The sequence below is a fragment of the Halalkalibacter krulwichiae genome (assembly GCF_002109385.1).
GTDB lineage: Bacteria > Bacillota > Bacilli > Bacillales > Bacillaceae_D > Halalkalibacter > Halalkalibacter krulwichiae.
On sequence record NZ_CP020814.1, the window covers coordinates 477,590 to 535,260 of the forward strand.

General features: G+C 37.7%; 55 protein-coding genes and 4 pseudogenes (1 of these 59 cut by a window edge). 51 read left to right on the forward strand and 8 right to left on the reverse strand.

Translation table 11 applies throughout. The features are described 5' to 3' along the window. Window positions 1-21: 21 nt before the first annotated feature. Window positions 22-246 (reverse strand): hypothetical protein, encoded by a 225-nt coding sequence (locus tag BkAM31D_RS02520; RefSeq protein WP_066158085.1) that lies wholly within the window; start codon window positions 244-246, stop codon window positions 22-24. A gap of 372 nt (window positions 247-618) precedes the next feature. Between BkAM31D_RS02520 and desA the strand changes: the two genes are divergently transcribed. The 3 genes from desA to BkAM31D_RS02535 all read left to right on the forward strand — a co-directional run bounded on the left by desA (window position 619) and on the right by BkAM31D_RS02535 (window position 3,558). Next, a complete protein-coding gene (gene desA / locus BkAM31D_RS02525) occupies window positions 619-1,668 on the forward strand; it encodes a Delta(5) desaturase DesA (RefSeq protein WP_066158081.1) in 1,050 nt (349 codons plus the stop codon). Window positions 1,669-1,825: 157 nt separating this feature from the next. After that, the gene (locus BkAM31D_RS02530) at window positions 1,826-2,962 is read left to right on the forward strand and encodes a sensor histidine kinase (RefSeq protein WP_066158077.1); all 1,137 of its coding nucleotides are present in this window, start codon (window positions 1,826-1,828) and stop codon (window positions 2,960-2,962) included. Continuing rightward, on the forward strand, window positions 2,959-3,558 hold the full coding sequence (locus BkAM31D_RS02535; RefSeq protein WP_066158074.1) for a response regulator transcription factor: 600 nt from the start codon (window positions 2,959-2,961) through the stop codon (window positions 3,556-3,558). The genes BkAM31D_RS02530 and BkAM31D_RS02535 overlap by 4 nt, the downstream gene beginning before the upstream one ends. Before the next feature lie 137 nt (window positions 3,559-3,695). Here the strand turns inward: BkAM31D_RS02535 and BkAM31D_RS02540 are convergent, their stop codons facing one another. Beyond that, window positions 3,696-5,408 carry a thiamine pyrophosphate-requiring protein gene (locus BkAM31D_RS02540; protein WP_066158071.1) on the reverse strand — a complete coding sequence of 571 codons (1,713 nt, stop codon included), beginning with the start codon at window positions 5,406-5,408 and terminating at the stop codon, window positions 3,696-3,698. A 180-nt stretch (window positions 5,409-5,588) separates the two neighbouring features. On the opposite strand from BkAM31D_RS02540, the gene BkAM31D_RS02545 reads away from it, so the two are divergent. The 5 genes from BkAM31D_RS02545 (at window position 5,589) to BkAM31D_RS02565 (ending at window position 11,000) form a co-directional block, all read left to right on the forward strand. Then, a complete protein-coding gene (locus BkAM31D_RS02545; protein WP_066158069.1) occupies window positions 5,589-6,455 on the forward strand; it encodes a LysR substrate-binding domain-containing protein in 867 nt (288 codons plus the stop codon). A gap of 281 nt (window positions 6,456-6,736) precedes the next feature. Beyond that, the gene (locus tag BkAM31D_RS02550; protein ID WP_084372380.1) at window positions 6,737-7,858 is read left to right on the forward strand and encodes a mandelate racemase/muconate lactonizing enzyme family protein; all 1,122 of its coding nucleotides are present in this window, start codon (window positions 6,737-6,739) and stop codon (window positions 7,856-7,858) included. 71 nt (window positions 7,859-7,929) lie between these two features. Continuing rightward, a complete protein-coding gene (locus tag BkAM31D_RS02555) occupies window positions 7,930-8,973 on the forward strand; it encodes a tripartite tricarboxylate transporter substrate binding protein (RefSeq protein WP_066158064.1) in 1,044 nt (347 codons plus the stop codon). 76 nt (window positions 8,974-9,049) lie between these two features. Then, entirely contained in the window at window positions 9,050-9,469 is a 420-nt protein-coding gene (locus BkAM31D_RS02560) for a tripartite tricarboxylate transporter TctB family protein (RefSeq protein ID WP_066158061.1), read from the forward strand. A 16-nt stretch (window positions 9,470-9,485) separates the two neighbouring features. Beyond that, window positions 9,486-11,000, forward strand: coding sequence for a tripartite tricarboxylate transporter permease (locus BkAM31D_RS02565; protein WP_066158058.1), 1,515 nt, complete (start codon window positions 9,486-9,488; stop codon window positions 10,998-11,000). A 20-nt stretch (window positions 11,001-11,020) separates the two neighbouring features. On the opposite strand, the gene BkAM31D_RS02570 is transcribed toward BkAM31D_RS02565, so the two are convergent. Continuing rightward, complete coding sequence (locus tag BkAM31D_RS02570) at window positions 11,021-11,692, reverse strand: response regulator (RefSeq protein ID WP_066158053.1); 672 nt, start codon at window positions 11,690-11,692, stop codon at window positions 11,021-11,023. Between the two features lie 23 nt (window positions 11,693-11,715). After that, the gene (locus tag BkAM31D_RS02575; protein WP_169801148.1) at window positions 11,716-13,161 is read right to left on the reverse strand and encodes an ATP-binding protein; all 1,446 of its coding nucleotides are present in this window, start codon (window positions 13,159-13,161) and stop codon (window positions 11,716-11,718) included. 266 nt (window positions 13,162-13,427) lie between these two features. Between BkAM31D_RS02575 and BkAM31D_RS02580 the strand changes: the two genes are divergently transcribed. The 10 genes and pseudogenes from BkAM31D_RS02580 (at window position 13,428) to BkAM31D_RS02625 (ending at window position 24,637) form a co-directional block, all read left to right on the forward strand. Then, the gene (locus BkAM31D_RS02580; protein WP_066158048.1) at window positions 13,428-14,348 is read left to right on the forward strand and encodes a malate dehydrogenase; all 921 of its coding nucleotides are present in this window, start codon (window positions 13,428-13,430) and stop codon (window positions 14,346-14,348) included. A gap of 207 nt (window positions 14,349-14,555) precedes the next feature. After that, window positions 14,556-15,410: a 3-hydroxyacyl-CoA dehydrogenase family protein gene (locus BkAM31D_RS02585; RefSeq protein ID WP_066158045.1), complete on the forward strand. Its 855-nt coding sequence runs from the start codon at window positions 14,556-14,558 to the stop codon at window positions 15,408-15,410. Window positions 15,411-15,424: 14 nt separating this feature from the next. Next, window positions 15,425-16,199, forward strand: a pseudogene (locus tag BkAM31D_RS02590) (enoyl-CoA hydratase/isomerase family protein). An 11-nt stretch (window positions 16,200-16,210) separates the two neighbouring features. Further along, window positions 16,211-17,388 (forward strand): annotated as a pseudogene (locus tag BkAM31D_RS02595) (acetyl-CoA C-acetyltransferase). A gap of 21 nt (window positions 17,389-17,409) precedes the next feature. After that, window positions 17,410-18,993, forward strand: coding sequence for an AMP-binding protein (locus tag BkAM31D_RS02600; RefSeq protein WP_066158036.1), 1,584 nt, complete (start codon window positions 17,410-17,412; stop codon window positions 18,991-18,993). Between the two features lie 38 nt (window positions 18,994-19,031). Next, a complete protein-coding gene (locus BkAM31D_RS02605; RefSeq protein ID WP_066158032.1) occupies window positions 19,032-19,382 on the forward strand; it encodes a cupin domain-containing protein in 351 nt (116 codons plus the stop codon). Between the two features lie 214 nt (window positions 19,383-19,596). Beyond that, window positions 19,597-20,970: a solute carrier family 23 protein gene (locus BkAM31D_RS02610; RefSeq protein WP_066158029.1), complete on the forward strand. Its 1,374-nt coding sequence runs from the start codon at window positions 19,597-19,599 to the stop codon at window positions 20,968-20,970. A gap of 129 nt (window positions 20,971-21,099) precedes the next feature. Beyond that, complete coding sequence (locus BkAM31D_RS02615) at window positions 21,100-23,316, forward strand: helix-turn-helix domain-containing protein (protein WP_066158025.1); 2,217 nt, start codon at window positions 21,100-21,102, stop codon at window positions 23,314-23,316. Between the two features lie 173 nt (window positions 23,317-23,489). Continuing rightward, entirely contained in the window at window positions 23,490-24,341 is an 852-nt protein-coding gene (locus BkAM31D_RS02620; RefSeq protein ID WP_180319891.1) for a benzoate/H(+) symporter BenE family transporter, read from the forward strand. Then, complete coding sequence (locus BkAM31D_RS02625) at window positions 24,338-24,637, forward strand: benzoate/H(+) symporter BenE family transporter (RefSeq protein WP_085449728.1); 300 nt, start codon at window positions 24,338-24,340, stop codon at window positions 24,635-24,637. Before BkAM31D_RS02620 ends, BkAM31D_RS02625 begins: the two co-directional genes overlap by 4 nt. Window positions 24,638-24,742: 105 nt before the next feature. Here the strand turns inward: BkAM31D_RS02625 and BkAM31D_RS02630 are convergent, their stop codons facing one another. Further along, a complete protein-coding gene (locus BkAM31D_RS02630) occupies window positions 24,743-25,714 on the reverse strand; it encodes an MBL fold metallo-hydrolase (protein ID WP_235820526.1) in 972 nt (323 codons plus the stop codon). Between the two features lie 295 nt (window positions 25,715-26,009). Here BkAM31D_RS02630 and BkAM31D_RS02635 point away from each other — a divergent pair, with 295 nt between their 5' ends. The 6 genes from BkAM31D_RS02635 to BkAM31D_RS02660 all read left to right on the forward strand — a co-directional run bounded on the left by BkAM31D_RS02635 (window position 26,010) and on the right by BkAM31D_RS02660 (window position 32,126). After that, window positions 26,010-27,257, forward strand: a complete 1,248-nt coding sequence (locus BkAM31D_RS02635; RefSeq protein WP_066158018.1) for an ABC transporter substrate-binding protein — start codon at window positions 26,010-26,012, stop codon at window positions 27,255-27,257. Between the two features lie 24 nt (window positions 27,258-27,281). Then, window positions 27,282-28,148 (forward strand): branched-chain amino acid ABC transporter permease, encoded by an 867-nt coding sequence (locus BkAM31D_RS02640; RefSeq protein ID WP_066158015.1) that lies wholly within the window; start codon window positions 27,282-27,284, stop codon window positions 28,146-28,148. Between the two features lies 1 nt (window position 28,149). Continuing rightward, window positions 28,150-29,124, forward strand: coding sequence for a branched-chain amino acid ABC transporter permease (locus BkAM31D_RS02645; protein ID WP_066158012.1), 975 nt, complete (start codon window positions 28,150-28,152; stop codon window positions 29,122-29,124). 12 nt (window positions 29,125-29,136) lie between these two features. Continuing rightward, window positions 29,137-29,919 (forward strand): ABC transporter ATP-binding protein, encoded by a 783-nt coding sequence (locus BkAM31D_RS02650; protein ID WP_066158009.1) that lies wholly within the window; start codon window positions 29,137-29,139, stop codon window positions 29,917-29,919. Continuing rightward, window positions 29,919-30,611, forward strand: coding sequence for an ABC transporter ATP-binding protein (locus BkAM31D_RS02655; RefSeq protein ID WP_066158007.1), 693 nt, complete (start codon window positions 29,919-29,921; stop codon window positions 30,609-30,611). The genes BkAM31D_RS02650 and BkAM31D_RS02655 overlap by 1 nt, the downstream gene beginning before the upstream one ends. A gap of 249 nt (window positions 30,612-30,860) precedes the next feature. Beyond that, window positions 30,861-32,126, forward strand: coding sequence for a benzoate/H(+) symporter BenE family transporter (locus tag BkAM31D_RS02660; RefSeq protein WP_084372370.1), 1,266 nt, complete (start codon window positions 30,861-30,863; stop codon window positions 32,124-32,126). A 69-nt stretch (window positions 32,127-32,195) separates the two neighbouring features. Here the strand turns inward: BkAM31D_RS02660 and BkAM31D_RS02665 are convergent, their stop codons facing one another. Both BkAM31D_RS02665 and BkAM31D_RS02670 read right to left on the reverse strand, forming a co-directional pair. Beyond that, window positions 32,196-32,438 (reverse strand): ferredoxin, encoded by a 243-nt coding sequence (locus BkAM31D_RS02665; protein ID WP_066158004.1) that lies wholly within the window; start codon window positions 32,436-32,438, stop codon window positions 32,196-32,198. 25 nt (window positions 32,439-32,463) lie between these two features. Beyond that, window positions 32,464-33,456: an NAD(P)/FAD-dependent oxidoreductase gene (locus tag BkAM31D_RS02670; protein ID WP_066158001.1), complete on the reverse strand. Its 993-nt coding sequence runs from the start codon at window positions 33,454-33,456 to the stop codon at window positions 32,464-32,466. A gap of 381 nt (window positions 33,457-33,837) precedes the next feature. Between BkAM31D_RS02670 and BkAM31D_RS02675 the strand changes: the two genes are divergently transcribed. The 24 genes and pseudogenes from BkAM31D_RS02675 to truA all read left to right on the forward strand — a co-directional run bounded on the left by BkAM31D_RS02675 (window position 33,838) and on the right by truA (window position 53,096). Further along, the gene (locus BkAM31D_RS02675; protein ID WP_066157996.1) at window positions 33,838-34,635 is read left to right on the forward strand and encodes an enoyl-CoA hydratase/isomerase family protein; all 798 of its coding nucleotides are present in this window, start codon (window positions 33,838-33,840) and stop codon (window positions 34,633-34,635) included. Between the two features lie 88 nt (window positions 34,636-34,723). Then, window positions 34,724-35,338 carry a CoA transferase subunit A gene (locus BkAM31D_RS02680; protein WP_257391625.1) on the forward strand — a complete coding sequence of 205 codons (615 nt, stop codon included), beginning with the start codon at window positions 34,724-34,726 and terminating at the stop codon, window positions 35,336-35,338. A gap of 20 nt (window positions 35,339-35,358) precedes the next feature. Continuing rightward, window positions 35,359-35,637 carry a hypothetical protein gene (locus tag BkAM31D_RS24125; RefSeq protein ID WP_257391626.1) on the forward strand — a complete coding sequence of 93 codons (279 nt, stop codon included), beginning with the start codon at window positions 35,359-35,361 and terminating at the stop codon, window positions 35,635-35,637. A gap of 18 nt (window positions 35,638-35,655) precedes the next feature. Then, window positions 35,656-35,871, forward strand: coding sequence for a hypothetical protein (locus tag BkAM31D_RS24130; RefSeq protein ID WP_257391627.1), 216 nt, complete (start codon window positions 35,656-35,658; stop codon window positions 35,869-35,871). 44 nt (window positions 35,872-35,915) lie between these two features. Continuing rightward, complete coding sequence (locus BkAM31D_RS02685; protein WP_257391663.1) at window positions 35,916-36,428, forward strand: CoA-transferase subunit beta; 513 nt, start codon at window positions 35,916-35,918, stop codon at window positions 36,426-36,428. Between the two features lie 2 nt (window positions 36,429-36,430). Continuing rightward, window positions 36,431-36,879, forward strand: a pseudogene (locus BkAM31D_RS02690) (acyl-CoA thioesterase). A gap of 74 nt (window positions 36,880-36,953) precedes the next feature. Then, complete coding sequence (locus BkAM31D_RS02695) at window positions 36,954-37,832, forward strand: PaaX family transcriptional regulator (protein WP_084372368.1); 879 nt, start codon at window positions 36,954-36,956, stop codon at window positions 37,830-37,832. A 101-nt stretch (window positions 37,833-37,933) separates the two neighbouring features. Next, the gene (locus BkAM31D_RS02700; RefSeq protein WP_066157988.1) at window positions 37,934-38,710 is read left to right on the forward strand and encodes an enoyl-CoA hydratase-related protein; all 777 of its coding nucleotides are present in this window, start codon (window positions 37,934-37,936) and stop codon (window positions 38,708-38,710) included. 4 nt (window positions 38,711-38,714) lie between these two features. Further along, the gene (locus tag BkAM31D_RS02705; protein ID WP_066157986.1) at window positions 38,715-39,698 is read left to right on the forward strand and encodes an NAD(P)H-dependent flavin oxidoreductase; all 984 of its coding nucleotides are present in this window, start codon (window positions 38,715-38,717) and stop codon (window positions 39,696-39,698) included. A gap of 19 nt (window positions 39,699-39,717) precedes the next feature. Further along, entirely contained in the window at window positions 39,718-40,488 is a 771-nt protein-coding gene (locus tag BkAM31D_RS02710) for an enoyl-CoA hydratase/isomerase family protein (protein WP_066157983.1), read from the forward strand. Between the two features lie 11 nt (window positions 40,489-40,499). Beyond that, window positions 40,500-41,477 carry an MBL fold metallo-hydrolase gene (locus tag BkAM31D_RS02715; RefSeq protein ID WP_235820524.1) on the forward strand — a complete coding sequence of 326 codons (978 nt, stop codon included), beginning with the start codon at window positions 40,500-40,502 and terminating at the stop codon, window positions 41,475-41,477. A 274-nt stretch (window positions 41,478-41,751) separates the two neighbouring features. Continuing rightward, window positions 41,752-42,687, forward strand: a complete 936-nt coding sequence (locus BkAM31D_RS02720; RefSeq protein ID WP_066158193.1) for a Phenylacetic acid catabolic protein — start codon at window positions 41,752-41,754, stop codon at window positions 42,685-42,687. Window positions 42,688-42,691: 4 nt separating this feature from the next. Next, on the forward strand, window positions 42,692-43,033 hold the full coding sequence (locus BkAM31D_RS02725) for a metal-sulfur cluster assembly factor (RefSeq protein ID WP_066157978.1): 342 nt from the start codon (window positions 42,692-42,694) through the stop codon (window positions 43,031-43,033). Next, window positions 43,030-43,254 (forward strand): hypothetical protein, encoded by a 225-nt coding sequence (locus tag BkAM31D_RS02730; protein ID WP_066157976.1) that lies wholly within the window; start codon window positions 43,030-43,032, stop codon window positions 43,252-43,254. The genes BkAM31D_RS02725 and BkAM31D_RS02730 overlap by 4 nt, the downstream gene beginning before the upstream one ends. Then, window positions 43,255-43,896 (forward strand): Phenylacetic acid catabolic protein, encoded by a 642-nt coding sequence (locus tag BkAM31D_RS02735; protein WP_066157973.1) that lies wholly within the window; start codon window positions 43,255-43,257, stop codon window positions 43,894-43,896. It abuts the gene before it with no gap. Further along, window positions 43,886-44,047, forward strand: a complete 162-nt coding sequence (locus BkAM31D_RS23855) for a PaaD-like zinc ribbon domain-containing protein (protein ID WP_169801147.1) — start codon at window positions 43,886-43,888, stop codon at window positions 44,045-44,047. The genes BkAM31D_RS02735 and BkAM31D_RS23855 overlap by 11 nt, the downstream gene beginning before the upstream one ends. Window positions 44,048-44,063: 16 nt before the next feature. Then, window positions 44,064-44,924: a 3-hydroxyacyl-CoA dehydrogenase NAD-binding domain-containing protein gene (locus tag BkAM31D_RS02740; RefSeq protein ID WP_066157970.1), complete on the forward strand. Its 861-nt coding sequence runs from the start codon at window positions 44,064-44,066 to the stop codon at window positions 44,922-44,924. Next, window positions 44,914-45,663: a 3-hydroxyacyl-CoA dehydrogenase family protein gene (locus BkAM31D_RS02745; RefSeq protein ID WP_066157967.1), complete on the forward strand. Its 750-nt coding sequence runs from the start codon at window positions 44,914-44,916 to the stop codon at window positions 45,661-45,663. The genes BkAM31D_RS02740 and BkAM31D_RS02745 overlap by 11 nt, the downstream gene beginning before the upstream one ends. Beyond that, window positions 45,660-46,858, forward strand: a pseudogene (locus BkAM31D_RS02750) (thiolase family protein). Before BkAM31D_RS02745 ends, BkAM31D_RS02750 begins: the two are co-directional and overlap by 4 nt. Window positions 46,859-46,872: 14 nt before the next feature. Then, entirely contained in the window at window positions 46,873-48,381 is a 1,509-nt protein-coding gene (locus tag BkAM31D_RS02755; RefSeq protein ID WP_235820523.1) for an aldehyde dehydrogenase family protein, read from the forward strand. Between the two features lie 64 nt (window positions 48,382-48,445). Next, entirely contained in the window at window positions 48,446-49,243 is a 798-nt protein-coding gene (locus BkAM31D_RS02760) for an enoyl-CoA hydratase/isomerase family protein (protein WP_066157960.1), read from the forward strand. Between the two features lie 256 nt (window positions 49,244-49,499). Further along, complete coding sequence (locus BkAM31D_RS02765) at window positions 49,500-51,074, forward strand: benzoate-CoA ligase family protein (RefSeq protein ID WP_235820522.1); 1,575 nt, start codon at window positions 49,500-49,502, stop codon at window positions 51,072-51,074. A 184-nt stretch (window positions 51,075-51,258) separates the two neighbouring features. Then, window positions 51,259-52,236, forward strand: a complete 978-nt coding sequence (locus BkAM31D_RS02770; RefSeq protein ID WP_066157958.1) for a beta-ketoacyl-ACP synthase III — start codon at window positions 51,259-51,261, stop codon at window positions 52,234-52,236. A 125-nt stretch (window positions 52,237-52,361) separates the two neighbouring features. Next, window positions 52,362-53,096, forward strand: coding sequence for a tRNA pseudouridine(38-40) synthase TruA (truA, locus tag BkAM31D_RS02775; RefSeq protein WP_066157955.1), 735 nt, complete (start codon window positions 52,362-52,364; stop codon window positions 53,094-53,096). A 58-nt stretch (window positions 53,097-53,154) separates the two neighbouring features. Here the strand turns inward: truA and BkAM31D_RS02780 are convergent, their stop codons facing one another. After that, window positions 53,155-54,039, reverse strand: a complete 885-nt coding sequence (locus BkAM31D_RS02780; protein WP_066157952.1) for a TetR/AcrR family transcriptional regulator — start codon at window positions 54,037-54,039, stop codon at window positions 53,155-53,157. A 187-nt stretch (window positions 54,040-54,226) separates the two neighbouring features. Between BkAM31D_RS02780 and BkAM31D_RS02785 the strand changes: the two genes are divergently transcribed. The 3 genes from BkAM31D_RS02785 to tapA all read left to right on the forward strand — a co-directional run. Then, a complete protein-coding gene (locus BkAM31D_RS02785) occupies window positions 54,227-55,756 on the forward strand; it encodes a DHA2 family efflux MFS transporter permease subunit (RefSeq protein WP_066157946.1) in 1,530 nt (509 codons plus the stop codon). Between the two features lie 415 nt (window positions 55,757-56,171). Beyond that, window positions 56,172-56,813, forward strand: a complete 642-nt coding sequence (locus tag BkAM31D_RS02790) for a TasA family protein (protein ID WP_066157943.1) — start codon at window positions 56,172-56,174, stop codon at window positions 56,811-56,813. Window positions 56,814-56,943: 130 nt separating this feature from the next. Further along, window positions 56,944-57,671, forward strand: partial view of an amyloid fiber anchoring/assembly protein TapA gene (gene tapA, locus BkAM31D_RS02795; RefSeq protein ID WP_066157938.1) — the 5' portion only. The gene runs 127 nt beyond the window's last position; only the first 728 of its 855 coding nucleotides appear in the window; its start codon is at window positions 56,944-56,946; its stop codon lies beyond the right edge, outside the window.

The following is a 57,671-nucleotide window of genomic DNA, read 5'->3' on the forward strand; positions in this document are numbered from 1 at the left end:
CTAACATGCCTGAAACCGATATTAAACTTTCACATCTAATGAGCTGTTTCTGTCTTCATATTCAATTGTTTCATAATTATTACTGTATAAAACCAGGGTAGCTTTCGATGAAGCATGATTTTGTCTGGAAGTCTTATAGCTTAAAGGTGAGGATGATGGACTTTGACGACGGTCTTTAATTGGGTAAGTTTGCATTGGTTTTGTAACGAGTGGTTGTCTTTCGTGAAAAGTTAACTGATAAAGCATAATGCTCCTCCTTGAGTAGTTTTGTCGATATGTATTTATAGTTCAGAATATGGTTTAATTATTTTTTCTTATATATACCTATATGGATTGTCATTTTTTTTATGGGGGCGCAGACTAAGAAGGTAGGAAATAAGGAATTAGTAATGGAGAACTTTTTATTACAGGAATTTCTCTAGTCAAAATGTATAGTAAAAGGCTATGCCTAAAGGTCTATATCAATTCAAAATGATGAATATCAAATAAGAAATATGACAACTGTCATATCTTTTATTTGACGTTCATGACTTCTTGTCTGACATAATTTCTTTTACGATAGAAAGAGATTCTCCAGATACTTCTCGGAAAAGATGAGTAAAATTTAGGGAGGAAAAGATGAGTAATTCTAAATTAGCACAGTTGAAAAAAAGTGTTGCCCCTTTTGAAAAATCAGATGTGAAAAAGAGTATTAGACAAATATTAAATACAATTCCGCCATTTTTTCTATTATGGTTTTTGGCGTATCAGAGCTTATCAATATCAATCTGGCTGTCTTTAGCTCTATCTGTTATAGCAGCAGGATTTGTTGTCCGCATATTTATTATTTTTCATGATTGTTGTCACGGCTCTTTCTTTAAAAATAAAAAAGCTAATAATATTGTAGGAACAATAACAGGTATCATAACGATGTTTCCATATGAAAAGTGGAAACGTGAACACTCGATTCACCATGCAACAAGTGGGAATTTAGATAAACGTGGTATTGGTGATGTATGGATTATGACAGTAGATGAATATGTAAAAGCTCCTTTTAAAGAACGATTGGCTTATCGTCTTTACCGTAATCCTTTAGTAATGTTTGGGTTGGGTCCGGCGTATTTATTTCTTGTATCTAATCGTTTTAATCGAAAAGATGCTAGAAAAAAAGAGCGTTTGAACATGTACTTAATCAACGTATCAATTGTGGTTATTAGTATATTAATGATTTTAATCATTGGATGGAAGGCTTTTCTGTTGATTCAGCTTCCGATTTTGTTTGTTGCCGGTTCTTTAGGAATCTGGTTATTCTATGTTCAGCATCAGTTTGAAGACTCGTATTTTGAAGATGAATCTGAATGGGATTATGTAAAAGCTGCAGTAGATGGAAGCTCTTACTATAAACTTCCTAAATTGTTACAATGGGTAACTGGAAATATTGGTTACCATCATGTCCATCACTTAAGCCCAAGGGTTCCAAATTACAATTTGGAAAAAGTGCATGAGACGACTCCTCCTCTACAAAAAGCAACAACGATTACGGTAGGTTCAAGTTTACAATCTATTCGCTTCCGTCTATATGATGAAAAGAAGAAGACATTTGTAAGTTTTAACGATGTGAAAGATTTACTGAAATCAAATAAGGATCTTAAAATGAAGAATAGACAAACAAGTCTCCAAGGAAAATAAATATCGAAGGAAAAACCCGTTCAACTTTGTTTAATGGGTTTTTCTTGCACCAACCTTTACGTATTTCTATGCTGTCATCCACTAGAAATGACAAATTTAGGATAATCAGTGATATGATTAAAAATAGGAAACATTTCTTAGAAGGAAGGAGGTTTTTATGCAAAGTTGGTATAACATTTTTCCGAAAAATACAGGACTCAGCATCTACGTCTGGATTATTTTCTGCCTACTGCCTTTTTATTTTATTTTCAGATCCTCATCAGCATTTGAAATTATATTTGGGATTATTATGATTCTGTTGTTTTTTATTTCCTACCGGTTATCTTTTATTTCAAAGAGTTGGCTTGTGTATGTCTGGGTAGGAATAGAAATGGCCATAAGTATTGGAATGACTTTATTTTATGGATATGTGTACTTTGCGCTTTTCTTAGCTTTCTTTATTGGGAATATTCAAAGCAAGTTGGGTTTCCTTACATTGTATATCGTTCATTTACTAACGACGATTGTAGCAGTAATTCTAAGTTTCTTTACGCAAAATGAATTATTCTTTGCTCAGTTTCCATTCATTATTATTTCGGTGATTGGTGTTATTTTACTGCCATTCAATACGTATAATCGAAACAAGCAAGAGAAGTTAGAAGGTCAGTTAGAAGATGCCAATAAACGTATTTCACAATTGATGGTGATGGAAGAGAGGCAGCGGATTGCACGTGATCTGCACGATACACTTGGTCAAAAGCTTTCGCTTATCGGTTTGAAAAGTGATTTGGCTAGGAAGTTGATTGAGATTGATCCCAATTCTGCAAAGGGTGAACTGAGTGATATTAATCAAACAGCGAGAACAGCTTTAAAAGAAGTCCGCGAAATGGTCTCAAATATGCGTGGAGCAAAGCTTGAAGATGAAATAATTCATGTGAAGCAAATTCTTAAAGCTGCTGAAATCGACTTTGTAACAGAAGGCAGTGTTAAGCTTACGGCCACTCCTTTATTAGTTGAGAACGTCGTTAGTATGTGTTTAAAGGAAGCTGTTACAAATGTGACCAAGCACAGTCAAGCAACTATATGTAAGGTTACAATTGATGAAACTCAAGATGAATTAAGGATGATCGTCGAAGACAATGGCATCGGAATAAAAGACAAAAGCGATTTCTCCAAAGGACATGGACTTCAAGGGATGAAGGAAAGATTAGAGTTTGTAAACGGAAGTTTAACAATTATAGATTCAGAGGGGACGAAACTCGATATACGGGTGCCAAAGGTGATTCAACAGATGGCAAAGGAGGGTTTGAGTTGATTCGAATTGTCATTGCAGAAGATCAGCGCATGTTACTTGGAGCTCTTGGCTCCTTGCTAGATTTAGAAGAAGATATGGAAGTCGTTGGGAAGGCAAGGAATGGGGAAGAAGCTTTAGCTTTAGTGAAACAATTGCAGCCTGATATTTGCATTATGGATATTGAAATGCCAATTAAAAGTGGCCTGGATGCTGCAGAAGAATTAATAGATGAACCATGTAAAGTAATTATCTTAACAACCTTTGCTCGTGCTGGATATTTTGAACGCGCTAGAAACGCAGAAGTGAGCGGTTATTTATTAAAGGATAGTCCAAGTGAGGAGTTAGCAAGTTCAATTCGAACGATTATGGACGGACGACGCATTTATGCACCTGAGTTAGTTGACTTAGCTTTTGATGATACAAATCCTCTAACGAAGCGGGAAAAGCAAGTTATGGAGCTCATTGCCGATGGCAAAAGTACAAATGAAATTGCTAAAGAGCTTTACTTAACAAATGGTACGGTTCGTAATTACATTTCTGTTATTCTCGATAAGTTAGATGTAGGAAACCGTATTGAAGCCATTCAAAGGTTTAAGGAGAAGGGTTGGTTTAAATAGGAGTATCTCTACTATAATAGGTTCTTTAGAGGAAACGAGGGCTATAGGTTTTTTCAAGAGCAATAATAAAACTACCCCAGTGAAACGCTTTTCACTGGGGTAGAGGCATTGATTGGAAAAAATAGAACCAAAGCCGATTAGACAGTAGGAATATGGACATCTAAAACAGCTGCTCTACCTTCTTTTACAACATTTAGACATTGGGTTAATGCATCTTTTAAGTCTGCTGGATTTTTTACGCTTCTTGCATAAGCGCCGCCGGCCGCCTCGGCAATTTTTGATAAGTCGGAGATTGTTCCAAAATCAACAAAGAATTCGTTGGTTTGTTGGGCTATGCCGTTTGGATGAACGCCTAGGGTGGAAAGTTTAGGTGACTTCCAGCCATGATTGTTGTAGATAATAGTTAAAAATGGCGTATTATAACGATTGGCCATCCAATGAACAGTAGATGGAATACTAAACAAATAAGATCCATCGCCGGTTAAACTAATGACTGTCTTGTCAGGTTTAGCTAATTTTGCCCCGATTGCTGCACCACCATTCCACCCTAAAGAACCAGCTCCACTGCCAAAGAGTGTACCGCTTCTATGGAGTTCTAAATGGTTTGAAATCGTTGGATAATTAGAAATCCCTTCATTCATTATGATCGTATTGTGATCAATAATCTCTCGAACACAGGCTGTTAAATATTCAGGAGTAATATGCTCACTATTAGAGCATTCCAATTCTTTTAGCTTATCTTTCTGTTTAGTATGGTATTGAGAGTATTTGTCTAACCTTTCTTCAACTGTTTTTGAATCAATGTTACAGTCCATCTTTAGGTGCATATTTAATTGTTGCAGTGCAGTATAAGAATCTGCTTTAAAGAATCGTTTAGAGGGGATATACCATAAAGGCATTTGTTCCTTTATAGGGTCCACGTCAATGTAGTAAATAATAGCATCGTTTGATGGTTTATTTTTCAAAGGAATCCAAGGAACATCACTATCAAGAACTAGAATGAAGTCTGCTTCTGCAATAAGCTCGTTTTGACTAGGGGTATTCCATTGATGCCCACAGTGTAACGGATGTGTAGTAGGAAAGTTCATATAGTTTGGACAAGATTCGATAACTGGTATAGATACATGTTCGCAAAGCTCAATTAACTCATTTACAGCTTGTTCATTTCTTCCTAAATAGGATGTAATGATTAGTGGATTTTGAGCTTTTAGCAAATCTGCGGCTAATTCTTTTATTGCGTTAGGGGGAATTGCACTTGGCATAATTGGTTCCCACAAGTTAGTGTCTACGGTAATTGGTTCAATTTCTTCTTCCATAACTTCTCTAGCTCCCATTAAATAGACGGGGCCTTTTGGATCACTTGTTGCAAACTGCATAGCACGGTGTACAAGTTGTTTTACATTTTTACCTGTTCGAATTTCATTATTATATTTAGTATAACCTCTCATAATTCCACGTTGATCAAATACATCTTGAATCCAATGAATAAACTCATTCCTGCTGCCAGCCAATTCTCCCTCCTGGGTAAATGGAGAAGCGCCTGCAAAAATAAGAACAGGGACCCGGCCTTTGGCTGCGTTATGTATAGCACCTCCGAGATTTTGAGTACCACATTCTACGTGAATGATTACAGCTTGTACTTCCCCAGTAATTTGTGCATATCCATGTGCTGCACTTAATGCAACCATTTCGTTTGGACAGACAATCACTTCAGGTAATTTTTTGTTCAACTGTTTTGCTTCTGCTAAACTCTCAATCATAGCTGGGTGATCACTACCCAAGTTAGCAAAAATATAAGAGACATTCGCTTCTTGTAGAGCTTCTAGAAATGCAGTACTTGCAGTATACATTCTACCGACCTCTTTTCATAGATTTTCATGTTACTGAATTAACAGGATGACAAGCGGCTACGATCTAGCATGTATCCTATGTTTTGCTCTTGTATTAAGAATAAAGAAAGAACTTATCATTGATCAATACAATATTTACTATTATTATGATAGTTAAATACTATTAAAAGGTGGGGTTGTATGGAGATTCGTCTTTTGGAGTACTTCTTGACCGTTACAGAAGAACTCCACTTTACAAGGGCTGCTGAACGATTAGGAATCAGTCAGCCAACACTGAGTCAACAAATAAAAGTCCTCGAGGATAGTATCGGATCCCCCCTATTTAACAGAGTAGGAAAAAAAATATACATAACTGAAGCTGGAGATGTCTTAAAAAAACATGCACTTCGTACTTTTTATGAGCTAGAGCAAGCAAAAGTTGCAATTAATGAATTGAAAGGTCTTAAACGTGGGAAGTTGACGATTGGTTGCTGTGGGTCATACCTTCTAACTTCTACAATTGCCTCGTTTAATTTGAAATACCCAGATATCCATCTTTCTATTGTAGAGTTACCGACGGAAGAAACGAAACAAGCCTTATTAACGAATGAACTAGATATGGGTATTGTGTATTTACCGGCTGAAGAAGAGCAATTAATAAGTGAACCGCTTTTTAAAGAGGAATTTTATTTAGTCGTTTCGAACGAACATGATCTTGCGAGTGAGCAATATATAGAATTACAGCAATTAGAAAATGTGAGAATGATTCTATTACGTAAAGAATATTTAATTAGGCAGATTATTGATAAGAAAATAAAAAGTGGCTCATTAGAACCGATTATTGAGCTGACAACGTTGGAGTCATTATTACAATTAACAGCATTAAATATCGGAGCTACGATACTGCCTGCGAATTATCTAAATGAGCTCGATCAAAGTGGGCTCTGTAAAGTTAAAATTGTTGACTCTTTTGAGCAAACAACCGTAGGCATTGTTTTGCGAAAGAATGTTTACCATTGCGAAAGTTTAAAGGTGTTTATTAAGTGTTTGAAAAATAATTATGCATGATAATAGAGAGGTGTCTGTTTTAACAAAGCCACTGAAAAAGGTATGTGTTCACCTTTTTCAGTGTTTTTTTAGTTGAGCGCTCTTAAGTGTTAGTCTTCCTTAGTATTTTTTATACTTTTTTAAAGTTAAACAAACAAAATCAAAGGAGATTTTAGAATAGTCTAAATACTATAATGACACTGAGGCATTTGTTAAGAGCTTTTAGAAAGCGCTTACTTAATGTGTAAACCATTTAAAGGGGGAAGGCAGAAACGTAATTTATACGTGTTCTGTGAGTTGAAATGAAGATTACTGATATGACTGTCAAAAGGTATGTTCGAATGGGGAAATCTGATATGGCATTTAGCGGACATGAAGTGGTTGTAGTTGAAATTGAGACAGATAGGGACATTACTGGTATAGGATTCTTGAGTACACCTATTTTTCCTCACGGGGTTACGAGTGATGTTGCAGCAATTCTATTAAAAAGGAACTTTAAAAATATCATTATGGGAGAAAATCCTCTTCATACGGAAAAACTTTGGAAGAAAATGTTTGATGCTCCTTGGAGATTAGGCATGGGAGGGATGATCAGGGATTGTATTGCAGCAATTGACTTTGCTCTGTGGGATATTAAGGCCAAATTATCCATTGTTCCACTAGCTGAGTTATTCGGCTATAGACGTGATAAAGTATTAACCTATGCCAATGTTGGTCACCAATTACCGCCAGAGGAGCTAGCCGCAAAAGCTGCCGAGTATGTTGAAAAAGGCCATACAGCCATCAAAATTAGAGCTGGTTCAACTGCAGTTTCTATTAAAGAGGCAAATAAGCGTGTTGAAGCTGTTCGTGAAGCAATAGGACCAGATGTGAAATTAATGGTTGATATAAATGGATCTTGGGACACGGGAACCGCTATTCAGCAACTGAAGAAATGGGAGAAACATAATTTATATTGGATGGAAGAGCCGGTATCACCTGAAGACATAAATGGGTATGCAAAGGTGCGAGAATATGCAGGAAATACTTATATCGCTGGGGGAGAGCAGAATAGTGGGTTACAAGAATTCCGTCAGTTTATTGAGAAGAAAGCGATAGATATTATTCAGCCTAATGCAATGGCAACAGGTGGAATTACAGATTGGTTGAAAATATACCATTTTGCCTCGGCCCATAACATTGCAATTTCACCTTGGAATCTACAGCAAATTCACATTCATCTTGCAGCAGGTCATCCTAATGTGAAATGGATTGAGTACTTTGCAACAGATCGTGAATATTTTCAAGACAGCTTAATAAAGGGTCCTGAATTAACAGAAGAAAGGGGAGAAGATGGAGTCTATTTAGTTGCACCACAAGGGCCAGGGATCGGAATTGAAATAGATGAAGACATTGCGGAAAGAACTCTCATCAGAGAAGATTAACATGTTCTAGAATATTTCTTGTCTAACGATCATTCTCAAGAGTGTATAAAAATGAAACTGGAGGAGAAAGAATGAAAAAATACTTGCTAATGATTTCGTTTTCTCTATTTATCATGACAGCTTTCGTAGGATGTTCTAACGAATCAACTCAAACTGAGGGAAGTGATAACGACAAAGGTGAAGGAGTCGCTACAGAGACGGAGGAAACATCTGAAATCAAATTGGATGGTGATGTAGAGTTTATCGTTCCTGCGAGTGCTGGTGGAGGTAGTGATATTAATGTGAGAATGCTTGCTGAAGTTATTCGTGAGAACAATATTATTGATGAGAATATTCTAGTTGTAAATAAACCAGGAGGAAGCACTGCGATTGCCAATTCCTATACTTATAATAAAGAGGGTTCTAATAATACAGTACTAAGTTGGGTATCTAGTCAATTGATTAGTCCGATTATTAATAATAATGACGTTACAATTGAAAATTTAACCCCGTTGGCTACTCTAACGCTCGATAGTTATTTGTTTGTAGTGAATGGAGATAGTGAGTATGAATCACTTGAAGAGATTGTGACGGCAGCAAGGGAGAATCCAGCGACAGTCACGATTGGGGGAACGGGACAAGGAACGGAATTGCACATTTTAAGCCACTTGATTAGCAAGTATGCAGATGCTGAATTTAAGTATGTTCCATTTGATAGTGGAGGAGAAACAATTTCTGCGTTATTAGGAGGGCATATTGATGCGATATTATCTAACCCCAATGAGATAGCATCGCAAGTTGAAGCAGGTGGAGTACGTGCGTTAGCTACTTCTTCGGAAGATCGTTTAAGTGGAGTATTCAGCGAAGTACCTACTTTTAATGAGCTTGGTTTTGAAGAAATTCAAATTGCGTCTTTCCGTGGTTATGTTGGACCACCTGGGATGTCGGAAGAGGAAATTGCTTTCTGGGAAGATGTCTTAAGACAAGTTCATGAATCAGATATGTGGCAACAAGATTACATTGAACGATATCAATTGAACTCTGAGTTTCTTAATGCTGAAGAAAGCAAGCAGTTCTATCAAGAGGTTTTGGATCTTTATTTACAAGCATCAGAAGAGATGGGTTTGATTGATTAAGAGTCAACCAGCAGTAGAAGAGTAACATATTACTCTTCTACTGTAAATCATACTAAGGAATCAAGGAGGAACTCAGATGACGAGAGGGACTTCATTATGTCTGTTCATAGTAGCGTTATTTTGTATACATCAGGGAATTGTTCGTTATGGATTCTGGGAAAATAATATGCCTGGGAGCGGCTTCCTACCAGTGGTAGCCTGTGTAATTCTAGCGGTTTGCAGTTGTTATATCTTTGTGAAAAATGGCAAACAAACGATAGTTTTTAAGAAGAAACATTTATACCCGGTTATAGGGAGTGTTTTATTAATAGGCTCAATTCAGTTTCTAGGCATGATTCTATCGATTCTTATATTTATGATTGTGTGGCTTGTAGTCATTGAAAAGTTTTTGTTTTCCCGTGCTGCTATCTATGGAATTGCTACGACTCTCTTGATTTACTTTATTTTCAAAGTTTCTCTTAATGTCCGGCTTCCAGAAGGAATAATCGGAATATAAATGAAAGGATGAGAGAATGGATACGTTACTAATGCTCCTCAATGGTTTTGGAGAAGCTATATCGATGCAAAATCTACTAGCTGCTTTAATTGGTGCTGTTCTTGGGATTATTGTAGGATCCATTCCCGGACTTGGGTCTGCTTTAGGAGTTGCCTTGCTTCTGCCATTAACATTTGGAATGGATCCTATCACTGGTATTATTATGTTAGCGGCAGTTTATTATGGCTGTATGTATGGCGGAGCATATAGTGCCATCTTAATTAATATTCCTGGTGATTCGCCAGCTATCACGACTGCATTAGATGGATATCCATTAACGAAGAGGGGAAAATCAGGTAAGGCTTTATTTGTTGCTAATATCTCCTCGTTTATTGGTGGAACAATCGGGATTATTGCTTTAACATTCCTTGGCCCAGTATTAGCGAATATTGGTTTGGCTTTTGGCCCAGCTGAAGTTGCCTTACTCATTTTGCTAGCTCTTTGTTCAGTTGGGTGGCTTCTTGGAGAAAGTCCAGCTAAGGGAATAGCTGCGACCGTATTAGGAGTTATGTTAGCAACGGTTGGTGTTGACATTATTTCAGGTCAAACACGATTTACATTTGGTTCGGAAAATCTACTTAGTGGGCTTTCGCTTATTCCAATGATTATTGGGATGTTTGGTTTCAGTCAAATATTGGTGATGATGACGAATAAATTAAATGTAAAAGAAGAAAGAAAGCTTACCTTAAAAGAAAGCATCCCAACGAAGAAAGAAGTACGTAGAATTATGTTTCCATCTCTTCGTTCCGGTGCGTTAGGTAATTTCCTAGGTGTCCTACCGGGTGCAGGAGCGACAACGGGGGGATTGCTGTCTTATGTTCTTGAAAAAAGAATAGGGAAAAATAAGAAAGAAATGGGAAAAGGCGCAATAGAAGGTGTAGCTGCTGCTGAATCTGGAAATAACGCAGCATCTGTTGGCTCATTTGTCCCTTTACTGTCATTAGGAATTCCAGGCTCTGCGACAACAGCTATATTGCTTGGAGGGTTAATTATGTGGGGGCTTGACCCCGGCCCATTATTGTTCCAGACGAACCCTGACTTTGTTTGGGGGCTAATTTCATCTATGTACATTGGGAATGTTATTAGTTTAATTGCTGGATTAGCGTTTATCCCATTTTTAATGAAGGTTATTAAAATACCAAATTCTCTAATGGTACCGATTATCACGGTTGTTTGTATGATTGGTGCTTATAGTGTAAATAACAACATGTTTGATGTATGGATGATGATTATTGCAGGAGTTATTGCTTTTCTGTTACAAGCAAATGATTACCCGATTGCACCTTTATTATTAGCCTTTGTACTTACACCGAGATTGGAGATGTCAGCTCGCCAAGCACTTAATATTTCTAATGGGAATCTTGAAATATTCGTAAGCAGCGTTATTTCAATTGTAATTTTGTTGCTAATAACATTATTTATTATTGCACCCCCTATAATGAAATTGATTATGAAGAGGAGGAAAAAGAATGATGAAAACATTTCGTTATAAGAGTATCTTTCTCCATCCCCTTAGCCTTTAAAAGAATATAATTTCTTAGGTCTTCCCTTTTCAGAGTATTCTAAATCTAGTTCGATTTCATTGCGTTGAATCATGTATTCAATATATTTTCGAACCGTAAGTGTAGAGATATTGACTACTTTACTTAATTCAGTGATCGAATAGGGGGTAGCTGCTTTCTTTAATTCATCTCTAATGATGGTTAAAGTGACAGGGTCAATCCCTTTTGGCAAGTCAATAACAAACTCTTTCTGAGCGGAGGAGTAAAGTTGGTCAAGATCAGCTTGCTGCACTCTTTCAACAGAATGAAAAATCGATTGACGTTTCATATACAAAGATAAAGAACTTTCAAATCGGACATATGCATATGGTTTGAGGATGCAGTCCACTACTCCTAAACGCATCGCTTCTTCAATTATCTCTGGAGCGTCAGCAGCTGTTATTAAAATGACATCAATACTTAAATTTTCTGATCGCATCTTCCTGAGTAATTCGATACCGTTATAGTCAGGTATGTAAACATCTAACAAAATAAGTTGGGGTTTTAATAGTCTAATTTGATTTAGTGCGTCCTTTCCATTTTTGGAAGTGCCGACTAGTGAAAAAGAAGTCATTTTACTTAGATATTCAGCATTTATTTGAGCAACCATTGGGTCGTCTTCGACAATAAAAGTTGAAATCAAATGTTTTCCCCTCCTTTATGAATTTAACCTGCTTTTGGTATTTGTATAGTGAAAGACGTACCCTCGTCTTGTGAAAAATGAAGAGTTCCTCCTAAGATGTTTTCGGTATGATGTTTCACTAAAAATAAGCCGTATCCATATGTGCCTTTTGTAGAGTAACCTTTTTTAAAAATAACGTTCTCATTACTGTTCTTTATTCCATCACCGTTATCTTCAACGAGAATAATTAATTTATCCTTTTTATCTAAGAGTGTAATTTGAACTTCTCCAAAAGGTTTTTCTTTTACTGCGTCAATGGCATTTTGTAATAGATTGCCTATAATGAGCGCTATGCTATCTACAGGCATGAAAGGAGAAATTTTCCCAAGATAACTTCCTGGAGTGAATGTAATCTGTACATTATGCTCAACAGCTTGTTGAATTTTCCCAAGCAGCAAACCGAGTATTTTAGGTTCACTAATGTTATTTGTTAGTGAATCAAGGAGATTCTGCTGTTGCACATTGGTAGTAGAAATGTAAGTTAGCACCTCTTCGTATTGTTCTAGTTCGATCAACCCTGAAAGCGTTTGCAATTTATTGGAAAATTCATGTGTCTTTGCTCTTAGTCCGTCGATATATTGGTTGACTCCTGTAAGGTCTTCAGCGAGTTTCCGTGCTTCAGAAATATCTCTGAATGCAATGATATAACCCCAGTTTTTATTTTTCTGTGTAATGGGACTATAGCTAGCTAAAATAATGGTTCCATTTACATTCAATTCTATGTTTGTTTTCTGAAGAGGAGAATTAATAATTCGAACAATAGAGAATTCCTCTACCAATTCATAGATCTTATTTTCATCGATATCTTTTGGTAGGTTTAGAATACTCTTTGCAGCTTTATTCACTAGAGTGATGTTGTTATCCTGGTTAATTACAATAATACCTTCACTTAAAGATTCGAGGATTGCTTCTTTTTCTCTAAAAAGTTTAGCTATTTCTTCGGGTTCGTGGTTAAAAAGAATTCTTTTAATAGCCTTAGCTAACAAAATTGAGGCAACAATACCAAAAGTAAAAGCCATTAAAAGCCAAAATAGAATGGAGTCTAGGTGACTCTTAACCAAATCACTTATCTTCTCTTGAGAAAAGCCAAGAGCAAGCACACCTATTTGTGTATTTGTCTCTGGGTCTACTACAGGAGCAAATGTACGTAATGTAGGACCAGAAATACCATGTGCCGTTGAAATATAAGCTTCGCCAGAAAGGGCTTTCTCAACATCGTCTCCAGTTATTTGCTGGCCAATTAAAGTGGGGTCTCGATGGGTATGACGTACGCCTTCTTGATCAATGAGGACTAAAAAAAAGTTGCCATTAATTTCTGATATGTACTCTTCGTAAATTTGTTGAAGCGCAGCTCCTTGGTCAGGATCTTTTAATGCATCAACGACAGCGGGTAATTTCGATAGAAAATATGTAATTTCTAAAGAGTTCACCCCTACTGTATCTTTAATGGAATTAGATAAAGTTTTATAAAATGAGAAGCCTGAAACAACTAATATAACAACAATGATCGAAATGGAAAATAACATGATCTTTGCTTTGAGTGGGAGATACCGCTGAGTTATTTTAAACATTATTATCACCCTGAATTTGTTATTGAAGAAAAATATCAACCTAATGATATCAGAATTTAATGAAAATAACAAAAAAAATATTGTGAGAGTATGAAACATTTATATTAATGTGAGGAGTGTTGTATGTGCAGAAAATATCAATTATTGGAGCTGCAGGAACATTAGGAGCGAGCTGTGCAATGAATCTAGCTTTGAATAGTAGAATTAGTGAGCTTTGTTTATTGGACATTAACGAAGCTTTGTTAGATAACCATATTATGGACCTAGAAAACGCATTTCCAGATAAATATATTTATCGGGGCAACTATGAAGATTTAGCAGGGTCATCAATTGTGGTAATTACTGCAGGGGTTCCGAATCGGAATGAGGAAACGTCTCGTGATGCTTATTTAATGGAAAATGTGAAAATATTTAAGCATATTGGAGCTAACATCCGTAAATATTGCTCTAATGCGATTATCATAACAGCATCTAATCCAGTTGATCTATTAAATTATTATCTCCACAAAGAGTTTGGTTTTAAGCCTCACCAGTTAATAGGCTACACGTTAAATGATTCTTACCGATTTAGTTGGGCTATCAACAAAGTATTGAATGGTAAAAACCAAGTATATAGTCCAGTTATAGGCGAGCACGGAGAAACCCAAGTTCCTATTTTTTCCCAAGTGAGAATTAATAATAAAGAAGCTTCATTTACTGTTGAGGAGAAAAAACAAATTCAAGAAGAGATAAAAACGTGGTTTGTAAAATTTAATCAATTAAATATACAAAGAACAACAGGATGGACGACTGGAGTAGGGATTAGTCAGCTAGTAGGTTCTCTCTTAAGTGACCAAGAGGTGTTAACGATTGGATCTGTTATACTAAGAGGGGAATATAATTCCCAGGGGATTAGTATAGGTGTACCAATTTCTGTGAACAGAGAAGGTGTGAAGCAAATTATCGAATGGGATCTTACTGTTGAAGAGAATAAGGATTTTTGTAGTTCAGTCGAGAAGATCTCAAAAAATATAGAGGAAAGCTTCTTATTAAAGGAAGAAATGTAGAAATTTGCTAGTTATGCTAAGCAACTGAGTATGAGTTGTTTAGCATAACTCTTTTTTTGTTTTTTTGGTTAAGAGGGTTTGGATAAGTTTCCTTAAATATACGAATATGAAAACGCTTAATTCCTTTAATTTGAGGTACAAATGGAGTCAGAAAATTAATATTATTAAAACAGGTGATAGAAAACATATTTGTATGGAGGGTTTTACATGACGATGACGATTGGTGTAGTGGGATCGGGCACGATGGGCGGAGCAATTGCACATCAGGCAGCAATTTGTGGATTTACAGTTATGCTCAGAGATGTAGAACAACGTTTTTTAGATAATGCTTTAGCGCGGATGACAAAATTAATGGATCGTCAAATAGAAAAAGGGAAATTAACAGAAGAACAAAAACAAGCGATAACAAATAGAATTACGTTCACAACTAATTTAGAGGATATGAATGATTGCGAAGTTGTTATTGAGGCAATCATTGAAGATTTAGAGGCAAAAAAAGCAGTATTCAATCAGCTTGATGAAATTCTAAGACCAGGGGCGATTATTGCTTCTAACACATCTTCTATGTCTATAACCGAAATTGCATCAGCAACGAATCGACCAGAGCGTGTTGCTGGCATGCATTTTTTTAATCCTCCACAAGTAATGAAATTAGTAGAGGTTGTTCGAGGATATGAAACAAGTGATGATACGGTAAAAGAGTTAAAGAAACTTTCGATTGATTTTAATAAAGAACCGATTGAAGTTAAGAAGGATACGCCAGGATTTATTGTAAACCGAATTATGATTCCGCAATTTATTGAGGCGATAAGATTAGTGGAAGAAGGAGTAGCGAGTCCAGAAGATATTGATAAGGCTGTTACACTTGGATTGAACTATCCTATGGGGCCTTTCACGTTACAGGACTATGCTGGTGTCGATATCGGTCTTCATGTAATGGATTACTTTTATGATGAATTTAAGGATGCTAGGTTTGCTGCGCCACTTACGCTTAGAAATCTTGTAAGGGCAGGACGTGTAGGGAAGAAGGCTGGAGCAGGTTGGTACGACTATAACAAATAAAAGGGGCAACTAATATGGAAACAATCGAGTATATGTTAGGTGATAATCATGTAGCAATGGTTTATTTGAATCGCCCACCTTATAATCCGTTAAATTCCCAAGTGTATCAAGAGCTTACGACGCTTTTTGAGAAGTTAGAAAAGGATCCTTTAGTACGAGCAATTATTATTACAGGTAAGGGAGATCGTGCTTTTGCTGCTGGTGCGGATATTAATGAGATGAAAGATTTGAACGGAGCAGAAATGCTAGAAATGTCTAGGGTGTCTAGAGCAGCTTACGATAAAGTTGAGTCAATTACCAAGCCGGTCATTGCAGCTGTAAATGGTTTAGCGTTAGGGGAGGATGTGAATTAGCACTAGCGTGTGATTTCAGAATCTGTTCCAATAACACAAAGTTTGGTCTACCAGAAATTAATTTAGGAATTATCCCTGGTGGGGAGGGACTCAGCGTTTACCTCGATTGATTGGTCAATCAAAAGCAAAAGAGTTATTATTCTTCGGAGAAATGGTTGATGCTGATAAAGCAGTTGAGTTCGGTTTAGTAAATAAATCTGTTGAGCTTACTGATTTATTAGCTGAAGCAACAGCGTGGGCTGAGAAATTAGCAGGAAAACCAACAATTGCGATGAATATGCTTAAAAAGGCAGTAAATCAAGGAACAAATGTTGATATATCCTCTGGCTTGGATCTTGAAGCTGCTTGTTTTGGGAATGCTTTTGCAAGTGAAGATCGGAAAGAAGGCATGCAATCATTTATTGAAAAAAGAAAGCCGCAATTTAGTGGCCGTTAGGGAGTGTTAAGATGAGTAAAGATATTGTAGTGATTGACGGTGCTCGTACAGCGTTTACTGAATTTGGAGGTTCTTTTCGTGATGTGTCAGCTATTGATCTAGCTGCAGCAACGGCAAAAGAAGCGATGAAACGTTCAAAGATTGAACCTGAAGAAGTCGATCAAGTAGTAATAGGCAATGTCATTCAGTCCAGTACTGATGCCATCTATATGGGAAGACATGTAGGCCTAAAAGCGGGTGTTCCTGAACATGTCCCTGGATTAACGGTGAACCGTTTATGTGGATCTGGTTTGCAGGCAATTGTGAATGCAGCTCAGTCAATTCAATTAAATGAAGGATCTGTCGCAATTGCAGGTGGAGCAGAAAATATGAGTCAAGTACCTCATGTTATTCGAGGAGCAAGGTGGGGTGTACCTCTAGGGAAAGCTCCAATGGAAGATTATTTATGGGAAGCATTATATGACCCATACGGAAAATGCTCTATGGCTATTACAGCTGAAAATCTAGCAGAAAAGTATGAAATTGCTAGAGAGGAAATTGATGAATTCGCATCAAATAGTCATCAAAAGGCGCTCGCAGCAATGGAAAAAGGTGTTTTCGCTGAAGAAATCGTACCTTATACGATAAAAGGACGAAAGGGCGACAAAGTAGTAGAACAGGATGAACACCCAAGAATGACCACAGTGGAAAAACTAGGTAAATTACCTGCTCGTTTCAAAGAGAATGGTGTCGTAACGGCAGGGAATGCAAGTGGAATAAATGATGGTGCAGCGGCCTTAGTTGTCACATCTGGAGAATATGCCGAGAAGCGCAATTTGAAACCGTTAGCCCGCCTTGTTTCTTGGGGATTGTTGGAGTAGAGCCTAAGTATATGGGGATAGGTCCCGCACCGGCAATTCGTCAGGCTTTAGAACGTGCTAATCTACGTGTGGAAGATCTAGATTTAATTGAAATAAATGAGGCATTTGCGGCCCAATACCTGGCTTGTCAAAAAGAATTAGGCTTTAACCCTGAAATCGGAAATGTAAATGGAGGAGCTGTTGCGTTAGGCCATCCTCTTGGTGCGAGTGGCGCTCGAATTTCCCTTTCACTGTTGTATGAATTGAAAAGACGTAAGAAGCGTTATGGTGCTTCTGCACTATGTATAGGTGGCGGTCAAGGGATTGCTGCTATTTGGGAAGTTCTATAAAAATCAAAAAGGGATGATGATATGTATAAAAAGCTTGGTCATTTGAGTGTACCACAACTTTTTGAAAACGCTCTCAACGAGGGTCCAGATCGGGAAATTCTTTTTGATCGTTCAAGTAGAATGTCTTATAGGGATCTTTGGGATCAGTCAATTAGCTTAGCTTCATCGTTACAAGGTTTGGGGGTACAAAAAGGGGATAAAATCGCAGTTTGTTTGCCAAATTGGAATGAGTTCGTTGTTATTTATCTAGCAGTTGCTCAATTGGGAGCCGTTCTTGTACCTTTCAATACTCGTTATCGTATGGATGAAGTAGAGTATATTCTGCGTAACTCGGAAGCTAAGGTAGCTTTTTTTACAGAAGAATTCAGTGGTATTCGGCATGCTGAACAGTTCTTACAAGCGAAGAAAATAGTAGGAAGTTTGGAGATGTTAATTACAGTTCGCCATCCAGATAACGATTTATTGAAATATGAGCAATTAGTGGAAGCGGGTAGATTATCCTCTTTCACCCCTCCAGATAGTAATCCTGAAGAAGATGTATTCACTATTCTATATACTTCAGGTTCAACGGGTGCGCCGAAGGGTGCGATGCTAACCCACGCAAACGTGGTAAAAACAGGGGTAATGTCGGCACAGGAGATGAATTGTACAGCCGATGATGTATTTCTAATAGCAGTACCGGTTTTTCATGTATTTGGTATGGTTCCAAGTATAATTAGTACGGTTGCTTCTAGCGCAAGAATGGTACTGATGGACCAATACAAACCAAAAGAGGCATTAGAGATTGTCCAAGCAGAAGGAATTACGGTTAAGCACGGAGTTCCGACTATGTTTATATTAGAATTAAACCATTCTGATTTCCAAAATTACAATTTATCATCGCTTAGAACAGGGATTATCGCAGCTGCACCATGTCCTGTTGAAATCGTAAAGAAGATTCGCTCAGAGATGGGGTGCGATATCGTAGTTGCATACGGTCTTAGTGAAACATCACCAACATTGACGATGACTAAATTCTCGGACCCTGATATTATTCGTGCGGAAACGGTTGGAAGAGTGCTTCCTGGAGCGGAAGTGAAAATCGTCAACGAATTGCGTGAAGAAGTCGCTACCGGAGAAGTCGGAGAAATAGCTTGTCGTAGTTTCGGTGTTATGAAGGGTTATTATAATATGCCAGATAAGACGAAGGAAGCATTAGATGTTGAAGGTTGGTTTTATACAGGGGACTTAGGAACTCTTGATGAACAGGGTAATTTAAGAATTGTTGGCAGGAAGAAGGAAATGATTATCCGAGGTGGTTATAATATTTACCCACGTGAAATTGAAGAGGTTTTCTATACGCATCCAGATGTTCTTGAAGTCGCCATCGTAGGGTTACCGGATACCGTTTTAGGAGAAGTTTCATGTGCTTGTATCAAAATAAAATCACAAGCACTCGTTGATGAACAAAGTCTAATGGACTTTATTAAGTTAAGAATTGCAGATTATAAGGTGCCTGATAAAGTATTGATTGTCGAAGAATTACCTATGACGGCTAGCGGTAAAATTAAAAAAGTCGCACTTCAAGAAAAGCTAAGAGAAGAGCTTAAAGCAGAGTTACGCTAAGGGTGAAAATTTTGTATTAATAGGGAAGGAGGATATAAATGAATCCACAAAACGTTTTGGAGAGTCGATATGTCCCAGCTGAAAAGGAATGGAAGTCGCTTCCGTATGAGGGGATCTCTATGAAAACACTTTATAAATTCCCAGAAGGTGGAAGTACAGTTCTAATTAAAATGGAGCCTAACAGCGCCTTCCCGCTACATGATCATCCTGCTGATGAAGAAGTCTTTGTCCTTAAAGGTGAGTGCAGAGTTGGGAAGTATCCACTTAAAGAAGGCGATTATCTGTTTACTTCTAAACATACAATCCATGCGCCATTTACACGTAAAGGTTGTACCTTACTCGCAAGGACAAGAGAACCATTAACATTCATTAAAACAGAGGAAAAGTAAGGAAGAGCGATATTTGTAAGTCTATGAAGAAGAGCTAAAAGTCGCTCAAGATAAAGGGAATGTTTTGTACCAACAGGCAACACCACTTACAAAAGGGGAATCATTGTTCAATCTAAATTAAATAAATAGGCTGTTCCATATAGTCATTGCTACTTTGTTATTCATAAGATCTACTCTTTTAGTTATTATTCATTTATTTAAGGGGGAAGAAAACATGGCAATCTATAAACGTAAAGACGGTGAAGAACAGCCTTATTGGAAGTTAGGGCCTTTTCAAATAAGGCTCCCTTTTGTCCACTTTCGGTTAGAAACACCAGAATTAATTCAGGGGTTTGTATTGTTTTCAATTGGGTTAGCTGTTATTCCATTATTGCAAAACTATGTAGGATTCTCCTATGAAGCAGCTTTAGCAGTCGCAATCATATACCTTATTACAATGCTGATGGGGCCGGTGATGGGTGTACCTTTAGTGCCTGGCTTTATTACCGCAGCAATTCCTTTGGTAATTATCTTTCTAGGTAACTTTGAACCGGGTCCTGAAGCAATAAAAGCACTCGTTGCGTTACAATTATCGGTTGCATTTATCTTCTTGATTTTAGGAATTACAGGCTTAGGGAGAATTATTGTTACCAAGTTACCAAACTCTTTAAAGGCAGGTATATTAATTGGAGCGGGGATTGCAGCAATTCATGGTGAGATTGTAGAAGGTGGACGGTTAGCTAATACACCAATTTCGTTAATTGTTGGTACGTTAGTCTGTTTTTATGTCATGTTCTCTAAATCCTTTCAGAACTTATATAAGAAAAACAAGATTGCAAGGATCATTGGAAATTTTGGAATTATGCCGGCCATTATTGTCGCAATCGTGATCGGTTGGACGACACGAGAATACCCTGCACCAACGGTTGAATGGGGATTTGTCGTTCCTAATCTTGCAGAGTTATGGAGCTTTACTCCTTTTGTAGTTGGTTTTCCGAGTTTAAGCATTGTCTTAATGGCAATCCCTACGGCGTTATTAGCTTATATTATTGCGTACGGTGACATTGTAGTTGGCTCTTCTTTATTTAAAAAGGCCAGTGAATATAGGAAAGATGAGAAGGTCGATTTAAGTTTGTCAAATATGCATACGCTTACATTCATTCGTAACTTTATCCATGCCTTATTCGCGCCACATCCGGGTCTAGCAGGGCCGATTTTTACAGCGGGTACAGCTTCCGTAATGGAACGGTATAAATATGGTCGAAACGCAATGGATTCAATTTATTCCGGTACAGCTTCGTTAATATTAGCTATGTTATTTGCTAATATTTTACTTCCTTTAGTTAGTCTATTTCAACCGGTTCTTCCTATCGCTTTATCGCTAACATTACTTATTACGGGGTATTTATGTATCTCGATTGGTATTGAGCAGTTAAAGAATAATACAGAACGTGGTGTCGCTGGAGTGATGGCGATTGTGCTCTTTGCGTACGGTGCGACATATGGGTTAGTTATCGGGATTATACTATATTGGATTATTCAGAAAACTCGTCTGTTTGGTAGAGAAGATGAAACTGCTGAAACGAAAGAGTTAGAGAAAATTAGTTAATATTTATAATAGTTAGACTTTTAGGTCAGTAACATCATATAATAGTGAAAAAATCAGCTTGAAATCCTTCAAGCTGATTTTTTAGTATAAGGATTTTTGATGAGGAATACATACAAGGAGGGCTTTCTAGTGGGTCAGGACATGAAACAAGAGAAACTTAAACAAAAAATCAACAGTCATTTGCGAAATGTTACCCGTCAACTTATTAAGTTTGATACGTTACAAGAAACCCTAAATTATTTACTAGAATCATTTTATCAAGAATTCACGTGTGATTTAGTAGGGGTCATTTTAAAAGAAGGTGACCAATTATTTCCGAAAGTTTGGATTGGTGATGGGTTTACGATTGAGGAAACACTAAAGCTTAGCCTGAAGGATTGTTCTACGAATTTATTGGAAGATGCGTTTTGGTGGCCTAATGATCGACAAGAGAATTCTGATTGCAGCTTTAAAAAGGCAATGGAAAAAGAAGAGCTCTCAACTTGGTTTACAGTTCCTCTTCATCATAAAAACAATCAGTTTGGATTTTGTATCATTGGGTTTAGAGATTTCGTTCCATTGGTTATAGAAGCTGAGAAGATCTTTGCTGAATTTGGTCATGATGTTGCGGTTGCGATGGATTTGGCAAAAGAAAAGGAGAGACAGAAGAGGAAGATAAAAGGTTTAGAGTGGATGAGTGAAAATATTTTCCCGGGATCATCGATCGAGGAATTAATTGAGAAGATTGTCGAGCGCGCTGGAAAAGGAACGAAGGCTAAGGGAGCCAGTGTACACTTATTTGATGAAGTACATAATTGTTTTACTTTTCACCCGCCGGTGTATGGATCTTGTGCATTAGCGGAACGAATTTCAGTTCAAACGAATTTGCCAATTGATTACTATTTTCCATCCGTTGAAACATCAGGAAATTCAGAACTGACAATTCCATTAGTTGTTAATTTAAAAACAATTGGTATTCTTTATGTTTGTAAAGATCGTCATGAAGCTTTTTCAAATGATGATTTAGAGTTTTTAAATTTTGTATCCGCATTCATATCAATGCAAATAGAAAATGCTAGACTGTACAGAGCTGAATTAGATAGAAAACAGAGGTTAGAAAGGCTGATGGAACATCATCAAGAAATTTTACAAAAAACTGTTCAAGGTCAGAACCTCCATGAAATCACAAAAACGATTAGTTCAATGTTAGAAAGCTCTCTTATCCTATATGACCGTTTTCTGCATCCCCTATCGTCCTATTTTAAGGAAGACGAAGATCATCTTTACAACAAGACAGTCGAAATGGTTAGAAAACATAAACTAGACGTAACGAAGCTAAAAGCTTTTGAATATTGGTACGATGAAGGTGAAGAGGACCAATGTGGTGTTTGGCCAATTGTTGGAGGAAGAGATATTCTTGGATATTTAGCGATCTGTTTACCGAAAAAAGAGGTTGATCGGGTATTGAAAATAACTCTTGATCATGCTTTAAATGTTTATGCAATGGAGTTTATCAAACAAAAACAAATGCTAGATGCAAAAGAGCAAGTAAAAGAAAGTTTCATAAATCAACTTTTTGCTGAGAAGATTCATGATCAAGAAAAGATTATCCAATATGCGACTTTAATTAATTGGAATGTCCTTGAATCTCATCAAATTGCAACGTTTTCGATTGAAATCGAAAATCAAGAAGAGATGAATCTATTCGCTTTAGAAAGTTATAAAGCTTGGATTTGGAATCAAGTAAAAGAGAAATTATCCTCATATAACCCATCGATGGTTTTTACTCGAAAAGATGATGAATTTATTTTAATAGAAAGGTACCACCGGTCTATAGATCAGGCTAATTACTGGAAAGGACTTTATCAACTGATCGTTAACATACTTAAAAAAGAGAAAATGAAAGCGACGATTTATTTAGGGATTGGGGGGAAAACAGAAACATTAGAAGATTATTATTATTGCTATGTACAATCGGTTAAAGCTAAAAATGTCGTTACCCACCGTTTTTCTCAGGGAGGCCATTTATTTTATGATAACCTTGGATCATACACTATTTTGAACAATACAAGTGATCCTCTCGCAGCAAAGCTTTTTGTGAAGCAAAACCTAGGTCCGCTATTAATTTATTCTGAGAATCATAATATTGATTTATTTGAGACGTTAAAGGTTTTTTTGCATAACAATGGAAACCTTCGAGAAGCTTCAAATCAACTTTTTATTCATCGTAGTACGTTAGAGTATCGGTTAGAACGAGTTGGGGAAATACTTGGAGTTAACTTACATGATGCAGAAATGCGCTTTGAGTTAATGATGGCTTATAAATTATATAGTCTCTTTAACTTCAGTCCCTCACAGTTAGTGTAACCAAGTATAGGTTTAGAGTACTAACTGATCCTGAGATAGTATTTTTTTTGGACTATGAAAGTTGTAATTAATACGAAGGTAATAAAAACATAATAATTAAGGTTGACTATCCCAAATATTTGAATTTTAATTAAGTTATGCTAGAAAATTCAGGTTATTCGGTGGGAGGGAGTATGAAAAACGTTCATTTACAATCAGAAAGCTTTTTCTCGAATTGGACGATACAAGGTTTGGTAAACGGTTTCATCGCTTGGCTTTTTGGTGTAACAGGGCCATTATTAATTGTATTAAATTCTGCAGAAATTGGTGGTTTAAGTGATTCAATTACAACTTCTTGGATATTCGCTATTTATGTAGTAGGTGGGCTTTCTACCATAGGTCTCTCGGTTTATTATAAACAACCGATCGCCGTAGCATTTTCTATCCCTGGAGCTGTGTTAGTTGGGACGACTTTGCTCAATCATTCTTTTACCGATGTTCTAGGAGCTTATGTCATTACTAGTATTCTCTTATTACTTATTGCTGTAACAAAATCAACGAGTCTCTTTATGAATGCAATCCCGTTACCGATCATGATGGCAATGGTATCTGGAGTGTTGCTTCCTTTTGGACTAAATATATTTATGTCTGTCTTGGAAGTTCCATTAATAAATGGAGCAACGTTGATTGTGTTCTTGCTCTTAACCTTTTACAAGGCGTTAGGAAGATTCATTCCTCCTATTCTTGGGGCGATTGTCGTTGCTTTTATTCTTCTTTCAATTGAACGTCCAATTAAGGTGGAGTCGAATTCTTTTGCACTATCAACACCTGAATGGTTCTTGCCGACGTTTAACATTAGCACAATCAGTGAATTGACGATTCCGTTACTAGTAACAGTTATTGCGATTCAAAATGCTCAAGGGATTACTATCTTAAATAGCATTGGATATAAATCACCCGTTAATGCGTTAACAACGTGGTCTGGTCTTGGCTCTTTGGTAAATAGTTTCTTTGGGGGCATTCAGCCTGTATCGCTGGGCCGATGACAGGAATCATTGCTGATAAAACATCTGGACCGTTACATCATCGGTATAAATCAGCGATCGTAATGGGGTTGCTTTGGGTACTATTTGGATTGTTTGCTGGTTTTGTCATGGGAATTGTTCGTGAAATACCTATTTCTTTAATTCAATTATTAGCAGGGTTAGCCTTATTGATGGTTTTAAAAAATTGTATTGCTGCTAGTTTTTCGTCGAAGTTTCAGATTGGAGCACTATTTTCTTTCATGATTACCTTATCTGATTTTACGCTATTCAATATTGGGTCACCTTTCTGGGATTAGTATTTGGGACGTGCTTATCATTTGTATTTGAGAAAGAGGACTTTAAAAAAGAAAAATTGATAACAGAAGAAAAGAAGAGCCTCACTTCATAAGTGAGGCCCTTCTTCATGCCACTTGATAGTGCCAGACACCATCGACAATCTTTTTTGTAAGTTTCTTTTCATGTTCTAAATAATCTAAGTGTCCAATAATTTCAGACATAACGAGAGAGAATTGTTTGTCGTAGTTCTTTTTGTAAAATGTTTGAGCTAATTGATTAGCAGTTGTATGCCCTTGTTTAATAAGAGTCTGTAATTTGTCCGCTTTTTCTTCGACACCATTCAACCTTTTCGTAATAAGGTCATTGGCATTTTCAATTAGGACACCATGGCCAGGGAAAACCGTTTCAATGTCCATTGTTTGGCATTTTCTTAGTGAGTTCATGTGATCAATTAATGTGAGCATCCGTTTTCCATTTTCGTCAGGCTCTACTAGCGCATTACTCGAAATATGGTTGATAAGTAAATCGCCTGAGAACAACCACTTACTAGTTTGGTTATAAAGGGCAATTTGATCAGGAGCATGCCCAGGTACTTCTATTACTTCAAAGCCCGCTTGTGTATGTTGAGAAAGTGGAAGAAGGTTAGCGGAAATAGCATTATTCTTATTCTTTTCTATTGACTCTCTTAAGAACTTTATTTGTCTCTTTCCGGTTTCTTTGCAACCCATTGTATCGTAGAGTTCCGTGAAAAAGGCAATCCTCATCTCTAAAAAGTTCTTATCTCTTGTAAGGCGCGGAATGGATCGCGGATGTACATATACAGGGATTGGATGCTCTGCAACTATGCGGTTAACAAGACCGACATGATCGATATGATGATGTGTTAAAACGATATCAGTAAAATCTGCGATAGATAAATTATGTTCTTTTAATGTAGTCGTTAAAGCATTATAACAATCATCTGTATTAAAGCCTGCATCAATTAAGGTCAGGCTTTTATCTGTTTTTACGATAAAAAAGTTGATTGTTTTAAGGCTAGAGCGGTTTGGTACAAAGATTGGGAATACTTCATGACATTTTTTCTTTAATTCTATCAATTGCGTTCACCTTCTTTATCTGGATATTTATTTTGTATCAATTATCGAAAGTTATAAAAACGTAATGACTATAAGGCGTAATTAAATATTGTTAAAATCTGTATATGGTATATTATAGCGCTTTTTGTTAAAAGCGTACAGGATTAAACTATGCGTTTTTATATCGACAGTAAGAAAAAAGTATTGAAAAAATGTATTTTCAGATATATTATAATATTTAGAATAGGGAGAAGGAGGGACGTTTGGAGCATTTTTGTAAGCGGTTACTAAAAAACACAAAAATTCGAAGAGGTGGATGAATGTGAACAAGAAATTATTCATGTTTTTTAGTTTGATCTTCCTAGTAACGTTACTTGCTGCTTGTGGAAATAGTGCAATACAGTCTAATTCGAATTCTGAGTCTAGTAATACAGAAGAATCTACAGAGCAACAAGGAGAAAATGCCGGTGAGGGAACAATTAAAGTTGGATCCATTCTTCCTTTCTCGGGTGTGTATGCATCTTTAGGAAAAGATTTATCAGACGGAATGAAGCTTTACTTTGACAGTGTTGATTGGGAAGTTGAAGGAAAAACAATTGAATTAATAGAGGAGGATACAGAAGCTGATCCCCAAATTGCTTTAAGACGTGTTCGTAAGTTAATGGATCAGGATAATATTGATATTTTAACAGGGGCTGTAAGTACGGCGGTAGCATATGCAATTCGTGATGATGTGGATACGAACAAGCTGCCGTATTTAGCTTCTCATGCTGGTGGAGACGACTTAACGAGAGGCCAACGTAGTGATTATATTTGGAGATCGTCTTTTTCGTCATGGCAAATTGGCCACTCAATGGGTGAATGGGCTTATGAGAATGTAGGTGAAAAGATGTACGTAGCAGCAGCTGACTATGCTTTTGGTCGTGAAGTATCAGCGGCATTTAAAGATGCGTATACAGCAGCTGGTGGTGAAATAGTTGGAGAAGTGTACCCTCCATTAGGAAATAATGATTATGCTTCTTATTTAACAACTATTAGTGGTGTTGAAGCAGATGGCGTATATGGTTTCTTTGCAGGAAGTGATGCTGTACGTTTTGTTCAACAGTATGAGCAGTATGGTTTGAAAGATAAATATACACTTGTTGGATCTGGTTGGTTAGTGTCAGAAGATCTACGTGAATCAATTGGAGATGCAGCAGAAGGCATCTTTGCCTCAAGCTTCTGGGATTACAGCCTTGATACAGTTGAAAATCAAGAGTTTGTTGCGGCTTATGAAGAAGCGTATAACCGTCGTCCGACAGTTGAATCATTAGAAGGTTATGATGCAGCTCGTGTCATTGTGGAAGCAATTTCGACTCTAGGAGGAGATGTATCTGACCCTGATGCAACAGTAGAGGCAATTTCCAATGTTACGTTTACGAGTCCGCGTGGAACAATTGAATTTGATAAAGATACGCATCATATCATTCAAAACATGTACATTACTGAGACAGTTATTGAAGATGGAAGAACAGAAAACAACGTAATTCATACGATTGATTCAGTTCAAGATCCAGGCGAATAATCGAAAACAGGGAGGAATTTTGACGTGGATATAATCGGAGCACAATTGGTGAATGGTGTATCTTACGGTTTACTTTTGTTTATTATAACATGTGGTCTATCGCTTGTTTTCGGAATTTTAGGCGTGTTGAATTTAGCGCATGGCTCGTTGTATATGTTCGGTGCGTATCTTGCCTACTCACTTACAGTCACGTACACGCAAAGCTTCTGGATAGCCTTACTTGTTGCCCCGATTGTAGTTGCGTTAATCGCATTAGTGGTGGAGCGTACTTTGCTCCGCCCTACATATCATTTAGGGCATTTATCTCAAGTGTTATTAACATTTGGGCTTGCTTATGTCTTCCATGACATTGCTAAATTTGTCTGGGGGTCAAATGTTCTGTCTATAACAGTACCGCCGATCTTCTCGGGTTCAACTTCAATCTTTGGGCAAACATTTCCAGTCTATCGTTTAATTGTCATCATTGTCGGTATAGCCATTGCTGTAATGTTATGGCTTATCCAGGATAAAACGAGGTGGGGTGCGATTATTCGTGCTGGATTAAGTGATAAAGAAATGATCGGAGCACTTGGAGTTAACATTAAATTAGTGTTTACTGTTGTCTTTGTTATTGGAGGGGTTCTGGCTGGATTCGGAGGGGTAGTAGCTGCTCCAATCTTAGGTATTTATCCTTCAATGGAATTCCAAACACTGATTTTGGCTTTAGTTGTATTGGTTATCGGTGGCCTCGGCTCAATTGCAGGTACGTTAGTTGCAAGTGTGTTAGTAGGTGTGGTGGAGACATTTAGTCGTTTCCTCTTTCCAGAATTAAGTATGTTCCTTATTTTCGGATTAATGGCCATTGTTCTTGTATTTAAACCAAATGGCTTATTAGGAAAGAAGGTGGCTTAAGATGAAACGCACATTGCTACAATTTTTAGTTGCGATAGTTGCTTTAGCGATAGCTCCTTTTGTTTTATCGCTTTTTCATTTAAATCTGTTATCAGAAATATTAATTTTAGCGATCTTTGCTTTGAGCTTAAATGTATTAGTCGGATTTACGGGTCTGGTTTCATTAGGGCATGCTGCTTTCTTTGGGGTCGGTGCTTACACTGCGGGGCTTGTTGCCCAAAACCTTTCTAGTAACTTGCTTGTTACGTTAGGGTTAGCAATTATATTATCAATGGTTGTAGCAGCAGTTATCGGGGCGTTCTGTATGAAAGTAAGTGGATTCTACTTCTTGATGCTGACGTTAGCTTTTTCACAAATGATCTATTCTTTTATCTATCAATCTACAAATCTTACGGGTGGTTCTAACGGACTGTCGGGAATTCCAAGAGCATCTCTTGGTGCCTTCCAATTTTCAAATGCTGTCTATATTTTCTACTTAGTACTTGGTGTATTTTTTATTACTTATGCTTGTTTAAGAATCATCGTGAAATCTCCATTCGGTCAAGTCTTGGTTGGGATTAGAGAAAACGAAACAAGAGTGAAATCAATGGGGTATAATACAAACCTTTACAAGTATACGGCATTTGTTCTAGCTGGTGGTCTTGGAGGTTTAGCTGGTTCTTTATACACATACTTTAACGGTTTCATTGCACCGAGTGATGTTTACTGGACGATGTCTGGAGCGGTGTTAATCATGGTGTTGATCGGAGGGGCTGGTACAATGCTTGGGCCGGTTCTTGGAGCTGCTTTAATCGTCTCGCTTGAGACCATTGTGAGTTCGTATACGGATTTGTGGATGTTAATTGTCGGAGCTGTATTTATTATCTTTGTTATTTTCTTCCCGAAAGGAATTGTTGGGATTGGGCAAAGTTTGTATCAGAAATTTAAGTCTAATAAACAGCAATCCTATGAACGAAAGCAATCACGTGTTGCCTAAAGGTGAAAAGAAATGACGGAGGTGAGTAATTTGGAACAGGAAACGATTTTAACAATCAGTGGTGTAGGGAAGAGTTTTGGAGGTTTGCATATTTTAAGTGACATATCTTTAGAGATTAAGAAGGGAGAAAGAATTGGAATTATTGGGCCGAACGGGGCTGGAAAAACGACTTTCTTTAATCTCTTAACAGGAGATTTGGAGCCAACTCATGGTGAAATCTTTCACTATCAAACAAATATTACAAAGCAACCTAACTATAAACGAGTTCGGAATGGAATGGTAAGGACGTTCCAGAAAAATAATTTGTTAAATGAATTATCTGTCCTTGATAACTTATTGCTAGTATTGCAGAGAAAAGAAGGGTTCGGCAATGTTTGGTATAAATTGAGAGGGATGAAACAATACCCGAAATTATACGAAAAAGCAGATGAGCTTCTTGAAACTTGGGGGCTCGCCCATCAACGAGATGCTATCGTTAAAAACTTATCCTATGGTGAACAACGTCAAATTGAAATACTACTAGGTGTAGCTACAGAGCCGTCAATTCTACTGCTTGATGAACCGACCGCTGGCATGTCTCAATCAGAAACAGATTATATCGTTGACTTACTTTATAAACTACCTAAAGATTTAACACTAATGATCATTGAACATGACTTAGAAGTTGTCTTTGGTTTAGCAGACCGGATGGTTGTTCTGTTTGATGGAGGTGTTCTTGTGGAAGGGGAACCTGAAAAAGTCAGAAAAGATGAAAGAGTGAACAAAATTTACATCGGAAGTGGAGGCGAGGTCTAATGTTAGATGTTCAAAATCTTCATTCATATTATGGAGAGAGTCATATTTTGCATGATGTTTCATTGCAAGTTAAGAAAGGCTCAGTTTCCGTATTGTTAGGGCGTAATGGAATGGGGAAAACAACGACTCTTCATTCAATTATGGGAATGGTTCCCCCAAAAAAAGGTAAAGTTGTTATCAATGGTCGAGAAATTCAAGGGCAGCCTAGTTATCAAGTTTCAAAGGCTGGCATTGGACTTGTGCCGCAAGGGAGAAGAATCTTCCCTAACCTGACCGTTAAAGAAAATTTATTAACGACATATCGACCGGTGAAAGACGGATGGAATTTGACTAAGATTTATGATATGTTTCCAAGATTAAAAGAACGAGAGACTTCTATGGGTGGAAACTTAAGTGGCGGAGAACAGCAAATGCTTTCAATTGGAAGAGCATTAATGACCAATCCGGAGTTATTATTACTCGATGAACCATCTGAAGGGTTGTCACCTTTGATGGTTAGGGAAGTAATTAAAATTATTAAAACGTTAAAAGAAGATGGTTTATCAATGTTATTGGTAGAGCAAAATCTATCGATGGCATCAGATTTAGCTGACCATGTGTACATTTTAAACAAGGGAAGCGTCGTGTTCGACGGATCATCTGATGAATTTGATGTTGAGGTACGAAATAAGTTCTTATCTTTAAGCTCGTAACTTGAAGGTGACGACTTAAAAGTTTGCTTGATCTATTTTCAGACACAGCCGAAGCAATGACTATTATCGCTAGCTACACTTTTAAAAGCCTTAAGAGGAGCGATTCTCTTAAGGCGTGTAGCGAGCCATTGCCATGTTGAGTCGGATTTATGAGACAGTCCTTTATAAGCTTATACAAAAAAGAAAACTAAGCTAAAGGAAGAGAGAGTACATACACGGGGGTTTTTTAATCAGTCAAAAGAGGTGTTAATGATGAAGATTGAAAAAGGTGTAGGTTACAAGAACGTTATTTCCGATTTAAGGCAAGATATCAATTCTAGAAATGTTGCATCAGGATTAGTGGCAGGCATCTTCGGACTGAGTGTCGGTCTGGTCTTTATCAGTGCTGGTACAGTTGCTGGACTTGGTACGGGCTTGATCATGATGTGGATTACGAGTTTCTACTTAATTAATGGGTTATTCGGGATCTTAGTGCCGGCGTATTATCGTCAACCTTTAGCGATGGCTAATTCCATCCCGGGTGCACTGTTATTTACGGCAGCGATTCCCATGGTTGGGCTTGGACCTGTACTTGGAGCAACGTTGATTGCGGGCCTTATTTCCCTACTTGTAGGTTTCTCAGGAGCGATGGGAAAGGTAATGCGCTTTACGCCTACACCAATTGTGATGGGAATGATTGCTGGGGTTCTATTAAATTTTGGTCTTAATATGGTTCGCCCTTTGGAAAGTGCGTTGTTACCAACGATCTTAATGATTGGAACTTTCTTAGTTCTTACAAAACTAGCACCTAAATTTCCTGCGGTGTTAGGTTCATTAGCTGTTGGTATTATCTATCTACTCATAAGCGGGATCAATTTTTCTGGAATTGAATTTGTTGTAGATTATCCTCGATTTGTTATGCCGGAGTTTACATTGGAAGCATTTTTAGCATATGGTCTTCCGTTAGCAATTATTTTAGTAGGAATGGAAACACCTGTAGGCGTAAGTATGTTGAAATCTGCAGGCTATAAACGAATCCCAACAAACGGTATTACTGCTGTTAATGGATTTGCTACGATGATTTCATCTTTTTTCCACCTTCACAGTACATGTATTGCTGGACCCATGACGGCTATATGTTCATCACCTGATTCGGGGAAACGAGAAGGAAGATGGGTAGCGGCGGTTATTGTAGGTGTCATCTTTACGGTAAGTGCACCGTTTTATGGTGGTATCGTCAATCTGTTTGAAGTTTTACCTGGATTTTTTATTGCAATTATTGCGGGATTAGCCCTTGTAAAGGTGTTAATTTCAGCTATGAGTGAATCTTTTGGAAGTACTCATCGATTAGGAGCTATTTTTGCATTTTTAGTTGCCTCTTCCGGCATTCAGATCTTTTCCATAGGAGCTGCCTTTTGGGCATTGGTAGTCGGGATTGTTGTTTCCTTAGTAGTAGAGACGAAGGACTTTAAATTTGGACAACAGGAAGAGGACTATGAGGAAAGTGAATTAGAGTTAAAATCTAAAGGGGCATAATTGTTAACTTAATTAAAAGGCAAAAAGCAAGCAACCATTAGGTGCTTGCTTTTTGTTGTTAGCGCTTTCTTACGAGCCTACATGAGAATGAAATGGTTCATTTGATACTTTAATAGATTCAGTAGGACAGCCTTCTTCCGCATCTAGCAAATCATCCTCTAAGTCACTATCAATTTCTGTTATCCCTTGATTATCATCTAGAATAGCTGTAGCGATGCCTTCATCATCGTAATCGAATAGGTCAGGAGCAGCTGCCCCACATGCACCGCATGCAATACATGTATCTTTATCTACCATTGTATATTTCGCCATATTGATCATCCTCTCAATTTAAAATTTATGCGAAAACACTCGTGCTGTGAAGCGGTTGAACTTTTGCTTTTGGATCTATAAAAGCTTTTGCGTTGTTAATTGCCGTTGGTGCTTCTCCGAATCCTGTAGCAATAAGCTTTACTTTACCGTCATACGTACAAACATCTCCTGCAGCATAGACCCCAGGGATATTTGTTTCCATTTTGGAATTTACGACAATTGAATTCTTTTCAATATTCAATCCCCAATTTTTCATTGGACCTAATGATGATAAGAAACCGTAGTTAATGATGACATCATCGACTTCAATGGTTTCTAATGATTTCTCTTTTGTATGCTCAAGGGTTACAGAAGTAATTCGACCGCTATTTTCATTTAACTGAATGGGCACATATGGAGTTTTGATTTGAACCTTGCTAGCCATTAGATTTGTAACACTTGATTCATGTGCGCGGAATTTATCCCGCCGATGAACAAGAGAAACTTCGTTGGCAATTGGTTCAAGCATCAGAGACCAATCAACTGCTGAGTCTCCACCACCACAAACAAGGACATTCTTTCCTCTGAATTTTTCCAGATCATCAATGAAATAATGAAGATTTGTTGTTTCGAATTTTTCGGCATCTTCTAATTCAATCTTACGTGGCTTAAAGGCTCCGTTCCCAGCGGTTAAAATGACGGTTTTAGTTAAGTGTTCTTCTTTGTTAGTTGTTAATCGAATTAAACCGTCTTCTAATACTTCCAAGTTTTCAACCATTTGTTCTAAACAAATAGTAGGGTTAAATTGTGAAGCTTGCTCTTTAAGGTTATCAACTAGTTCTTGAGCGCGTACTTTGGGGAATCCGGCAATATCATAAATGTATTTCTCTGGATAAAGTGCAGCTAACTGTCCGCCTAATTGAGGTAAACTTTCGATAATTTTCACAGAGGAGTTACGCATACCAGCGTAAAAGGCAGCAAATAAACCAGTAGGTCCACCTCCAATGATCGTTATTTCATGTATGTCGTTATTCGCCATATAAAAACCTCCTAGTTTCTAACTACTTTATTACGTTTCTTTAACTATCGTTAATAATTAGTAATATAGAATATTCTTAAAAATCTGTCAAGGAGTTTTGAAAAGATTGCTTCTTTTATTTTGAAATCATTTTTTGGGAGAAAGATAAAGAAGCTATATAAGAAGAAAAACGGGTATCTTTAAATTAATTATGTATTTTTTACGTTCGTCATAAAATTAAGAATAAAAGAGTATTATTGAGGTATTTAAAGATATATAGGAGTTTTATCGATAAAACAAAGGTATTTTGCCTTTTGCTAATAATGCGAACATTATGTATATTATGAATTAGTTACGAAAGAAACAAATCCATAAAGTGAAAATTCGAGGAGGTTTTTTACAATGTCAACAACATTATCAGGTACGAAAACGCTTACAGTTAAGAAAGCTAACGGGGTTGCTGAAGTACACATTCACGTAAATAAAACAAATTCATATGATCTTGAGTACTACAAAGAGTTGAACGCTGCAATAGATGATATCCGCTTTGATAGCAGCATTAAAGTAGCTGTGCTAATGAGTGATATGCCAAAGTTCTTCTCAGCGGGTGCAAACATTAACTTCCTTAAAGCTTCTGAGCCGCGTTTTAAGACTCAGTTCTGCCTATTCTGTAACGAAACATTAGATAAAATCGCTCGTTCTCCACAAGTGTGGATCGCATGTCTTGAAGGACATACAGTAGGTGGCGGTTTAGAAATGGCTCTTGCTTGTGACTTACGTTTCATGGGTGATGCAGCTGGTAAAATTGGTCTTCCAGAAATTACACTAGGTGTATTGGCTGGTACTGGTGGTACACAACGTCTAGCTCGCCAAGTAGGTCACTCTAAAGCATTAGACTTAAACTTAACAGGTGAAACACTTTCTCCACAAGAAGCATTAGACATTCAATTAGTAGATCGTGTCTTCCCTCAAGAAGAAACAAGAGCAAAAACATTAGAGTATGCTGAAAAGATTGCAAACAGTGCTACATATGCAGCATCTAATATTAAGTTATCAATCATGAATGGTAAGGAAATGCCTTTAAATGTTGCGATTCGTTATGAAGGTGAACTACAAAACCTATTATTCCGTTCGAATGATGCACAAGAAGGGTTAAGCGCATTTATTGAAAAACGTCCAGCAGATTGGTCTGGTCAGTAATTAGGGACTAAAATGGCGATATCGGGTTTTTCCGATATCGCCATTTTGAACAGTGTGACAATTTCTCGAAGATTGGATGTGATGGTACGTGAGAGATAAAGTACAAACGTTACAAGAGGCAATTGAAACACATATTCAAAGTGGTGATTCGGTTGTTTTAGGGGCTTGCTTAGAGCCGATGATTCCATTTGCGGCTGCTCATGAAATCATTCGACAAGAAAAGAAAGATTTAAATGTGATTGCACCAATATCAGATATATTGTTTGACATGTTAATTGGTGTAGGAAGCGTGAAAAAGGTAACGGCAGCTTGGGCAGGTAATGTGAGTGCGGGCCTTGGCCATAACTACCGTCGTTCAGTTGAAAAAGCAATACCACATAAAGTGAAGATTGAAGATCATAGCAACTTCTCACTAGGACTTGCGTTGTTGGGAGGAGCGATGGGAGTTCCTTATTTGCCAACAAAGTCATTGTTAGGAACAGGCCTTGTAAAAAGTAACCCTAAGTTAAAAGTTGAAGAGTATGAAGGAGAAAAATTGGTACACGTTCCTTCATTAAATCCGGATGTTGCAGTCCTAGGTGTTCAAAGAGCTGACAAAGATGGAAATGCACATCTCTGGGGAATATTGGAGTTGCGCAAGATGCCGCTCTTGCTAGTAAGAAAGTTATTTTACTTGCAGAAGAGATCGTTGACAAAGAGGTAATTGAAAGCGATCCCAACCGAGTGTTAGTCCCTGGCTTTAAAGTGACATCAGTTGTTCACTGTCCAGCTTACTGCCATCCATCACCGATGCAAGGGTTGTATGGACGTGATCATCAGTTTTTCCATGAGTATCATACAGCGACGAAAACGAGAGAAGGTTTTATAGATTGGATTGACAAGTATGTAAAGGGTGTTGATACACATGAACAGTATTTACATCTAGTTGGAAATACTCGGTTGGAAGCATTAAAAGTAAAAAGTGAGCGTCTTGCTTCGCCTGTGAATTATGCCTCTGAATAGCTGAAAGGAGTGGTGACTTTGACTTATACGACTGAAGAATTAATGGTAGTAGCTGCGGCTCGGGAAATACAAGATCATGAAGTAGTGTTTGTAGGTATGCGTTTGCCAATGTTAGCTTTTGCCGTGGCGAAGAAATTGCATGCTCCCAATGCCGTGGGATTTTATGAGTGCGGGATTGTTCGAGATTTTCCTTCTGAGACACTTCTTTACACGATGGGGATACGCCTAATGTAATCGGAGCTCAGTGGTGTACTACAACGAACCATTTAATGTATTTGATGCAGCAAGGGCACGTGAATTGTGGATTCATTGGTGGAGCAGAAATTGATAAATACGGGAATGTCAACACGTCATACATCGGTGATCATCAAGATCCGGTTATCAAATTACCTGGTAGTGGTGGGGCGGCAGATATTGCCTCGCTTTCTCAAAGATTGCTCGTAATCATGAATCATGAAAAGCGGAGATTCAAAGAGAAGGTTGATTACATTACTTCTCCTGGCTATGGCGATGGTGGAAATTGGCGTGAAGAAGAAGGGTTGCCTCGAGGAGGAATTGGTGCACTTATTACTACACTTGGTGTTATGAAGCCAAATCCAAGTAGGAATGAACTAGAGTTATTATCCATTCATCCTGGAGTTACACTTGATCAAGTAAAGGAAAATACAGGTTGGAATTTATTAGTCTCAGAACAGCTACAAGAAACTGTTGCTCCTTCAAAGGAGGAATTAGAGGTTATTCGTTCAATTGACCCGGAAGGATTTTGGACAGGGAAGAAAAAGGAGGAATAACATTGAGGTCGAATACGATTGAAGTATTGGTCAATTGGGAGATACCGATAAAGCGGGAATTGTTTATTATCCTAATTACTTTAAATGGTTTGACATTGCGGGCCACCAATTTTTCCGTAGTTGTGATTTAGCGCCGAGTAAATTGGAGGCTGAAAGGCAAATCATTGTACCCTTACTCGATGCTAGGTGCAGTTTTGAGAAGCCGCTTTTATATGATGATGTTATTACAATTCAAACAACTGTTGAAGAAATTAACAATAAGACAATTAAACTAAGACATGAAGTTTATAATGGTGACGTTCGAACAGGACACGGTTATGAGCTTAGAGGGTGGGTAAATCAAACAGCTGATCAAATTAAAGCGGTTCCAATACCAGCTGATGTGATCGCTATTTTAAATGAAGATATTCAGTCTGACCAAAGACAGAGCAGAACACCGTTTAATGCATAATTGATAACGATCCTCTATAATATAGATGTCTCTTATAAACAAAAAAATCAATGACTAATGGACGGTGAGCAATTTTGAAGCCAAGATCTTTAATGTTTACGTTATATGGAGAGTACATTCAATATTATGGAGGAGAAGTTTGGGTTGGTAGTTTAATTCAATTAATGGATAAATTCGGTGTATCTGAATCTTCTGTACGTGGTGCCATTTTTAGAATGGTTCAAAAAAATTTATTAAAGGTTAGAAAAATAGGAAATAAAAGTTTTTATTCGTTAACGGAGTTAGGCAAAAGAAGAATTGAGGATGGAGTGAAGCGGGTTTATACAACTCAGAGTCAATCATGGGATGGCCTTTGGAGAATCCTTACATACTCTTTTCCGGAAGAAAAGAGAGAGCTTCGAAACATTATCAGAAAAGAATTAAATTGGACTGGGTTTGGAGTGATTTCAAATAGTACGTGGGTAAGCCCGAATTCATTAGAAGAACAAATTATGGAAATGATTGAAACTTATAAGATTGAAGATCATATCTTTTTATTTAGTGCGGCTTCTATTGTCTCTCACGATAATGAAAGCATTATCAATAAGGGGTGGGATTTACAAGCGATCTCAGATGAATACGATGTGTTCATTAAACAATTCACACCGAAATTCGAAGAGTTGCGTGAAAAAGCATTAAACAATCTTTTGTCAGATGATGAGTGTTTTATTGAACGAACAAATCTTGTTCACCAATATCGAAAGTTTCTGTTCCAAGATCCTGGATTTCCTCGTGATTTATTGCCAGCGCAGTGGTCAGGAACAAAGGCAAGAGAGTTGTTCTGGAATATTCATCAACTAATATCAATTCCGGCTGTTCGTTTTTTTGAATCTCAATATGAGCCAGCGCCAGATCGTGAAATAGAGGCAAGGCGTGATAAAGCAATTAATCCGTTTAGGGAGATATATGTGTAAACTTCCTTTACGTTGAATTTTTGTCTTTTATGGTTTCACGTGAATCATTGCCGCCTATTCTTTTTAACTCTTTTCAAATTTAAACAAATTGAGGGATGAAGATGAAAAAAGTTGAATTAGAAATAAGCAATCACTTAGCGTTTATCACCATTAATCGTCCTGACCAATTAAACTGTTTTGACTACGAAACATTGGTTCAACTAGAAGGAATAGTTGAGGAAATTAAATTAGATAAAGACGTTCGAGCTGTGTTAATAACAGGTGCGGGAGATAAAGCATTCAGTGCAGGGGCTGACTTGAAAGAAAGACGAACATTAGGCGAAAAAGAAGTGCGAAGAAATGTTAGCAAAATCCGTGATGTATTTACAATGATTGAAGAATTGCCGCAACCCACAATTGCTGCCATTAATGGGTATGCACTTGGAGGCGGGTTTGAACTTGCACTAGTATGTGATTTTCGTTATGCCGTAAGCGACGCCAAAATGGGGTTAACCGAGGTTAGTTGGGCCATTATCCCTGGAGCTGGTGGAACACAACGGTTAAGTCGTCTCATTGGAACATCTCGTGCGAAAGAATTAATTTTAACGGCAAGAAAAATTGATGCGAAGCAAGCGTACGATTTAGGCATATTAAACCGAGTCGTTGACAAAGAAGACTTAATTAGCAGTGCAGTCGAGCTAGCTGAAGAAATTATGAAAAACGGACCGTTAGCCGTAACACAAGCTAAATATGCGATCAATTATGGAAGTAATGTCGATGTGAAGACAGGCCTTGCAATTGAATCCAAAGCTTATGAAGTTATTATTCCGACAAAAGATAGAGTCGAAGCATTAGAGGCTTTTAAGGAAAAACGTCCTGCTAATTTTAAAGGGGAGTAATCCAATGAGCGACCTTTTTCATAAGAATCGAGTATCTGAGCTGTTTAATATTAAGTATCCAATCATTGAAGGAGGAATGGCGCAAGTTGGAGATGGGCATCTAGCTGCTGCCATTTCTAATCAAGGAGGGCTTGGTCAAATTGCCATATCAGGTATGAATCCTATAAAGTTTCGGGAAGAACTGGAACTTGCTTTACTAGAAACCTCTAATCCAATTGGAGTGAATATTCCTATTAGCGGCTTTTTTTCTTACAATGATTATTTTGATGTAATCAAAGAAAAGAAAGATCGGATTACTGCTGTTAGTTTGTCTTCAGGAGATCCGCGCCCATACATCCCTTTTTTAAAAGAGCTCGGTATAAAGGTTATGGTCGTTGTTGGAACAGTAAAGCATGCGGTGAATGCTGAAAAAGCTGGAGCAGATTTAGTTATTTGTGAAGGTTTTGAAGCAGGAGGAAGAAATAGCCCATATGAACTAACGTTATTTAGTTTAATTCCGCAAGTTTGTAAAGCGGTTTCAATCCCGGTTGTTGCAGCAGGGGGCATTTCAAATGGAGCTGGAGTGCTAGCTGCTTTTGCTCTAGGTGCAGATGGAGTTCAAATTGGAACTAGATTTATTGCAACAAAGGAATGTTCAGCTCATGACCATTATAAAAAACTGCTTGTTCAGTCAAAAGATTCAGACACTGTTGTGATAGAAAGAAGCATTGGCGGTGTTAATCGAGTTGTGAAAAGTGAATATGTTAACCGTGTGTTGCAGCTAGAAAAACAGGTTGAATCGTTTGAACAATTGTTTCCATATATAAATGGATACAAAAATAAGCTAGGAGCCATCCAGGGAAACTTAGAAGAAGGTTGGGTGCACGCAGGTCAGTCTGTAGGGTTAATTGATTCAGTGATAAGTGTAGAAGAGCTGTTTAAAGAAATCGTGCAAGAAGTGAACGAATCCTATCAATCTCTTTTTCAACTAGAACCGTTTATAAATTAATGAGAACAGGTGATGAGCAATGAAAAACTATGAAACAATCAATCTGCAAATGAATGAGAAAGTAGCTTGGCTTACATTAAAGAGAGAGCCAGTTAATGTGTTAAACATTGAAATGATGCAAGAAATTGTTGATGCGTTAGAAACATTAATCAGTCATGAACAACCACATGCGTTAGTTATTCGTGCAGAAGGAAAAGCTTTCTCTGCAGGTGTAGCGATAGAAGATCACATTGGTGATAAGGCAGAACCGATGATTCACGTATTTCATAAAATGTTCCATTTGTTGACGAAGATCCCTTGTCCAACTGTAGCAGTAGTCGAAGGAGCAGCAATTGGTGGAGGCTGTGAAATTGCAAGCTTCTGTGATATTTCAATTGCTACGGAACGAGCTAAGTTCGGTCAACCTGAGATTAATTTAGGTTTATTCCCTCCTGTTTCAGTTGCGGTTTTTCCACTATTAATGGGATTAAATAGAACCATGGAACTATTACTTACGGGGAAAACGATATCAGCAGTACAAGCAAAAGAATATGGTTTAATTAATGATGTCGTAAATGAAGAGGAATTAGAAACATATTTAGAAGATCTGCTTGATTCATTTAGATCAAAGAGCAGAACAGCCCTTAATATAACTAGAATGGCCATTCGTGAGTCTTTAGCGACAACATTTGCTCAAACCATTGGAAAGGTAGAGCAGATTTACTTAAATGACTTGATGAAGACACAGGATGCACAGGAAGGACTTGATTCATTTCTAGATAAGCGCAAACCGGTTTGGAGTCATTCCTAGGAGGTGCAGCATTGAAGATTGAAATTGAACAAATAGAAGAGTATGGTTACCGAATAGGAGTACCGATTCCTTTTCCAATGAAATATGTGTATTGTTATCTACTAAAAGACAAGGACCACTTTGTTTTAATTGATGTTGGGCTAAATTATCCTCCTGCCAGAGAGATGTGGGAAGGTGTATTTCGTGAATTGAATATTCAACCTACAGATATCAAAACGATTTATTTAACACATTTTCATCCGGATCATTCAGGACTTTGCGGATGGATGCAGGAAAAGACCGGTGCGAACGTATTAATGAGTGAAACGGACAAGAAAATGATTGAGCGAGTATGGGGAGAGGGTAGCGTTCAAACCGTACAACTAAAAGAGATGATTATCGATTATGGTGTACCAGAGCAACTGAGTGCAGCAATAATTGATCACATGGAAAAGCTGACAAAGCATGTCTTGCCGCTACCTCGTATCTCTTCTATTAGCAGTGAAGTTGAGATTAATGGTAATAATTGGGAAGTGATTCATACTCCTGGGCACAGTGCTGGCCATATTTGTTTCTATCAAGAAGTAGATAAAATACTAATCGCGGGTGATCACGTCCTTGATAAAATTACCCCGAATATTAGTGTATGGCCTGGTTCAAGTCAAGATCCATTGCATGAATACATGGATTCTTTGCGAAAAATCAAATCCTTATCGACGAAAAGAGTATACTCGGCACATGGGAAAGTAGTAGAGGATTTGGCTGGACGTGTCGATGAATTAATCGCTCACCATGAGTTTCGTTTAGCTAAAATGGAAGAGCTAGCAGATTCCAGAACAGCTTATGAAATTGCTGAGCATTTATTTGCACATAAAGAATTGTCTCCTCATCAGTGGCGTTTTGCAATTGCGGAGACAATTGCTCATCTGCATTACTTAGAAAAAGAAAATAGGATAAAGCGAAAAGAGACAACACCTATCGTTTATGAAAGACAAGTAAAGAAAGTATGAACTAATTTCGTTCGTTTGAAAAGCGTGGATGAATCCTTTGGGAGACATATACGCTTTTTTGTTGCGAAAAATATGTTTTGAAAGTAAAAAAACAGGGATACATCGAAAAAGGCGCAACATTACAAGGTATAAGCAACTAGTAATAATATTTTATTTTCGTTCGTCAAAAAAACATAACGAATTCCCTTGACAGATAATTGAGAATATTTTATATTACTTAATATAGACGATAATCATAAAAACATAATAAAAAAAGAGGTGTTAAGTAGTGAGCATAAATCAAGCTGAAGTATTATTGGAAAAAGTCCAAAATGGCTATAAAGTTGAACGTATGGAAGATATGAATGACGAGTACCTAAAAGCGCTAAAACAAACATTAATGATCGTTGGTGACACGGAGCTTCTAAGCGTACCGCCACTTTTAACGGTTTATGATCAAGCTCCTAACCTAAACTATAAGATTACAGCATTGGCTGTAATGCAGGATGAAATTGGTCATGCACATATTGCTTATCGGTTATTAGAAGATCTCGGTGAAAACGTTGATAAACTTCTATATGAACGCGTGCCGAGTCGTTGGAAAAACCCATATGCTTTTGACTTCAAGTTAGACAATTGGATTGAATTAGGTGTATTCAATGGATTGTTTGATCGTGCTGGTTATACGCTACTTGGAGATGCTCATGAAAACACATCATACGGCCCATGGAAACGTGCATTAGTGAAAGTTGATAAAGAAGAATTGTTCCATTTAAGAAATGGAGAAATCATTATGAAAGCGGGAATGAAGAAGCCTGAAACAGCTAAACAAGTTCAAGAAGCTGTTGATTGGATGTTCTTGATGGCACTTGAATTCTTTGGGGTAGCAGATAACCTGAAGAGTCGCTCAGCACAGCTTGACTACCGATTAAAAGGAAGATCAAATGATGAGCTTAGACAAAAGTGGTTATCTACAGCCGTTCCATTCTGTGAGTCAATTGGAGTGAAAGTACCAGCTCACTATGATGAAGAACAAGGAAAATATGTGATTGATGTTCCATTCCCTTGTAAATTTGATATTGAAAATAAAAAGTGGTTATATGATCAACCAGATACATGGGATGGAGTAATTGAACGTTTTAAAAAGCGTGGACCTGAAAATCAAGAGTTTGTAGAAAGAATTCAAAAGGGAGCAAAAGAGTTAGAAGCAATGAGAGCAGAGGGGGCTTAAACTTATGAATAAAGCAGCGACGTATGAAGCGCCAACAGAAACGACACAGAAATACTGGGATGCATTAAAAGAAGTAATGGACCCGGAATTCCCAATAAGTGTTGTCGATATGGGTTTAATCTATGAAATTACAAAGAAAGATCAGAAATTAGAAGTGTTAATGACATACACGTCTACTGGTTGTGCTTGTATGCAATGGATTGAAAGCGATATCAAAGAACGCTTATTAAAGGAAGAGGAAGTCGCTGAAGTAGACATTCAAGTTGTCTGGGATCCTCCTTGGACGGTTAATAATTTAAGTGAAGAAGGCAGAAAGAAATTAAAGTATTGGGGGGTAAGTTCATGACAGATCAAGCAGTTGAATACCTTTTGTTTACTCGTATTAAACGAGGAGATGATTTAACTCATGTTGGTTCACTTAAGGCAGTGAATGACGATTTGGCTAAAATTTACGCTGAGCATATTTACGACGAGGAAGATTGGGTAGAAATGAAAGTGGTTCGTAAAGATGCAATCATTACTGTTCGTAACCCAGAGCCGTTATTTGAAAAGGAAGGAGTGAAATAAATGTCAAATGCGAAAAATATTTCACTAGTAGAATTAGCAGAAACAATTGCTGATAATAAATACATTTTAGGTGACCGTTTAGTTGAAATTGGAATTAGCGGACCGACTTTAGAAGCCACTCTTTCATCGATTGCGATGGCGCAGCAAGAGCTTGGTCATTCAAGATTAATTTATAGGTGGGCATTTGAATTAAAAGGGTTAAATGGAAACAAAGTCGAAATTAAAGATCAGACGGGTAAAGCGTTTTCATCTAATGTTGAAATTAGCAATTGGATTGAACTTATCGCTGGTTTATACACAACAAATATCGCTGCTGATTTAGTCATGCGCGCAATTATTGAAGCAGATCATCCAGAGAGCAACCCTCCCTTTAGCAAGATGCTTAAAGAGCAAAATGAGCATCACCTCTATTCGAAGAGCTGGTGTAAACAACTATTAAATGATCAAGGATCAATTCCATCAAGATTCAAAAATGCACTGGAGAATTCTTCGAAGGAAGCGACAGCCTGGTTAGAGCAAGTGCAGAACGATAATCTACTAATCTCAGAAAAAATGATTGCTCCGAACTTAGATCTTGCTTCTAAGCTTAGAAGCCAAGTAGAAGAGTTAGTAAATGATGGAGCTGTTATCAATGTCAACTAATCAAGTAAAATGCTCTTTCTGTTCATCTGAGAACGTAGATAAAATCTCTTCCTTTGGTACAGCTCAATTAGTTAAACAATATTATTGTAATCATTGCAACAGTGTATTCGAATATATTCGTTGGCAGGAAGAACCAGAGCCAAGTAAATGAAAGGTGCCCGATACTCATGAATCAAATTAAAAAAGCGGGTGTAGTCGGTTCGGGAACAATGGGGGCAGGAATTGTACAATTGCTTATTCAAAATGGCCACCCTACAGTGATGTTTGATATTAATCAAGAGGCAGTGGACCGTGCTAGAACTGGTATTGAAGCACGATTAGAGCGTTTAGTTGAGAAGCAGAAGATCAGTGTCAATGAACTGACATTAGCGAAAGAATTGCTAGAGTCTACCACTGACATAAACGCCTTCAAAGATTGTCAGTTAGTCATCGAAGCTGCGCCAGAAAAAATTGGAATTAAGCGTTCAATCTTTCAACAATTAGAAGAGATCTGTGCGGAGGATACCATTTTAGCGACAAATACATCGTCTCTATCAATTACTGAAATATCAGGGCAGATTAAGAAGCCGACACGTGTGGCTGGTCTTCACTTTTTTAACCCGGCACCGATTATGCCTCTAGTTGAAGTCATCCAAGGGTTGAAAACGTCTCCAGAAGTAACTGAGACCCTAATTGATTTCGCAAAAAAAATTAATAAAAATCCAGTAGTTTGTAAAGATACACCAGGTTTTATTGTGAACCGTGTAGCGCGCCCTTTCTATAATGAAGCATTACGGATTATGAATGATCAAGTAGCAAGTGTTGAGCAGATTGATCGCATTATGAAAGGTGCTGGTAATTTTAAAATGGGGCCGTTTGAGCTTCAGGATTTAATCGGAATTGATATCAACTTTGCTACGACGAAATCTGTTCACGCTGGCTTCCATGGTGAGGATCGCTTTAGACCTCATTATTATCAAGAGCGCATGGTGCAGTCAGGTAGCTTAGGGAGAAAGACGAAAGGAGGGTTCTTTAGTTATGACGAATAAGGCGATTGTCATAGTAGGAGGAAACTTACTTGCTAAAGAACTCCTCAAATCATTTGAATTGAATGGTTGTTCTGTTTTTCTTAACGACTTTTCAAAAGCAAAACAGATTGACGTTGTGATTGAAACGACAAACGTTGATCTTGAGCAAAAGAAATTAAACTTACAAGAAATCGAGTCAGTTGTTTCACCAAATACGATTATCTTATCAACGACATTACAAGTAACAGCGACTGAAGCTGCATCTTGGTTACGTTATCCAGAAAGATTAATTGGATTTGCTACTTTCTCTAATTTTAGCGAAGGAAAAGTAATTGAGGTTGCGGCTGCACTACAATCAGACACTGGCTTGTTATCAAATGTTAAAGAAACGTTTGGAGCAATTAACCAAGAGGTTGAAGTCGTAGAAGATGAAGTTGGTTTGGTGTACCCGAGAATTCTTTCCTTAATTATCAATGAGGCGGCGTTTGCTTTAACGGAAGGGACCGCGAATGCAAAAGATATCGATACAGCAATGAAGCAGGGAACCAATTATCCATTAGGTCCATTAGAGTGGGCTGAGAGAATTGGGATCGATGATGTGTATGCTGTTCTCATTGGCTTACACAAACAATTTGGTGAAGAACGGTACCGGCCAGCACCACTAATAAAGAAGCTCGTTCAAGCAGGTTGGACTGGTGGGGAATCAGAAAAAGGGTTCCACCATTATCAAAATCGCAGAGTGAAGGAGTTTTCAATATGAGGGAAGCGGTCATTGTAGATGCTGTTCGAACACCTATTGGAAAATATAACGGTGCTTTAACAAGTGTAAGACCAGATGATTTAGCTGGTCATGTCATAAAGGAATTACTGGAGCGTGTCTCTATTGATAAAGCCCTTATAGAAGATGTGTATTTTGGATGCGCGAACCAAGGTGGAGAAGATAACCGAAATGTAGCGAGAATGGGATTGCTTTTGGCTGGGGTACCTGAAAGTGTTCCAGGCGTAACAGTCAATCGATTGTGTGGATCTGGATTAGATGCAATCAATCAAGCAGCATCAGCGATTAAGGCTGATCTTGGTCAGGTTTTTATCGCTGGTGGAACAGAGAGTATGACTCGAGCTCCTTATGTAATGATGAAACCTCATTTAGCTAACGCAAGAGGAAATCAAACATTACATGACACAACGATTGGATGGAGACTAGTTAACCCGAAACTAGCGGAAGTGTATCCACCAATTAGTCTTGGTGAAACAGCTGAGAATGTGGCAGAGAGATATCACATTACAAGAGAAGAACAAGATGAACTAGCTTTGTTAAGTCAGCAAAAAGCCGCTGTTGCAATCGAAAGTGGAAAGTTCAAAGAGGAAATTGTTCCAGTAACGATTCCGCAAAGAAAAGGGGAGCCGGTCGTATTTGATACGGATGAACACCCTCGTGCAGGAACAACGTTAGAGACATTATCGAAGTTGCGTCCAGCATTCCGTGATGGTGGAACAGTGACAGCAGGTAATTCGTCAGGGATTAATGATGGGGCTAGTGCCGTCATGATCATGGAAAGAGAACTAGCTGAAAAGTTGAACCTGAAGCCGCTTGCCAGAATTGTCACTTCGGCTGTTAGTGGGGTTGATCCTGCTTATATGGGGATTGGTCCAGTGCCAGCGACAAGGAAAGCACTTGAGAGAGCAGGGTTAACTGTCGATGATCTCGATTTAATCGAAATCAATGAAGCGTTCGCAGCACAGTCAGTCGCATGCATTAAGGAATTAGGTTTAGATATGGACAAAGTAAATGTCAATGGTGGGGCGATTGCGTTAGGTCACCCATTAGGTTGTAGTGGATCTAGAATTGTCACGACACTTGTTCATGAAATGCAGAAACGAGATGTACGATATGGTCTTGCTACGATGTGTATCGGGTAGGCCAAGGGATTGCCACAATAATTGAGAAAGTATAAGGAGTGAGTGATACGTGATAAAAGATACAGTGGTAAAGAACTCAGTAATCAAAGATACTTATCAACTATTAATTAATGGTGAATATGTCAATAGCAGCAACAATGAATTCTTTGAAACTCATAACCCTGCTACGGGCGAGGTGTTAGCGAAAGTTGCAAAAGCGACAAAGGAAGATGTTGATCGTACCGTTGAAGCTGCAAGGGCAGCGTTTGAATCAGGCAAATGGCCTAGACAGTCACATACAAAACGTGCGCGCTTATTAAACAACATTGCAGCAATTATGAGAGAGCGCTTCAATGATCTTGTAGAAGCAGAAGTTCTTAATAGTGGTAAAACCGTTGCGGCAGCTCAAGGGCAAATCACCCAAGCGATTGAAGACTTTGAATTCTATGCTGGTACAATCTCAACATTTGGTGGACGTACAAACCCAATGCCTAATGGATTTTTCAACTATACATTGAAAGAACCAGTTGGTGTGTGTGCTCAAATCATTCCGTGGAACTATCCATTAATGATGGCTGCATGGAAGATCGCTCCGGCGTTAGCTGCAGGTTGTACAGTGATCTTAAAGCCAGCTTCTTATACACCAATCACTGCTTATATGCTTGCTGAGATTTGTCACGAAGCAGGTGTTCCAGAAGGAGTTGTCAATGTTCTAACAGGTAGCGGGTCTGAAATTGGACCATACTTAACAGAGCATGAAGGTGTTGATAAAGTCGCTTTTACAGGTGAAACAGAAACTGGGAAAGACATTATGGCAAGAGCTTCTGAAACGTTAAAACGCGTAACGCTTGAATTAGGTGGGAAATCTCCGAGTATCGTGTTTAACGACTGTGATATTGATGGAGCAGTAGCAGGTTCTGTTTATGGTATTTTCTATAACACAGGTCAATCATGTGAAGCTCGTTCAAGACTTTTTGTACACGAGGACATCTATGATGAGTTTTTAGAGAAATTCATTGAGAAAACGAAGCTATTAAACGTAGGTGACCCTTTTAATAAAGAAACACATGTTGGAGCATTAATCTCAGCAAGTCACGAAAAAGTGGTTGATAGCTATGTGAAAATTGCAGTTGAAGAAGGTGGCGAAGTTCTTTATGGAGGAAAGCGCCCAGAAGGTCCTGAATATGAAAATGGACATTGGTACATGCCTACAATCATCGGCAATGTAACAAATGATATGAGAATTGCTCAAGAAGAAGTTTTCGGTCCAGTTGTAGTGGTAATGAAGTTTAGTGATGAAAAAGAAGTACTGAAACAAGCGAATGACTCAATCTTTGGTTTAGGTTCAGCTGTCTGGACGAAGGATCATGGAAAAGCTCATCGCTTTGCGAAAGGACTTCGTGCAGGGATTGTAATGATTAATAACCCAATTTCTGCATTCCCTGGAACTCCATTCGGAGGATATAAACAATCCGGATTTGGACGTGAGTTAAGCCTTGAGACACTTGATTTGTACACAGAAACAAAGAGTGTTGTTTCCTATATTGGAGAGCGTCCGTTAAATATTTTCGGAATATAAATTAAGTTTTCTTTTTTTAATAAATTAACACTATAAAAACAATAATTATTGGAGGAATGTTATAATGACTACAGTTGAAACAGGTCAAAAAAATCTTACAGTGGTAAAGAAAAATGGCGTTGCAGAGGTGCATATTCACGTAAATAAAACAAATTCGTATGACCTTGAGTACTACAAAGAGCTAAATGCTGCAATTGATGATATTCGTTTTGATACAGATATTAAAGTAGCTGTGCTAATGAGTGATATGCCAAAGTTCTTCTCAGCAGGTGCAAACATTAACTTCCTTAAAGCTTCTGAGCCGCGCTTTAAGACTCAGTTCTGCCTATTCTGTAACGAAACATTAGATAAAATCGCTCGTTCTCCACAAGTATGGATCGCATGTCTAGAAGGACATACAGTAGGTGGCGGTTTAGAAATGGCTCTAGCTTGTGACTTACGTTTCATGGGTGATGCAGCTGGTAAAATTGGTCTTCCAGAAATTACACTAGGTGTCTTGGCTGGTACTGGTGGTACACAACGTCTAGCTCGCCAAGTAGGTCACTCTAAAGCATTAGACTTAAACTTAACAGGTGAAACACTTTCTCCACAAGAAGCATTAGACATTCAATTAGTAGATCGTGTCTTCCCTCAAGAAGAAACAAGAGCAAAAACATTAGAGTATGCTGAAAAGATTGCAAACAGTGCTACTTATGCAGCATCTAATATTAAGTTATCAATTATGAATGGTAAGGAAATGCCTTTAAATGTTGCGATTCGTTATGAAGGTGAACTACAAAACCTATTATTCCGTTCGAATGATGCACAAGAAGGTCTAAGCGCATTCATTGAAAAACGCCCAGCAGACTGGTCTGGACAATAAGTCTAAACATTAGCAGAGATGATCAAGAGGGTGAATGATAAGGCTGTTTGGACCTTGTGTTTCACCCTCACAGCAATGAGCAAAGCCGCTGCCTTACTCTTTTAAGCAGCCTGCTATGAATCTATCTTCATAGCAGGTAGCAGCGTGCAGAGCAATTTATTGCTCTGTTTTTTTGCTATCAAACACTCTCTTGATCTTATGATTATTTTGGGACAAGAAGCGCCCTCGTTACATCATCTTTCATTGGGGGAAATACATGATCGAATCAGTAATGAACTTAAGAGGTGTAAAAGAACATTATAATGCAGCAAATCGTTTTATTGATGAAAACGTTCGAAAAGGATTAGGCAATAAAGTCGCCATCATCTGTGATGATGAACAAGTAACCTATCAAGATCTGCAACGGAGAGTGAACCAATTTGGGAGTGCTCTCAGAAATATAAATGTTGAAAGTGAAAACCGCATCTTATTGTTAACGTATGATTCACCCGAGTTTATTGTTTCGTTTTTCGGAGCAATGAAGATTGGGGCTATCCCAATTCCAGTTAATACCATGTTACAGCCCAATGATTATGAATACTTACTAAATAACAGCCGCGCAAAAGTTCTTGTTATTCATGAGGACTTCTGGGAGAAAGTTAAAGATATTCGAGATAGATTTATTTATTTAAAAGAAGTAATTGTTATTTCTGAAAGCGCTTCGAAAAGTACGGATGTCATCGACTTCTTAGAGTTTGTTGACTGTGCCTCTACCGATCTAGAAACATATTATAGTTCGTCAGAAGATGCAGGTTTCTGGCTTTATAGCTCTGGTAGTACGGGGAATCCTAAAGGTGTTATTCATCATCAAAAAAGCATGGAAGTTGCATTTGATAACTTTGCTAAACAAGTATTGCACATGACAGAAGACGATATCACGTTCTCTGCCTCAAAGCTTTTCTTCGCATACGGTTTAGGAAATGGGATGTATTTCCCGTTCGGTACAGGTGGAACGGCCGTTCTTTTAAAAGATCGACCAACGCCAGATAAAGTATTTGAAAAGTTGGTTGAATCTAAACCGACAATTTTCTTTGGTGTTCCAACACTTTATGGAGCAATGATCAATTATGTTGAAAAGACAGGTATTGTTCCTGATCTATCGTCTGTTCGTGTATGTGTATCAGCTGGAGAGGCTTTACCAGCCACGTTCTATAATAAATGGAAAGAACTGTTTGGTATCGATATTCTAGATGGAATTGGATCAACTGAAGCCTTACATATTTTCCTTTCAAATCGGATAGGAGATATTAAAGCTGGAAGTACGGGAAAAGTTGTTCCTGGTTATGAAGCTAGAATCTTGAACGATCAATCAATTGAAGTAGGTCCTAATGAAATTGGAGACCTTGTCATCAAGGGTGAAAGCTTAACCGGTGGTTACTGGTGTAACATTGAGGAGAATCATCGTAAATTTTATGGCGAATGGATGCATACAGGCGATAAGTATTACCAAGATGAAGACGGCCATTTCTGGTATACAGGTCGTTCAGATGATATGTTGAAAGTAGGCGGTATTTGGGTTTCTCCAATTGAAATTGAAACCGTTCTATTCCAGCATGAAGATGTACTTGAATGTGCTGTAATTGGTAAGAAAACAGAAAATAATCTTGTCTTTCCGAAAGCTTTCATCGTGTTAAAAGACGGGGTAACTGCTTCAGAAAGACTAAGTGATGAATTAAAGCTTTATGTAAAAAGTAATTTGGCACCATATAAATACCCACGTGAAATTGAATTTATTGATGAACTGCCAAAAACTGCAACGGGCAAGGTACAGCGCTTTAGACTAAGAGTTTAATGGAAAGCAGGCTGGTTTAAAAGCCCATAGAAGAGAAAAAATAGATCTTTCCATACATGCCTTGAGAGGAGAAAACTACTCTTCTCAAGGCTTTTAAAAGATATAGAGATACATCAAAGGATCTTAAAAGGTCGAAAACAGGCCTATTAATGCGTATCAGTATAAAAAAATATGGGGGTAGCTAATGAAAAAAGCAATTATAAGTGGTGCTGGTTCGTATGTACCTTCTACAATCATGACCAATCAAGACCTTGAACAATTAATGGATACTTCTCATGAATGGATTGCTACTAGAACGGGAATCCATGAAAGGCGAGTAATCGATTCTACGGAGAACACGTCCGATCTAGCTTTAAAAGCGAGTTTAGCAGCTTTAGAGGATGCAGGATTACAGCCAATGGATATTGATTTAATTATTGTGGCAACGGAGACGCCTGATCATATGTTTCCGCCTGTTGCAACAAAACTGCAATCATTATTAGGCTGTAGAACTGTTGGGGCCTTTGATGTTCATAGTACATGTGTTGGCTTCATCTCTGCTCTGCAAATAGCTGAACAGTATATTAAAATTGGAAAGGCAAATCACATCTTAGTTGTTGGAGCTGATGCACTTTCCAAGATCGTTGATTATACAGATCGATCAACGGCAATTCTCTTTGCGGATGGAGCAGGGGCTTTTGTTGTGTCTGGAGCTGATCAAGCTGAATCTGAAGGAATCATTGATTCAACAATCCACTCAGACGGTCAATTTTACGAAGACCTGTATGTAGAAGGTGGATCAAGTAGAGAAAGAGATAATAGTGATTACACCATTCCAAAAATAAAAATGAATGGAAATAAAATCTTTAAACTGGCTGTTAATGCCATGTCTAATAATGTCAAAGAGTTGCTTGTCAGAAACGATGTTCAGTATGAAGAAATTGATTGGCTTATTCCTCATCAAGCAAACCAGCGGATTATCGATGCTGTAGCTAGAAATGTTGAATTTCCACAGCAGAAAGTGATAAGCAATATTAAATATTTTGGTAACAATTCAGCAGCGACGATTCCCTTAGCCTTTACAATGGCGAGGAAAGAAGGGAAAGTGAAAAAAGGAGATCGAATTGTCCTCACAGCTTTTGGTGGTGGTTTAATTTGGGGTTCATTGCTCTTCCAATATTGAGTAGTACGCTTTAACCAGCTATGGTTAGAGCGTTTTTTCTTTGGTGATACTTATCAAGAAGTGGTAGCAGCGTCTAGAATATGATACTGTTAAAGAAAGATTTGTGAACGTGATAAGGAGAAGCAATGAACAATTATAAATTAGTTATTCAATATGATGGTGGACGGTACAAGGGATGGCAACGACTTGGCAATACGGAAAATACCATTCAAGGGAAGATTGAACACGTTTTATCAGAAATGGAAGGGAAGAAGGTTGAAATAATCGGGTCAAGTCGTACGGATGCCGGTGTTCATGCCTTAAATCAAGTTGCTAATGTAAAACTTGGAAGCAAAACGACTGAAGCGGATATTCAAACGTATGTAAATCACTATTTGCCTCTTGATATTAGTGTAACGGAAGTAAAACGAGTTACTGATAGGTTTCATGCTCGTTATAATGCAAAAGATAAAACCTATTTGTATAAAATCTGGAATGAGCCCTATACTCATCCTTTTATGAGAAAGTACAGTATGCATGTTGAGAGAAAGCTTGATATTAAAGCAATGAAGGCGGCGGCACAGTTCTTTCTTGGTGAACATGATTTCACTGCATTCTCAAATGCAAAATCAAAAAAGAAATCAATGGTGCGTACGATTCGCTCCATTGATTTCCAAACGAACGATGGTTTTATTGAAATTAGAATAACGGGAGATGGGTTTCTTTATAATATGGTTCGTAAAATGGTTGGAACGTTAATAGAGGTTGGTTTAGCTGAAAAGGATGCTACTATTATAGCTGACATTTTACATTCAAAAGATCGTAGTCAGGCAGGATTTGCTGATGCTTCCGGACTATTTTTAGAGAAAATTAACTATTAAAGAATAGCCAAGAGTGAATGAAGCTCTTTTGGCTATTCTTTTTCTTTTTTCGTAGCATTTAGCGAGTGTTGTTATCTTGGTTAAAAAAGGCTGTGATCAACTGCTCAAGCTGATTAAAGGCTTCCTTATCATGTAACGCACTATCACTTTGAATCGAAGATAGGACACTTTGAACGACAAACTGCCGTGGTTTCTTCGTATGCAACAGTTCTTCAATAAGAAAGTCTAACAATTGCAGGTGGTTGTTAGAGCTTGGATCAATTTGTTTTTTGAAATGTAAAACAATCCGATAGAGCTCATCTTGAAAATGATTGTGCCGCTCTGGAAACCAGCTCTCTAACACTTCTGGTTGAATCAATTGATCATTTGCCGTTTCGACTTCTTCCACGATTTTCATAATGCGATCAACGCTATAGCGTACAACGGGATACATAGCCGCATTATGTCCATGAGCCATTAAGTAATACCTCACGTTATGATGTAGAATTCCTAAAAACATAATTGCGCAATCTAATAAGTATGGAGCTTTTTGTTGGCCAAATAGATCGATAAAACGTCCATATAGCCAATGTACTTGTTGTAATTGACTGTCTTTGATAAATTGTTTCAATTCAACATCGTTTGATACAAATGCCTCTTCGTATAGTGTGATCAGTTTATTCTTTCGGTTCATTTTCATTTGTAGCTCAAGTTGGCTGACGAATATCTCTACATCAGTGCGGTCTTGCCCAATTAATAGGTCATTGCGCTCTTTTTTTAGTTGGTCATAAATGCTTTTGAATATAGCCATTAATAATTCATTTTTCGAAGCGAAATAATTGTAAAATGTTCCTTTTGAAATATTCGCATAGTCCAAAATATCTTGAATGGAAGTTGCTTGAAAGCCTTTGTCAATAAATAATTGGTGAGCCATTTGAATCACATGTTGTTTTCGACCGTTCATATTATCACCTGTTCTATAGGATTAGACTGTGTGTATAAAATCATATTACCTGATTAATAAACTTTCGACAAACCCTTTTATAACCATAGATTAATCAATTGCCTTTTTTGTACTTATAGTATAATATTAAAAATGTGAACTATAAGTATATTTTATTAGACTTATTGTCTATGTAGGAGGAAAGATGATGGACCAATCGGAAATAAAGACAGGTCGCCCACCCTTTGGAATACTGGCCGTTCTAATGATTGGAGCTTTTATTTCTTTTTTAAATAATACGTTGTTAAATGTTGCGTTGCCTTCGATTATGGCGGATTTACAAGTGGAAACGGCGACCGTACAATGGTTGACAACAGGTTATATGTTAGTAAATGGTATACTGATTCCGGCGACTGCTTTTCTCATTCAAAAATATTCTGTGAGAAGGCTTTTTTTAACTGCAATGCTTTTATTTACAGTTGGAACGTTCGTAGCTGGATTGGCACATGTATTTCCAATGCTCTTAGCTGGAAGAATGCTTCAAGCCTCGGGATCTGCGATTATGATGCCACTGTTAATGAATGTCATGCTTGTTAGCTTCCCGGTTGAAAAACGAGGTACGGCAATGGGAGTATTTGGCTTAATCTTAATGGCAGCTCCTGCAATCGGTCCAACATTATCTGGATGGATTGTTGAGCATTATGACTGGAGAATGCTGTTCCATTTTGTTACACCGATTGCTGTTGTCGTTTTGCTAACGGGTTTCTTTTTGCTTAAAGATAAGAAGGAGAAGGTTGATATACATCTTGATCTTATTTCATTAGTACTTTCAAGCATTGGGTTTGGGGGCTTGTTATATGGGTTTAGCTCAGCAGGGAACAAGGGATGGGATCATCCTCTTGTATATTTGACAATTGTCATTGGAGCCATTTCACTCATTACATTTATCAGTCGTCAATCAAAATTACAAATACCGATGTTGAATTTTAAAGTATTTCAATACCCTATGTTTGCTTTATCTTCATCGATTACGATGGTCTTAAACATGGCGATGTTCTCAGGGATGTTATTATTACCGATTTACGTTCAAACGATAAGAGGTATAACCCCGTTTGATGCGGGGCTGCTCATGTTGCCAGGTGCTTTAACAATGGCAGTGATGTCACCCATTACCGGAAAACTGTTTGACAAATACGGAGGTCGTGTACTAGCAATTATAGGACTTTCGATCACAGTGATAACAACTTACTTATTCAGTACATTAACGACGGAAACGAGTTATTCTTTTTTAATGGCTTTAAACACAGTAAGGATGCTTGGAATATCGATGGTCATGATGCCTGTTTCTACAAATGGTTTAAATCAATTACCAGCCCGTTTTTACCCTCACGGAACAGCGATGAACAACACACTGAATCAAGTATCTGGTGCCATCGGAACGGCTCTACTTGTTACTGTTATGTCAACACGTCAGCAAACACATGCAACTCGGATAGCTGAAAGTACGTTAAATAATGCGGCAGGTCAGCCAACAGCAGCATTAGTAGAAATGCAACAGCAAGTTGCGATGACAGCAATGCTAGAAGGAATTAATGACGCGCTTTTCGTCTCATCATTGATTGCGATTGTAGCATTGATATTAGCGTTCTTTATTAAAAGAGCGAAGCAAGACGAAGAACCGTTAGAGAAAGAAAGTGCAGCTCCTACAAGGGTGGAACCAAAACTAGCAGAAAGTTAATTTATGAAGATTAGTAAGGCACCTTGCTCATTGATAATGAGCAAGGTGTTTTTTTATAGGAGAGAAAGGTCATATATGAAATAACATGGTCGTTCTTGTAAAAGAACAGATGAATTGTTTAAAAAGTTAAAAATATTAGTTATTTGAAGAAAAAAAGAGTATGATAAAGTATTTTGTTCGTTATAAAGGTCAGATGCTTATTTTTGCTGTTTTTCAATTTAACTTAGATAACTTATACTATGTTTAGTTGTTCGTTATGAAGAACAATATGAACGAACAAAGTTCTTTGATAGGAAAGGTAAATAAATTGATATGACTTAGAAGAGTACGACCAAAAATAGGTTGAAATCTTTGCTCTGCAAAGGTCAAATAAACTATTACATACCCACAAAGGGTCGAAAGGGCGGAATCATTGATGAGTATTAAAAAGAAATTAGGCATGGGTGTCGTATCAGCAGCATTGGGGTTGTCTTTGATTGGTGGAGGAACGTTTGCTTATTTTAGTGATACTGTAGCAACGACAAACACATTTGCATCAGGAACTTTGGATTTATCAATTAATCCAGAATATGTAATTAAGGCAGAGAATATCAAGCCAGGTGATATCATGCCGAGAGCTTTTGAGCTTAAAAATGATGGTTCTTTAGATATTTCCTCTGTAGATATTCATACTGACTATGATGTAGATTATGGAGATAAATATAATGGTGGTGATTTAGGAGAACATATTCTTGTTCATTTTATGAAAAATGTTGATAAAAATGGACTTGGAAACATAGTTGTAGGTCCTAACAATGTGATTACTAGCACAACACTAGCAGAACTTCGTGACGCAAATGGGTTACCTGATGCAGTGGCAAATAAATTATATGTTAACCTTCCATGGCTGGGAGAAACGAACGGTGAAAAAGCTGGTCTCAAAGCAGGCGATTCAGACGATCTAGTTGTTGTATTTGAGTTTGTCGATAATGATGAAGATCAAAATACATTCCAAGATGCTGAATTAACACTTTATTGGAACTTCGAAGCCCATCAAACGTCAGGTACACTTAAGTAATATAAAAAGGAAAGGTGAGGCTGTCTCACCTTTCCCCTTTATTTGCTTTCATCAATATAAAAATAGATTGATTTGTATATTCATGAAAACAAATAAACTGATTTACAAGGTAGAGTGAGGGGGATACGATATGAGAAGTCTACGCTCAAGAAAATACCGAAAAAAATACAAAAAGCTAATCATTCTCGCACAAGTTCTAGCAATCTGGTACGCTTTTGTAATTTCAACGGCAATGGTAACATCGGATACATTTGCTTTTTTTAGCGCTTCCGATTCTACAACGATCGCAATTACTACGGGGAAGTGGTGGGATGGAAGTGAGTTAGAGTTTGTTGAAAGACCTAATACGAAGAACATCAAAGCGTGTGCTCCATATCAATTGGAAATTGAAGTGCGAAACAAAGGATATCAAATGGGCAGTGAGACTGAATATGAAATTTACTACGTTGATAATGGAAGTCCAAAACAAAATGGTGAGAGGGTTTCAGAGGGAGTTATCAAGCCTCTAGGGGAAAAAGAGTCGACCATTCTTACATATGAAGCTTTAGAAAATGGTTCATATATGTTCAAAGTGTTTCAAGTGAGAGGCTATGAAGATGACTTTGAAAGAAGAGAAGAAATTTGGAGTACAAAATATATGGTTAAATGTTTGGAAGAGGATGATGAAGAAGAGGAAGAACTTGAAATGGATGAAGTAGTAGAAGATGAAAAAGAAGAAATAGACCAACCAGAAGTGAAGGAGCAACCTGAAGAGGAAAAGGCTACTGAAGTAGAAACTGGCAAAACTGACAACAAAGTCGATGAAAAGAAAGAAGAAGAACAGAGGAAAAGTCCAGTAGAAGAGGAACCAAAAGAGGA

Coding starts and splice junctions, on each gene's coding strand:
- BkAM31D_RS02520 (WP_066158085.1), bottom strand. CDS start 246: ATGCTTTATCAGTTAACTTTTCACGAAAGACAACCACTCGTTACAAAA.
- desA (WP_066158081.1), top strand. CDS start 619: ATGAGTAATTCTAAATTAGCACAGTTGAAAAAAAGTGTTGCCCCTTTT.
- BkAM31D_RS02530 (WP_066158077.1), top strand. CDS start 1,826: ATGCAAAGTTGGTATAACATTTTTCCGAAAAATACAGGACTCAGCATC.
- BkAM31D_RS02540 (WP_066158071.1), bottom strand. CDS start 5,408: ATGTATACTGCAAGTACTGCATTTCTAGAAGCTCTACAAGAAGCGAAT.
- BkAM31D_RS02545 (WP_066158069.1), top strand. CDS start 5,589: ATGGAGATTCGTCTTTTGGAGTACTTCTTGACCGTTACAGAAGAACTC.
- BkAM31D_RS02550 (WP_084372380.1), top strand. CDS start 6,737: ATGAAGATTACTGATATGACTGTCAAAAGGTATGTTCGAATGGGGAAA.
- BkAM31D_RS02555 (WP_066158064.1), top strand. CDS start 7,930: ATGAAAAAATACTTGCTAATGATTTCGTTTTCTCTATTTATCATGACA.
- BkAM31D_RS02560 (WP_066158061.1), top strand. CDS start 9,050: ATGACGAGAGGGACTTCATTATGTCTGTTCATAGTAGCGTTATTTTGT.
- BkAM31D_RS02565 (WP_066158058.1), top strand. CDS start 9,486: ATGGATACGTTACTAATGCTCCTCAATGGTTTTGGAGAAGCTATATCG.
- BkAM31D_RS02585 (WP_066158045.1), top strand. CDS start 14,556: ATGACGATGACGATTGGTGTAGTGGGATCGGGCACGATGGGCGGAGCA.
- BkAM31D_RS02600 (WP_066158036.1), top strand. CDS start 17,410: ATGTATAAAAAGCTTGGTCATTTGAGTGTACCACAACTTTTTGAAAAC.
- BkAM31D_RS02605 (WP_066158032.1), top strand. CDS start 19,032: ATGAATCCACAAAACGTTTTGGAGAGTCGATATGTCCCAGCTGAAAAG.
- BkAM31D_RS02610 (WP_066158029.1), top strand. CDS start 19,597: ATGGCAATCTATAAACGTAAAGACGGTGAAGAACAGCCTTATTGGAAG.
- BkAM31D_RS02620 (WP_180319891.1), top strand. CDS start 23,490: ATGAAAAACGTTCATTTACAATCAGAAAGCTTTTTCTCGAATTGGACG.
- BkAM31D_RS02625 (WP_085449728.1), top strand. CDS start 24,338: ATGACAGGAATCATTGCTGATAAAACATCTGGACCGTTACATCATCGG.
- BkAM31D_RS02635 (WP_066158018.1), top strand. CDS start 26,010: ATGAATGTGAACAAGAAATTATTCATGTTTTTTAGTTTGATCTTCCTA.
- BkAM31D_RS02645 (WP_066158012.1), top strand. CDS start 28,150: ATGAAACGCACATTGCTACAATTTTTAGTTGCGATAGTTGCTTTAGCG.
- BkAM31D_RS02650 (WP_066158009.1), top strand. CDS start 29,137: ATGACGGAGGTGAGTAATTTGGAACAGGAAACGATTTTAACAATCAGT.
- BkAM31D_RS02655 (WP_066158007.1), top strand. CDS start 29,919: ATGTTAGATGTTCAAAATCTTCATTCATATTATGGAGAGAGTCATATT.
- BkAM31D_RS02660 (WP_084372370.1), top strand. CDS start 30,861: ATGATGAAGATTGAAAAAGGTGTAGGTTACAAGAACGTTATTTCCGAT.
- BkAM31D_RS02665 (WP_066158004.1), bottom strand. CDS start 32,438: ATGGCGAAATATACAATGGTAGATAAAGATACATGTATTGCATGCGGT.
- BkAM31D_RS02670 (WP_066158001.1), bottom strand. CDS start 33,456: ATGGCGAATAACGACATACATGAAATAACGATCATTGGAGGTGGACCT.
- BkAM31D_RS02675 (WP_066157996.1), top strand. CDS start 33,838: ATGTCAACAACATTATCAGGTACGAAAACGCTTACAGTTAAGAAAGCT.
- BkAM31D_RS02685 (WP_257391663.1), top strand. CDS start 35,916: ATGCAGCAAGGGCACGTGAATTGTGGATTCATTGGTGGAGCAGAAATT.
- BkAM31D_RS02700 (WP_066157988.1), top strand. CDS start 37,934: ATGAAAAAAGTTGAATTAGAAATAAGCAATCACTTAGCGTTTATCACC.
- BkAM31D_RS02705 (WP_066157986.1), top strand. CDS start 38,715: ATGAGCGACCTTTTTCATAAGAATCGAGTATCTGAGCTGTTTAATATT.
- BkAM31D_RS02710 (WP_066157983.1), top strand. CDS start 39,718: ATGAAAAACTATGAAACAATCAATCTGCAAATGAATGAGAAAGTAGCT.
- BkAM31D_RS02725 (WP_066157978.1), top strand. CDS start 42,692: ATGAATAAAGCAGCGACGTATGAAGCGCCAACAGAAACGACACAGAAA.
- BkAM31D_RS02730 (WP_066157976.1), top strand. CDS start 43,030: ATGACAGATCAAGCAGTTGAATACCTTTTGTTTACTCGTATTAAACGA.
- BkAM31D_RS02735 (WP_066157973.1), top strand. CDS start 43,255: ATGTCAAATGCGAAAAATATTTCACTAGTAGAATTAGCAGAAACAATT.
- BkAM31D_RS23855 (WP_169801147.1), top strand. CDS start 43,886: ATGTCAACTAATCAAGTAAAATGCTCTTTCTGTTCATCTGAGAACGTA.
- BkAM31D_RS02740 (WP_066157970.1), top strand. CDS start 44,064: ATGAATCAAATTAAAAAAGCGGGTGTAGTCGGTTCGGGAACAATGGGG.
- BkAM31D_RS02745 (WP_066157967.1), top strand. CDS start 44,914: ATGACGAATAAGGCGATTGTCATAGTAGGAGGAAACTTACTTGCTAAA.
- BkAM31D_RS02760 (WP_066157960.1), top strand. CDS start 48,446: ATGACTACAGTTGAAACAGGTCAAAAAAATCTTACAGTGGTAAAGAAA.
- BkAM31D_RS02765 (WP_235820522.1), top strand. CDS start 49,500: ATGATCGAATCAGTAATGAACTTAAGAGGTGTAAAAGAACATTATAAT.
- BkAM31D_RS02770 (WP_066157958.1), top strand. CDS start 51,259: ATGAAAAAAGCAATTATAAGTGGTGCTGGTTCGTATGTACCTTCTACA.
- truA (WP_066157955.1), top strand. CDS start 52,362: ATGAACAATTATAAATTAGTTATTCAATATGATGGTGGACGGTACAAG.
- BkAM31D_RS02780 (WP_066157952.1), bottom strand. CDS start 54,039: ATGAACGGTCGAAAACAACATGTGATTCAAATGGCTCACCAATTATTT.
- BkAM31D_RS02785 (WP_066157946.1), top strand. CDS start 54,227: ATGGACCAATCGGAAATAAAGACAGGTCGCCCACCCTTTGGAATACTG.
- BkAM31D_RS02790 (WP_066157943.1), top strand. CDS start 56,172: ATGAGTATTAAAAAGAAATTAGGCATGGGTGTCGTATCAGCAGCATTG.